At 33.6% G+C, this 57,671-nt stretch carries 56 protein-coding genes (2 of these 56 cut by a window edge); 17 read left to right on the top strand and 39 right to left on the bottom strand.

Going from position 1 to position 57,671, the window contains the following annotated elements; genetic code table 11:
• Nucleotides 1-25, top strand: partial view of a protease complex subunit PrcB family protein gene (locus P6733_RS03385; protein WP_306350196.1) — the 3' portion only. The gene continues 413 nt to the left of window position 1, outside the view; the window shows 25 of its 438 coding nt (coding positions 414-438); its start codon lies off the left edge, out of view; it ends in the stop codon at nucleotides 23-25.
• A 77-nt stretch (nucleotides 26-102) separates the two neighbouring features.
• Here the strand turns inward: P6733_RS03385 and P6733_RS03380 are convergent, their stop codons facing one another.
• Together P6733_RS03380 and P6733_RS03375 are read right to left on the bottom strand one after the other, a co-directional pair.
• On the bottom strand, nucleotides 103-594 hold the full coding sequence (locus P6733_RS03380) for a hypothetical protein (RefSeq protein WP_306350195.1): 492 nt from the start codon (nucleotides 592-594) through the stop codon (nucleotides 103-105).
• Nucleotides 595-783: 189 nt separating this feature from the next.
• The gene (locus tag P6733_RS03375; RefSeq protein WP_306350194.1) at nucleotides 784-1,608 is read right to left on the bottom strand and encodes a UDP-2,3-diacylglucosamine diphosphatase; all 825 of its coding nucleotides are present in this window, start codon (nucleotides 1,606-1,608) and stop codon (nucleotides 784-786) included.
• A gap of 186 nt (nucleotides 1,609-1,794) precedes the next feature.
• Between P6733_RS03375 and aroC the strand changes: the two genes are divergently transcribed.
• The 3 genes from aroC (at nucleotide 1,795) to P6733_RS03360 (ending at nucleotide 5,017) form a co-directional block, all read left to right on the top strand.
• Nucleotides 1,795-2,856, top strand: a complete 1,062-nt coding sequence (aroC, locus tag P6733_RS03370; RefSeq protein ID WP_306350193.1) for a chorismate synthase — start codon at nucleotides 1,795-1,797, stop codon at nucleotides 2,854-2,856.
• Nucleotides 2,857-3,099: 243 nt separating this feature from the next.
• A complete protein-coding gene (locus tag P6733_RS03365; protein ID WP_306350192.1) occupies nucleotides 3,100-4,026 on the top strand; it encodes a T9SS-dependent choice-of-anchor J family protein in 927 nt (308 codons plus the stop codon).
• A 226-nt stretch (nucleotides 4,027-4,252) separates the two neighbouring features.
• Nucleotides 4,253-5,017 (top strand): phosphatase PAP2 family protein, encoded by a 765-nt coding sequence (locus P6733_RS03360; protein ID WP_306350191.1) that lies wholly within the window; start codon nucleotides 4,253-4,255, stop codon nucleotides 5,015-5,017.
• Between the two features lie 75 nt (nucleotides 5,018-5,092).
• Here the strand turns inward: P6733_RS03360 and P6733_RS03355 are convergent, their stop codons facing one another.
• A complete protein-coding gene (locus P6733_RS03355) occupies nucleotides 5,093-5,647 on the bottom strand; it encodes a hypothetical protein (protein ID WP_306350190.1) in 555 nt (184 codons plus the stop codon).
• 127 nt (nucleotides 5,648-5,774) lie between these two features.
• Between P6733_RS03355 and P6733_RS03350 the strand changes: the two genes are divergently transcribed.
• Nucleotides 5,775-6,464, top strand: a complete 690-nt coding sequence (locus P6733_RS03350) for a type 1 glutamine amidotransferase domain-containing protein (protein ID WP_306350189.1) — start codon at nucleotides 5,775-5,777, stop codon at nucleotides 6,462-6,464.
• 82 nt (nucleotides 6,465-6,546) lie between these two features.
• On the opposite strand, the gene P6733_RS03345 is transcribed toward P6733_RS03350, so the two are convergent.
• The 6 genes from P6733_RS03345 to P6733_RS03320 all read right to left on the bottom strand — a co-directional run bounded on the left by P6733_RS03345 (nucleotide 6,547) and on the right by P6733_RS03320 (nucleotide 11,922).
• Nucleotides 6,547-7,125, bottom strand: a complete 579-nt coding sequence (locus P6733_RS03345) for a YceI family protein (protein WP_306350188.1) — start codon at nucleotides 7,123-7,125, stop codon at nucleotides 6,547-6,549.
• Between the two features lie 382 nt (nucleotides 7,126-7,507).
• On the bottom strand, nucleotides 7,508-8,128 hold the full coding sequence (locus P6733_RS03340; protein WP_306350187.1) for a JAB domain-containing protein: 621 nt from the start codon (nucleotides 8,126-8,128) through the stop codon (nucleotides 7,508-7,510).
• Between the two features lie 107 nt (nucleotides 8,129-8,235).
• On the bottom strand, nucleotides 8,236-9,018 hold the full coding sequence (locus tag P6733_RS03335; RefSeq protein ID WP_306350186.1) for an MBL fold metallo-hydrolase: 783 nt from the start codon (nucleotides 9,016-9,018) through the stop codon (nucleotides 8,236-8,238).
• A 99-nt stretch (nucleotides 9,019-9,117) separates the two neighbouring features.
• Nucleotides 9,118-10,236 (bottom strand): hypothetical protein, encoded by a 1,119-nt coding sequence (locus P6733_RS03330; protein ID WP_306350185.1) that lies wholly within the window; start codon nucleotides 10,234-10,236, stop codon nucleotides 9,118-9,120.
• Nucleotides 10,237-10,553: 317 nt separating this feature from the next.
• Nucleotides 10,554-11,111: a DUF4256 domain-containing protein gene (locus P6733_RS03325; protein ID WP_306350184.1), complete on the bottom strand. Its 558-nt coding sequence runs from the start codon at nucleotides 11,109-11,111 to the stop codon at nucleotides 10,554-10,556.
• 307 nt (nucleotides 11,112-11,418) lie between these two features.
• A complete protein-coding gene (locus P6733_RS03320; RefSeq protein WP_306350183.1) occupies nucleotides 11,419-11,922 on the bottom strand; it encodes a DUF2911 domain-containing protein in 504 nt (167 codons plus the stop codon).
• A gap of 313 nt (nucleotides 11,923-12,235) precedes the next feature.
• Between P6733_RS03320 and P6733_RS03315 the strand changes: the two genes are divergently transcribed.
• The 4 genes from P6733_RS03315 to P6733_RS03300 are packed head-to-tail and all read left to right on the top strand — an operon-like array spanning nucleotide 12,236 to nucleotide 16,354.
• Nucleotides 12,236-14,152 carry a DUF294 nucleotidyltransferase-like domain-containing protein gene (locus tag P6733_RS03315; RefSeq protein ID WP_306350182.1) on the top strand — a complete coding sequence of 639 codons (1,917 nt, stop codon included), beginning with the start codon at nucleotides 12,236-12,238 and terminating at the stop codon, nucleotides 14,150-14,152.
• Nucleotide 14,153: 1 nt separating this feature from the next.
• Nucleotides 14,154-14,765 (top strand): exonuclease domain-containing protein, encoded by a 612-nt coding sequence (locus P6733_RS03310; RefSeq protein ID WP_306350181.1) that lies wholly within the window; start codon nucleotides 14,154-14,156, stop codon nucleotides 14,763-14,765.
• 20 nt (nucleotides 14,766-14,785) lie between these two features.
• The gene (locus P6733_RS03305) at nucleotides 14,786-15,334 is read left to right on the top strand and encodes a Crp/Fnr family transcriptional regulator (RefSeq protein ID WP_306350180.1); all 549 of its coding nucleotides are present in this window, start codon (nucleotides 14,786-14,788) and stop codon (nucleotides 15,332-15,334) included.
• Nucleotides 15,335-15,394: 60 nt separating this feature from the next.
• A complete protein-coding gene (locus tag P6733_RS03300) occupies nucleotides 15,395-16,354 on the top strand; it encodes a quinone oxidoreductase family protein (RefSeq protein ID WP_306350179.1) in 960 nt (319 codons plus the stop codon).
• Between the two features lie 210 nt (nucleotides 16,355-16,564).
• On the opposite strand, the gene P6733_RS03295 is transcribed toward P6733_RS03300, so the two are convergent.
• The 20 genes from P6733_RS03295 to P6733_RS03200 all read right to left on the bottom strand — a co-directional run bounded on the left by P6733_RS03295 (nucleotide 16,565) and on the right by P6733_RS03200 (nucleotide 41,089).
• Entirely contained in the window at nucleotides 16,565-17,974 is a 1,410-nt protein-coding gene (locus P6733_RS03295; protein ID WP_306350178.1) for a TolC family protein, read from the bottom strand.
• A 5-nt stretch (nucleotides 17,975-17,979) separates the two neighbouring features.
• Nucleotides 17,980-21,129, bottom strand: coding sequence for an efflux RND transporter permease subunit (locus tag P6733_RS03290; RefSeq protein ID WP_306350177.1), 3,150 nt, complete (start codon nucleotides 21,127-21,129; stop codon nucleotides 17,980-17,982).
• Nucleotides 21,130-21,176: 47 nt separating this feature from the next.
• Complete coding sequence (locus P6733_RS03285) at nucleotides 21,177-22,298, bottom strand: efflux RND transporter periplasmic adaptor subunit (RefSeq protein ID WP_306350176.1); 1,122 nt, start codon at nucleotides 22,296-22,298, stop codon at nucleotides 21,177-21,179.
• Nucleotides 22,299-22,591: 293 nt separating this feature from the next.
• Nucleotides 22,592-23,347: a LytR/AlgR family response regulator transcription factor gene (locus tag P6733_RS03280; RefSeq protein ID WP_306350175.1), complete on the bottom strand. Its 756-nt coding sequence runs from the start codon at nucleotides 23,345-23,347 to the stop codon at nucleotides 22,592-22,594.
• A gap of 4 nt (nucleotides 23,348-23,351) precedes the next feature.
• A complete protein-coding gene (locus P6733_RS03275) occupies nucleotides 23,352-24,443 on the bottom strand; it encodes a sensor histidine kinase (RefSeq protein WP_306350174.1) in 1,092 nt (363 codons plus the stop codon).
• 379 nt (nucleotides 24,444-24,822) lie between these two features.
• Nucleotides 24,823-25,380 carry a hypothetical protein gene (locus tag P6733_RS03270; protein ID WP_306350173.1) on the bottom strand — a complete coding sequence of 186 codons (558 nt, stop codon included), beginning with the start codon at nucleotides 25,378-25,380 and terminating at the stop codon, nucleotides 24,823-24,825.
• Between the two features lie 118 nt (nucleotides 25,381-25,498).
• Nucleotides 25,499-25,957: a hypothetical protein gene (locus P6733_RS03265; protein WP_306350172.1), complete on the bottom strand. Its 459-nt coding sequence runs from the start codon at nucleotides 25,955-25,957 to the stop codon at nucleotides 25,499-25,501.
• Between the two features lie 112 nt (nucleotides 25,958-26,069).
• Complete coding sequence (locus P6733_RS03260; RefSeq protein WP_306350171.1) at nucleotides 26,070-26,912, bottom strand: polysaccharide deacetylase family protein; 843 nt, start codon at nucleotides 26,910-26,912, stop codon at nucleotides 26,070-26,072.
• 1 nt (nucleotide 26,913) lies between these two features.
• Entirely contained in the window at nucleotides 26,914-27,213 is a 300-nt protein-coding gene (locus tag P6733_RS03255) for a hypothetical protein (RefSeq protein WP_306350170.1), read from the bottom strand.
• Between the two features lie 177 nt (nucleotides 27,214-27,390).
• On the bottom strand, nucleotides 27,391-27,945 hold the full coding sequence (locus P6733_RS03250; RefSeq protein ID WP_306350169.1) for a DUF1543 domain-containing protein: 555 nt from the start codon (nucleotides 27,943-27,945) through the stop codon (nucleotides 27,391-27,393).
• A gap of 94 nt (nucleotides 27,946-28,039) precedes the next feature.
• A complete protein-coding gene (gene acs / locus P6733_RS03245; RefSeq protein ID WP_306350168.1) occupies nucleotides 28,040-29,947 on the bottom strand; it encodes an acetate--CoA ligase in 1,908 nt (635 codons plus the stop codon).
• A 107-nt stretch (nucleotides 29,948-30,054) separates the two neighbouring features.
• The gene (locus tag P6733_RS03240) at nucleotides 30,055-31,977 is read right to left on the bottom strand and encodes an AMP-binding protein (RefSeq protein WP_306350167.1); all 1,923 of its coding nucleotides are present in this window, start codon (nucleotides 31,975-31,977) and stop codon (nucleotides 30,055-30,057) included.
• Nucleotides 31,978-32,007: 30 nt separating this feature from the next.
• Nucleotides 32,008-32,370, bottom strand: a complete 363-nt coding sequence (locus P6733_RS03235) for a response regulator transcription factor (protein ID WP_306350166.1) — start codon at nucleotides 32,368-32,370, stop codon at nucleotides 32,008-32,010.
• A gap of 4 nt (nucleotides 32,371-32,374) precedes the next feature.
• Nucleotides 32,375-35,071 (bottom strand): ATP-binding protein, encoded by a 2,697-nt coding sequence (locus P6733_RS03230; RefSeq protein ID WP_306350165.1) that lies wholly within the window; start codon nucleotides 35,069-35,071, stop codon nucleotides 32,375-32,377.
• Nucleotides 35,064-35,258: a hypothetical protein gene (locus P6733_RS03225; RefSeq protein WP_306350164.1), complete on the bottom strand. Its 195-nt coding sequence runs from the start codon at nucleotides 35,256-35,258 to the stop codon at nucleotides 35,064-35,066. The genes P6733_RS03230 and P6733_RS03225 overlap by 8 nt, the downstream gene beginning before the upstream one ends.
• Before the next feature lie 69 nt (nucleotides 35,259-35,327).
• Nucleotides 35,328-35,555, bottom strand: coding sequence for a DUF6814 family protein (locus P6733_RS03220; protein WP_306350163.1), 228 nt, complete (start codon nucleotides 35,553-35,555; stop codon nucleotides 35,328-35,330).
• An 11-nt stretch (nucleotides 35,556-35,566) separates the two neighbouring features.
• Nucleotides 35,567-37,102 carry an MFS transporter gene (locus tag P6733_RS03215; protein WP_306350162.1) on the bottom strand — a complete coding sequence of 512 codons (1,536 nt, stop codon included), beginning with the start codon at nucleotides 37,100-37,102 and terminating at the stop codon, nucleotides 35,567-35,569.
• Nucleotides 37,103-37,120: 18 nt separating this feature from the next.
• Entirely contained in the window at nucleotides 37,121-38,329 is a 1,209-nt protein-coding gene (locus P6733_RS03210; RefSeq protein WP_306350161.1) for a hypothetical protein, read from the bottom strand.
• Nucleotides 38,330-38,433: 104 nt separating this feature from the next.
• The gene (locus tag P6733_RS03205) at nucleotides 38,434-38,853 is read right to left on the bottom strand and encodes an IS1/IS1595 family N-terminal zinc-binding domain-containing protein (RefSeq protein ID WP_306350160.1); all 420 of its coding nucleotides are present in this window, start codon (nucleotides 38,851-38,853) and stop codon (nucleotides 38,434-38,436) included.
• A 259-nt stretch (nucleotides 38,854-39,112) separates the two neighbouring features.
• Nucleotides 39,113-41,089, bottom strand: coding sequence for an alpha-ketoacid dehydrogenase subunit alpha/beta (locus P6733_RS03200; protein ID WP_306350159.1), 1,977 nt, complete (start codon nucleotides 41,087-41,089; stop codon nucleotides 39,113-39,115).
• A gap of 185 nt (nucleotides 41,090-41,274) precedes the next feature.
• On the opposite strand from P6733_RS03200, the gene P6733_RS03195 reads away from it, so the two are divergent.
• The 3 genes from P6733_RS03195 (at nucleotide 41,275) to P6733_RS03185 (ending at nucleotide 43,566) form a co-directional block, all read left to right on the top strand.
• The gene (locus P6733_RS03195) at nucleotides 41,275-42,225 is read left to right on the top strand and encodes an isopenicillin N synthase family dioxygenase (protein ID WP_306350158.1); all 951 of its coding nucleotides are present in this window, start codon (nucleotides 41,275-41,277) and stop codon (nucleotides 42,223-42,225) included.
• A gap of 87 nt (nucleotides 42,226-42,312) precedes the next feature.
• Nucleotides 42,313-42,663 (top strand): translation initiation factor, encoded by a 351-nt coding sequence (locus P6733_RS03190; RefSeq protein WP_306350157.1) that lies wholly within the window; start codon nucleotides 42,313-42,315, stop codon nucleotides 42,661-42,663.
• Between the two features lie 33 nt (nucleotides 42,664-42,696).
• Complete coding sequence (locus P6733_RS03185) at nucleotides 42,697-43,566, top strand: nucleoside phosphorylase (RefSeq protein WP_306350156.1); 870 nt, start codon at nucleotides 42,697-42,699, stop codon at nucleotides 43,564-43,566.
• A gap of 4 nt (nucleotides 43,567-43,570) precedes the next feature.
• On the opposite strand, the gene P6733_RS03180 is transcribed toward P6733_RS03185, so the two are convergent.
• Nucleotides 43,571-44,398, bottom strand: a complete 828-nt coding sequence (locus P6733_RS03180; RefSeq protein ID WP_306350155.1) for an AraC family transcriptional regulator — start codon at nucleotides 44,396-44,398, stop codon at nucleotides 43,571-43,573.
• A gap of 158 nt (nucleotides 44,399-44,556) precedes the next feature.
• Between P6733_RS03180 and P6733_RS03175 the strand changes: the two genes are divergently transcribed.
• Nucleotides 44,557-46,050 carry a succinate CoA transferase gene (locus P6733_RS03175; RefSeq protein WP_306350154.1) on the top strand — a complete coding sequence of 498 codons (1,494 nt, stop codon included), beginning with the start codon at nucleotides 44,557-44,559 and terminating at the stop codon, nucleotides 46,048-46,050.
• A gap of 105 nt (nucleotides 46,051-46,155) precedes the next feature.
• On the opposite strand, the gene P6733_RS03170 is transcribed toward P6733_RS03175, so the two are convergent.
• On the bottom strand, nucleotides 46,156-46,593 hold the full coding sequence (locus P6733_RS03170; RefSeq protein ID WP_306350153.1) for a RidA family protein: 438 nt from the start codon (nucleotides 46,591-46,593) through the stop codon (nucleotides 46,156-46,158).
• A 393-nt stretch (nucleotides 46,594-46,986) separates the two neighbouring features.
• Here P6733_RS03170 and P6733_RS03165 point away from each other — a divergent pair, with 393 nt between their 5' ends.
• Nucleotides 46,987-48,027, top strand: coding sequence for an IS110 family RNA-guided transposase (locus P6733_RS03165; RefSeq protein WP_306350152.1), 1,041 nt, complete (start codon nucleotides 46,987-46,989; stop codon nucleotides 48,025-48,027).
• A gap of 91 nt (nucleotides 48,028-48,118) precedes the next feature.
• Here the strand turns inward: P6733_RS03165 and arsB are convergent, their stop codons facing one another.
• The 7 genes from arsB to P6733_RS03130 form a co-directional block, all read right to left on the bottom strand.
• A complete protein-coding gene (arsB, locus tag P6733_RS03160) occupies nucleotides 48,119-49,150 on the bottom strand; it encodes an ACR3 family arsenite efflux transporter (protein ID WP_306350151.1) in 1,032 nt (343 codons plus the stop codon).
• Nucleotides 49,151-49,157: 7 nt separating this feature from the next.
• Nucleotides 49,158-49,535 carry a glycine cleavage system protein GcvH gene (gcvH, locus tag P6733_RS03155; RefSeq protein WP_306350150.1) on the bottom strand — a complete coding sequence of 126 codons (378 nt, stop codon included), beginning with the start codon at nucleotides 49,533-49,535 and terminating at the stop codon, nucleotides 49,158-49,160.
• A gap of 17 nt (nucleotides 49,536-49,552) precedes the next feature.
• On the bottom strand, nucleotides 49,553-50,326 hold the full coding sequence (locus tag P6733_RS03150; protein ID WP_306350149.1) for a metallophosphoesterase family protein: 774 nt from the start codon (nucleotides 50,324-50,326) through the stop codon (nucleotides 49,553-49,555).
• 46 nt (nucleotides 50,327-50,372) lie between these two features.
• A complete protein-coding gene (locus P6733_RS03145) occupies nucleotides 50,373-50,846 on the bottom strand; it encodes a DUF6428 family protein (protein WP_306350148.1) in 474 nt (157 codons plus the stop codon).
• A 69-nt stretch (nucleotides 50,847-50,915) separates the two neighbouring features.
• Entirely contained in the window at nucleotides 50,916-51,245 is a 330-nt protein-coding gene (locus P6733_RS03140) for an ArsR/SmtB family transcription factor (protein ID WP_306350147.1), read from the bottom strand.
• 222 nt (nucleotides 51,246-51,467) lie between these two features.
• Nucleotides 51,468-53,003, bottom strand: a complete 1,536-nt coding sequence (locus tag P6733_RS03135; protein WP_306350146.1) for a SulP family inorganic anion transporter — start codon at nucleotides 53,001-53,003, stop codon at nucleotides 51,468-51,470.
• A 537-nt stretch (nucleotides 53,004-53,540) separates the two neighbouring features.
• Complete coding sequence (locus P6733_RS03130; RefSeq protein ID WP_306350145.1) at nucleotides 53,541-53,987, bottom strand: GNAT family N-acetyltransferase; 447 nt, start codon at nucleotides 53,985-53,987, stop codon at nucleotides 53,541-53,543.
• Nucleotides 53,988-54,076: 89 nt separating this feature from the next.
• On the opposite strand from P6733_RS03130, the gene pdxR reads away from it, so the two are divergent.
• From pdxR to P6733_RS03115, 3 genes are all read left to right on the top strand, one after another.
• Nucleotides 54,077-55,540, top strand: coding sequence for a MocR-like pyridoxine biosynthesis transcription factor PdxR (pdxR, locus tag P6733_RS03125; protein WP_306350144.1), 1,464 nt, complete (start codon nucleotides 54,077-54,079; stop codon nucleotides 55,538-55,540).
• Nucleotides 55,541-55,674: 134 nt separating this feature from the next.
• A complete protein-coding gene (locus P6733_RS03120) occupies nucleotides 55,675-56,520 on the top strand; it encodes a substrate-binding domain-containing protein (RefSeq protein ID WP_306350143.1) in 846 nt (281 codons plus the stop codon).
• Between the two features lie 31 nt (nucleotides 56,521-56,551).
• Nucleotides 56,552-57,484, top strand: coding sequence for a transglutaminase domain-containing protein (locus P6733_RS03115; protein WP_306350142.1), 933 nt, complete (start codon nucleotides 56,552-56,554; stop codon nucleotides 57,482-57,484).
• A gap of 7 nt (nucleotides 57,485-57,491) precedes the next feature.
• Here P6733_RS03115 and P6733_RS03110 read toward each other — a convergent pair whose 3' ends face one another.
• On the bottom strand, nucleotides 57,492-57,671 hold the 3' end of the coding sequence (locus tag P6733_RS03110; protein ID WP_306350141.1) for a uracil-DNA glycosylase. The gene runs 486 nt beyond the window's last position; 180 of the gene's 666 nt are visible here — the last part of the coding sequence; the start codon falls outside the window, past its right edge; it ends in the stop codon at nucleotides 57,492-57,494.

Here is a 57,671-nt window from a genome sequence, read left to right as displayed (position 1 = left end):
AGAAATTGTTATTACAGACAATTAATGATTCATTTCTTTACCGTATAAAACAAAAAAATCCCATTAATTAAAATGGGATTTTTTTATATCAATATAGTAAGATTAGAATTTATATCTAAGACCTAATCCTACATCAAATCCTAAATCATTATCCATTGCATCATTATTAAAACCAATCTCTGGTCTAAAGTCTAATGAAATTAATAAAGGGAAATCAAAATTGTACTCAATACCGATATCTCCCGCTACAAAACCGAAAGCACCACTATCGCTGTCTCTTCTTCCAGGTCCATCATAATTCCAAGTTCCTAATCCTCCACCTACACCGGCGTACCAATTAAAACCTTGATCGATGTTCCATACCCATTGGTATAAACCTGCTAATTTAATAGCATTAAAATCATTTGAATTTCTCCAACCCAAATCAAATTCTAAACGGTTATTTTTTGATAGACCTCTTTGGTATGAGATTTCCCCTCCAAAACCATCGTTGTCACCAAGACGTAAACCTAAAGCATTTTTAGAAATTTCTTGAGCTTGTGTACTTAATGCTAACCCCAATAGCATAAAAGCAGATAAAAATAGTTTTTTCATATTTGTCATGTTTTATTCAAATTTATAGTAAAACGGACAATTAACAAAAATATTTTGTTAAATATAATCTTACTTTAGAAAGCTTCTAAACTAACAAATAGATAACAATCTGATTTACAACACACAAGAAAATTAACACCCAATACTCAATAAGGCACAACATCATATAAATCAAGCATTTAATCGCTTTTATTTGGTGAAAACTAGGGACGCTATTAATTGCTGACTTAATTTTGTTTCCATTTCCAAATAATCTTCTTCAACTTCCATATTATGACTGGCATAATCATACAGTTTCCATCGTTTCTTATTGTATTCCAATGCAGTAAGGTTTTCTACCCAATCCCCAGAATTCAAATACATCGTTGATCCATTTTTATTAGATTTTCGAATAATTTTTGGTTCATGTATGTGACCGCAAATCACATAATCATATTTATTTTCTATAGCTAAATCTGTTGCAACTTTTTCAAAATCAGTTATAAATTTTACCGCTGATTTTACACTCGATTTAATTTTTTTAGAGAAGGAGTAAGGCTCTTTTCCCATTCTCACCAATAACCAATTTATGAATCGATTGAATACAATTAAAAAATCATAGCCATATCCACCTAATTTTGCAATCCATTTAGCGTGTTGCACTGAAGCATCAAATACATCACCATGAAATATCCATGCTTTTTTATCATCCAATTCTAAAACCAGTTTGTCCACAATAGAAAAATTACCAATTGTAGCATCGCTAAATTTACGTAGCATTTCATCATGGTTACCAGTGATATAATAAACCTTAGTTCCTTTCGAAGCAAAGTCTATTAACTTTTTTATTACCTTTAAATGTGATTTAGGAAAATATGATTTTCTGAATTGCCATATATCAATAATATCACCATTGAGCACAAGTGTTTTCGGTTTTATAGTTGATAAATAATGCCCCAATTCTTTAGCATGGCAACCAAAAGTGCCTAAATGCACATCGGAAATAACGACTAGGTCAACGATCCTCTTTTTCAATGTGAATAGCTTTTATGTTTCTCAAATAAACAAAAACAAGGTAATTCTAGTTTTAATTGAAGATTAAATTAACGTTTGATTTTACATTAAACGTATTAACAAATTGTGTTTTCACGGCTTTACATTCAAAAAGCTAAATTTTCAAATCTAATCCAGAAGCCTTATCTTTGTTCAAAAGACTACTATATGGCAGGCAATAGCTTCGGGAACCTATTTAAAATTACCACATTTGGAGAATCACATGGTGAAGCTTTAGGTGGAGTTATAGATGGTTGTCCTCCAGGAATTTCCATTGATTTGGAAGCAGTACAATATGAAATGTCCAGAAGAAAACCAGGGCAATCAGCCATTGTTACACAACGTAAAGAATCCGATGAAGTACAGTTTTTATCTGGTATTTTTGAAGGAAAAACTACGGGTACTTCTATAGGATTTATCATCCCAAATACCAATCAAAAATCGGATGATTATTCTCATATCAAAGATAGTTATCGCCCTAGTCATGCCGACTATGTATATGAACAAAAATATGGAATTCGTGATTATCGTGGTGGCGGAAGAAGTTCTGCTAGAGAAACAGCTAGTAGAGTAGCAGCAGGTGCTATTGCAAAACAAATGCTCCCAGAGATAAAGATTAATGCATTTGTATCCTCAGTTGGGGACATATTTATAGATAAACCCTATCAAGATCTTGACTTCTCTTTAACAGAAAGTAACCCAGTGCGCTGTCCAGATGCTGCCTCAGCAGAAAAGATGGAAGCCTATATTCGTGAAATCAGGAAACAAGGAGATACAGTAGGAGGAACCGTTACTTGTGTCATTCAAAATGTGCCTATTGGACTTGGTGAGCCTGTGTTTGATAAATTACATGCTGAGTTAGGAAAAGCAATGCTGTCTATTAATGCTGTAAAAGGTTTTGAATATGGTAGTGGATTTTGCGGAGCAAAGATGAAAGGAAGTGAACACAATGACCTTTATAATGCGGACGGTACTACTAAATCAAACCTATCAGGTGGAATTCAAGGGGGAATAAGTAATGGAATGGATATCTATTTCAGAGTAGCTTTTAAGCCCGTAGCAACGATTATGCAAGAACAAGAAACAATAGACCGAGAAGGTAATCTCGTTAAAATGACTGGAAAAGGGCGCCATGATCCTTGTGTAGTTCCCCGTGCAGTACCAATCGTCGAAGCGATGGCAGCAATTGTCATTGCTGATTACTTCTTATTGAATAAGACATTAAGATAAAATCTTAAAAATATATATTTTTGTAAAAGAGCTGTATGACTAGTCATACGGCTCTTTTTATATTTAAAAACACAAAATAGTTCTATCAAAAAAGAAATCATCATTTAATTAAAAAAAAGTAGTTTATATATATAAAACAAACAATTTAAGCACATTAAGTTAAAATTTAACACAAAAAGTATCGTATTTTATTAACATATATCTTATTTTTGGAAATAACAAACTATAAACCAATAATAAATTATGTACAAAAAATTACTTTTCGCGAGCTTATTACTAGGAACAGTAGGAGCTGCAAACGCACAAACCACTATCTTCGAAGATAGTTTTGAGACTTACAACAATTTTGCTATTGCAAATATTGGAACATGGACTTTAACTGATATTGATGGGGCTGCAACTTATGGTATCGAAGTTGGAACACCACCTGTACCGGTTGTTTTTGAAAATTCTGGATACACGGGTTCATTTATTATTTTCAATAGATCAGCAACAGCTCCAATGGTTAATGAGGCATGGGCTGCTCATACGGGAGATAAAGTTATTGCTTGCTTTAATGCTGTTGTAGACGGACAATCACCTGCACAAGGACCAAATAATGATTGGTTAATTTCACCGCAAATTCAATTAGGAACTGCAGGAAATTCTCTTACTTTTTGGGCTAAATCTGCTGCGGGAAATTATCCTGATGAGCGTTTCAAAGTTGGTGTTTCTACAACGGGTACGGCTACTACAAATTTTACAGTAGTTTCTCCTGCACCTTATGTACAAACTACGGCAGCTTGGACACAATATACTTACAACTTAGATACATATGCAGGTCAAAATGTATATATCTCAATTAACTGTATTTCTAATGACCAATTTGCATTATTAATTGACGATTTCAAAGTTACTGCTACAACATTAGGGACTGATGATTTCTTAGCTAATAAGTTTGCCGTATATCCAAACCCTGCGAAAGATGTATTGAACTTAACAAATACAATAAATGCTGAAGTTAAAAATATTAGCATCACTGACTTAAATGGTCGTATTGTAAAACAAAACAATTACAATGGAGTTGCAAATCAAATTCAAATTAATGTTGCAGATTTAGCTAAAGGAGCTTACATCTTAACCATTAATTCTGACCAAGGTTCAGTAACTAAAAAAATACTAAAAGACTAAATCATATAGATTTTATAATTAAAATGTTTTTTTGTTTAAAATCCCGATTGTATAAATTGCAATCGGGATTTTTGTTTTAGTATACTTTTAAAATCAGCTCTTTAATTTTTTAAAATGCATTCTTAAGATTCACTTAAATCAAAACTCTTACTCCAATTTTAAAAATATTAAGGCGTTAATCATGGTATAATTAAAAATGATTCATTCATTTCATAAACTCAAAACCATGGTAATTAAAAAAGTAATGATTGTTTTTATCCTATGTAATTTTTTGACTGTGCAAGCTCAAGAAATTACAACTGATACACTTTCTGTTAAAGTCAATCCTGATCAATTGAAATTCAATTATAAACAATTAATTATTCCTGCTGTACTAATTGGATATGGTGTAATAGGAATTGAAAGTGACGGATTAAAGAGAATTAACAGTGGAATTAAAGAAGAAGTTAACGAACATATTGATAAAAAGATAACCATTGACGATTTTAGTCAATATGCAACTGCCTTATCCGTCTATGCCTTAAATACAATGGGAATAAAAGGGAAAAACAACTTCAAAGACAGAACTATAATTCTCGCTATATCTACATTAATTGTTGGTGGTACTGTTCTAAGTTTGAAATCATTAACTAAAATAGAACGCCCTGATGGAAGTGCCAAAAATTCTTTTCCCTCAGGTCATGCAGCCAATGCATTTGCTGGAGCAGAGTTCTTATGGCAGGAATATAAAGATGTATCCATATGGTATGGAATTTCAGGATATTTAGTAGCTACTGGAACTGGGTTATTCCGAATCTACAATGATCGTCACTGGTTTACAGATGTAGTAGCAGGAGCAGGAATCGGTATATTGAGTACTAAAATAGCCTATTGGATTTATCCATTTATACAAGATAAAATATTCAACTCTGAAAATAAAAAATCAGCAGCTATGATTGCTCCTTTTTATAATGGACAACAAGTAGGAGCTAGTTTTATTATGAATTTTTAATCTCTCTTGTATTCTCATTTCTAATTATATTCTATTAATATTCATTAAACTATTTATGCATTATTACGCCTATAATTAATACAATAATCTCTCTAAAATCTCTGGTTTTATAGAAAATAATATTCCAAATATCATGAGTATAAATCCTAAAATAACAGCAATTATATACAGTACATGGGAAAATCCATAAGACTCTCTAATTAATAATTTGTAGTCGTCTGGATTGTACTTTGGAGTCGAATTTAATTTATTATGATAAAATGAAAATTCTCCTGAAGTTACTTGAATGGAATATTTCCCTGTACTAGGTGCTTTAAAATGAAACAAATCAATAGTCATGTTTTTCAAGGTTTGTTCTTTGGCCTGAACATTTGATTTAACCACGCAATTTTTACCATCACTATCCGTAACAATAATAGTAAACAATGGGAATTTACTCCAGCGTTTCCCCGTAATCAAGACCATATAATTCCCGGGTTTATTCAACGCAAACTCTCTACTAACACTTTGCAGGTTAGGAAATTCTATTGTTTCTCTATGTGATTTTTTAATGAGTTTATTCAACCCAAATAAAAATATAAAGAAACTTGCTATAGAGATCAATATGGCGGTTATCTGTATTAGTTTCATATCCTTAAAATTAAATAAATCCTTAACATTAACGAAGTTATAACTTTATATTAAGCTATAATCCATTTAAAATAAAAATCGTACATTGAAACTTCTCCCTCAATTTTTTTAACCAAAAAAAAGTACTATGAGCAAAAAGAAAGCATTAATCGTTGTGACCAGTGTAGAAAAATATCCAAATATGGATCGTGCTACTGGACTTTGGTTAGCAGAAGCAGTACATTTCTATGAAAAGCTAGCCAATAAAGGATATGAAGTTGATTTTGTAAGCCCTCGCGGTGGATACACCCCTTTAGACCCTGTGAGTTTACAAACGGGTGTATTACCTATAGATTGGAAATACTATAAAGATCCTGTCTTTCGTTCTAAACTTGCTAATGCACTGACTCCAAAAGATATTAATCCAAAAGATTATAGCGTAATCTATTATTCGGGTGGACATGGTGTAATTTGGGATTTCCCAGATGACGCAAATCTTCAAAAAATTAGTGCAGAAATTTATGAAAATGGAGGTATTGTATCCTCAGTATGCCATGGTGCAGTAGGTTTATTGAATATCAAACTTTCCAATGGTAATCTTCTAATTAAAGATAAAAAGCTTACGGGTTTCTCCAATCAGGAAGAAATTATGGCAGAATTGGCCGATCATGTTCCTTTTCTTACCGAAAATGAATTGGTTAAAAGGGGTGCAAAATATCAAAAAGCCAATCAACCTTTTACTTCTTTTGCTGTCGTTGATGAACGATTAGTTACTGGGCAAAATCCACAATCGGGTGGAGCAGTAGGAGAAGAGGTATTAAAAATACTCGAAGGATAAAATCTCAAATTTTCAACTTCTTAAAAACAACAAAGGATAGCCGTGGCTATCCTTTGTTGTTCAATTTAAATTCTATTCTAAATTATTGCAGAATCAATTCTGCATCAGCAGCAATTTTTACATCATTACTGATTAAAGTTTCTGGCATTGTTGTTCCTACATTAAAATCTAAGCGTTTTAATAAACCTTTAAACTGGAATCCAGCCGTTTTTTTATTGGAATTAGGATTTACTATTGTACCACGGTAAACCATCTCAACTTCTACAGGTTTTGTAATATTATGTATTGTTAGATTTCCTTTTAGTTTGTATTTATCTTTACTGATTTTCTGAATACTAGTACTTTTAAAATTCAATGTGGTGTATTGTGCTGCATCAAAAAAATCAGGACTTCTCAAATGATTATCACGTGGTTCAACTTCGGTATCTATAGAGCTAATATCTGCTTTGAGTTCTACTTTTGCATCACTAAAATCCTCTTTTGTAGCAACCATATTTAACTCAAAAGTCTTGAAAATACCGTTGATATCCGAAATCAACATGTGGGTAGTAGTAAAACCTAATCGGGAATGCATTGGATCATTTTTCCAAGTTTGTTGTGCAAATCCTGTCATTGTTGTCAAAAACAATACAACGACTGTAATCAATTTAAGCTGTTTCATAATTATTATTTTTAGTTTATACTTTAAAAATTTAATAGTCTAAAATTAATTCTTTTGAAAATGACCACCATTGATCTATGATAAGAAATCAAACTATTTTACTTTTTATTCTCAAAAAACAGCATTACACAATTATTGTCGTTACAATCTCCTAACAGTTTATTTTGAAAAATCATGCACAAGTTGCAACTTGATATATTCTATTTTATAGTTTGAATCGGATGTATTTGTATTATGATGAATCGCTTTAAAATAAAGAATATTGGGACTAACCCAAATCAAGGATTGGCTGTCGGGTACTTTAAAATTAGTAAAGTTCACATACAGTAAATCTTCAATATTATCCGATTGGGCATTATAATTTAGTTCTAAATATTTCTCATTAAATTGCTTTAATATCAGCCAAGCTAAGTCCTGTCGCTTTTTTTATTGAAGCATTATCCATACCAAGCCCTTTCAATTTTTTTGCAATTTCAACATTATTATCACGTAAAATGTTTTCTTTTTCAATAAGAGCACGGGCTTTATTGAGGTCTAATTGGTTTTGGTCGATTAATTCATAGAGACCATTATTACGAAATTCGTTCATAAACCCTAATTCTTCAAAACTACAGTAACCTGTTTCCGAAATAATCATGTGATCGATTACTTCTATCAATAACAAACGACCTGCTTTAAGCATACGATCTGTGAAATTTTTATCGGCATCCGAAGGTTTTAGATTTCCGCTAGGATGGTTGTGGACCAAAATCATTTTTGTAGCCAGCTTGTAAATTCCCATTCTAAACATTTGTGGTGGGTCTACATTGACGCGATTTCGGCTGCCTAAGCTTATTAGCTCAATAAAGAGTATTCTATTTTGATCATCAATACCGATGGCCCAAAAATGTTCTTGGGCACGACGAAGTTTATTTTCACGCATTAATATTTCTTGCATGATTTCGTATACATCGTCTGTATTTGCAATATTTATTTTTCGTTCGGCTGATATTTTTACATTCATACTATAGAGTTCTTATGGCTATGATTCCAAATTTAGGTATTTTTTCAGGATCATTCATCATACATCGCTGGATTCAGTCTACATTTATGTCTAGAAACACTGAATACTTAAAGTGTACTGAATACTTGATTTTGCTCAAAATGATTGAATTCCTCTAAATCATGGTAACCAAATACTTCTATTTCTGGATGTTGATTTATAAATTCACGAATTCGGTCTAGTGTTTCCAGTCGTAACGTATTATCATCGGCTCTCATAGTAGCGAGTTGATTTACAGGATGATTTGTATCTGTGAGTTCTATTCGCATATAATATGCATCACCGATGTAGAACAGCCAATTTTGGCCATCCTTAATGGCTACACCACAGTGTCCTAGTGTATGTCCTGGTAATGGAATGAGGTAAATTTCGGTTTTGAGGTTTGTTTCTACTTTTCTCGCTTCAAAACCAAACCATTTCTCAGTTGATTTTGAGTACGTTTTTACCGTAGGCTGGTGGGAGAGGGGCTGCTTCAAATAGCGTGGATTACCCGAATTGAAGTTCTCATATTCTTCAGCACCAACATGAACTTTTACTTTTGGGAAATCGGCCAGACCACCAATATGATCATTATCCAAATGCGAAATGATACAATCGGTTACATTGTTTGGATTCAGTCCTAATTTTTCAATTTGCCGAATGGCTGTAGATCCTTCATCAAAATGATATCCTACGATATCAATAAGTTCTTTTCCAATTCTTTCATTAGGCTGTTCAATATCCAACAGCCCAATGCCAGTATCTATTAATGCTAAGCCGTTTTTATCTTCTATTAATATACAATGTCCTATTACATTATCGTTGATAGGAGAAACTATTTTTACGCAGTTTAAATGGTGTAAATGTGTCATTCTATTTTATTTGGGGATTATATTCTCAAATCTATAGCTAAGATAAAAATTATACTGCAAAATCCCCCCATGCACCATTGTTGTATTCTAAAAATAGTACTACTCCATTTTCTTTAAATTCATCTGTACTGTATCCTTGTTTAAAATCATATTCCATTGCATGGATTTACCTTCAAATTTTTCAATCTGAACAGGAATAGTATCTGGTTTTGCAGGGTTATTATCATAATAAATCACTTGCAAAGCATCCTTTTTATCATCATATAAATACTTCATAAATGTAGTCGTACTATCTACATACATGTATGGATTTGTACCATAATAGAGTTTTCCTCGTTCTTCAAAATAAATCACTTTCCAAGCCAAACTGTCTTTTTCCCAAGCATTTTCAGCGATTATTTCTCCATTGCGTTTCATTGTTTCTACTTTCCATTTTCCAAAATATTTTTCAGAAAGACGCACACCATAACTATAATACATTACAAATAGGCAAGGTATTACGATGCATAATATACGAGCTACAGCACGTAATGTTTTACTACCTAAGGAAGGCAAAGTGTTTTTGTATTGTGTAAACAAAGCAATTACTTCCTTTTTTCGTTGAAGCAACAAATAGGTCAAACCTAAAGTTATTAAGATTGAAATGAAGATCGTTATAGGTCCAATACTGTAAAAAATATTAATCAATACTATATTAAAGAATACGGGTAAAAGGGTAACGACTCCCAGTAATACGGTACGTCTGAATAAAAGAAATATACTTCCGAAGATTTGGAATAAAGAAATGATTAAGGATAGGCCAAAAGAATATCCATAATATTTCCAAGTTAATTCCTGCCCTGTTAAGGTATCAAGTAACGAATTATCTAGATGATAAGAATAGGCAAAATTGACATCAAATATTTTTTCAAATCCATAAACTGAAATTTGAAATGCCAACCAATAACGCAAAAGGATAGTAAGCCAAGCAAGACACTTTGTCGAGTTAAAGGTTCCTTTTTTCTCTTTGTAATGCCAATAAAATGGGAAAATAATAGAAAAGAGCAAAGCAATTAACAACGATAATACTCCTGCCATGTTTATAAATTGGGCTAATTTGCCCGGTAAAAGCGGTAAGACTACAGTAAGAGACGAATTGACAGCACCAACGATGGCTAGAAAGCATATCGCAAATTTTGAAAACCAATTGGAACTTTTTTGTGTTTCTGCTGTAATCATAGTAAAATGAGTTTTAGTTATTAATTTCTTATTTATTCAACCGTGAAAGTACAATTGATGCTGTAATAATAATAAATTTTTTAGTTAAAAAAATACGACTTCCGCAATAATCAATCCTAAATCAATGAGTTATTCGTATTCAAATTAAAGAATTTACAAACTATACAATTGATTTACAGCAATCTAACGATACAAATTCGAAAGGAGGGGAGTTAATAATCAGACAAAAAAAATCCCGAAATTAATCGGGATCTATGTTATAAAAAGAAATATTAGATTATCGAAAAATTGAATATCTATTCGACATTTATACAAAATTAGACACTTACTGAACCTCGAAATCCTCTGGCAGCATAATAGGATTCTGCACCATTATGATACAGAAATACAGTATCATAGCGACGATCACAAAAAAGTGCACCACCAAGTTTTCGTATCGCTGCAGGTGTTTCAATCCAGCTTGAGGTTTTCAAATCGAAATTCCCGAATTGCTGTAGGAATCGATATTGTTCTTCTGTTAAAAGCGCAACACCCATATCTTTTGCCATTTTCACAGCGCTATTACTCGGTTTATGTTCTTTTCTTGAATCCAATGCTTCTTGATCAAAACAAATACTTCTTCGCCCTTTAGGACTTTCCACAGCACAATCAAAGAACAAATATTCATCTGTATTCTGATTATATCCAACAACATCTGGCTCACCATCCGTTTTTTCCATTTCGTTGAGTGACCATAATTTTTCAGGATGTGCTTTTAATTTTGTTAACACATTTGTCCAATCAAGATCTTGGTGGCGATTTTTGTTTTTCTCAAAACGAGTTTTCAAAATCTGAAGTAATTCTTCTTGTTGTTCTAATGACAATTCTTTTTTCATACTGTTTCTAATTTATAATTTCTGATTTGGTTATGTAAATTTAAAACAGATTACAATATGATATAGGTATAAATACAAACTATTTTAACAAAGCGCTAGACACAAAGGCTTTATAAAGGTATACAACTCAAAATTGAGCCTGTTTTTTCACTCAAAATCAAGAGAATTTGGTATATCTTATTTTGCTCTATAATTTATATTATGTAAAATAGATAATTTTAAACCCTCATTACTACTCAGAATTTAATGATCATAAAAAAAGCATTACCTTTTGAGTAATGCTTCATAACCATGTTGTATTTTAATATTATTTTACACTGATTGGAATATCCCAATTCTCCCAGCTTACTACAACTTTATTCTTTTCTACTTTATAAACAAGTTTCTCGTTTAACGCAGCCGATTTTTGTTGTTTTACTGTAACACGCAATTGATCCTTTTTTTCGTCATATTTATAAGAACCCCATTGTTTAGCTTCTTTATTAAAAATGATTACACATTCTTTTTCTTTTGGGATGATAAAAAACGCATATTTTCCTGCAGGCAATTCTTTTCCTTCAATAGTTAGTTTTTTATCCGTTTCAAATGTAGTTGCATCATTCGCACCAGCACGCCATACTTCATTGTAAGGAACTAATGTTCCCCATATTTTGCGCTCTTTTACAGATGGACTGCCATAATTAATTGTAATATTAGCGCCATTAATTACACCTGTAGCAGTTGTTGCAGGACTTTCTTTTTTCTGTGCATTTACAAATGTTGTTGTTATAAAAGCGACAATTAATAAAGCAATTCTGGTTTTAGTTTTCATATAGTATTGTTTATTGGTTACTGAAATAAGATATAAATATATGTAAATATAGTAAAATTTAAAACGAAATAATAGATCAAAAATCTATCCTTTTCATCTTAACAATTTCATTCCTATTTTACATAATATAACAAGCATATTGCGCTATTTATGATAAAATAAAGACATTATCACTGTATTATATCAAATTATATACTGTATGTATTATGAATCTGGCAACGATCTATACTATTCTTTAAAAAACAAATATTTCTTAGAATATGATTTCGTTCTCACGTTTTAATTTATTAATTTTAGAATTTTATACCTAACTATGAAAAATTCTATTGCAGAACGTATTGCCGATTTTATCAAGAATTTCCCGCCATTCAGTTCACTGAACTACACGGATTTACTTAAAATAGCCATTGAGGTTAGAGTAATTTACTTGGAAAAAAACAAAACATTATTTCAAATAAATGATCCTTGTCACGACAGTTTTTACATTGTAAAAGATGGTGCTATTGGTTTATCTGTTACTTCGGATGCCGAAGAAACTTTAATTGATAAATGTGATGAAGGTGATATTCTCGGTTTGAGACCTTTCTTTGCAAAAGATAACTATCTCATGACTGCTAAGGCTCGTGAGGAAACTATTGTATATGCTATTCCTATAGTAGCCTTCAATCCTTTCGTAGAAACGAACAAGGATGTGCTTAGTTTTTTACTGGAAAGTTTTGCTTCAAATACGCGTAATCCTTATGATAAAGAAAATCGCGGTAAATTAATTTCTGGTAACATATTATTTGATGACAAACAATCTGAAATTCAGAATTTTCAATCAATCAAATACAGTAAAAACCCAATTACAGCACTACCTAATGCTATTGTAAAAGATATTGCTCAATTGATGACGCAATACAAAATTGATAGTATTTTAATCCAAAATAACGACTTCCCTATCGGTATTGTTACCGATAAAGATTTGCGTACAAAAATTGCCACTGGAATGATTCCAATTACAGCAGAAGTTCAAAAAATAATGACTTCTCCAGTAATCACTGTACCCGAAAATATATCGGTTGCAGAAGCTCAATTACAGATGCTTAAAAATGAAGTTTCACACTTATGTGTTACTTCCGATGGTTCACCAAAATCAATCATAAAAGGAATCATTACTGATAATGATGTTATTGTAGCACAAGCAAATAACCCTGGTGTATTAATCAAAGAGATTAAGCGTGCTTTATGGTCTAAAGACTTGAAACGCATACGCGAAAAGCTATCGGAATTCAACCTAAGTTCGATACAAAAAAATATACCTTTATCGCATATTACTAATATCACAAACGAAATCAATTCGGCAATTACGAAGCAGGCTATAGATTTGGCTATTGAAAAATTAGGGCCACCCCCTACTCTTTTCACTTGGCTAACTTTTGGTAGTCAGGCACGTGAAGAACAAATCTTATTGACAGATCAGGATAATGCCTTAGTATTTGATGATGTTGATGAAGAAAATTATGATGATGTAAAAGATTATTTCCTACGATTAGCTGAAAAAGTTACGCGTACGCTGGAAAAAGTAGGTTATGAAATTTCTCCAGACAATATGGTAGCCAGCAACCCTATGTGGTGCAAATCATTGACGGACTGGAAAAAACAATTCAATGTTTGGATCAATACGCCTGGTGAAAAAGGAGCTTTGGCTTCTAGTACTTTCTTTGATTTTGAATATACTTACGGAGATACTGCCTTAATGAATCAGCTTTCGGAAAGTATATTCCTCAATATGGAAAACAAGCAAAAATTCTATGCTTATTTGGCCAATGTTGCCTTGAAAAACCCACCACCATTAGGTTTCTTCAGACAATTTCTAGTGGAAACAGATGGCGAACACAAAGATACCTTTGATATTAAACTTCGTGCCTTGACGCCATTAATTGATGCTGCACGAATATTAATCATCAGTCATGGTGTAAAGGGTATTAATAATACTTATTTACGCTTAAAACAATTGGCTATTTTGGAACCACAGCATGCCGATTTGTTCCAAGAATGTGCCGATGCCTTTATTATTTTATCAAAATTCAGAACATTAGAAGGTTTTAAAAATAATGATTCGGGACGCTACCTAAATCTTAACGAATTATCTAAAACAGACAAAGTGAAACTGAAAAATTGTTTCCAGCCTATACACGATATTCAAGAGTTAGTCAAGCACCGTTTCCAACTTACTTATTTCACTTAATATGTTAGACTGGTTAAAGAATAAACAGCATCCGCCCTATTGGCAAAAGTATCTCTCCCTCTTTGAAAATGAAGATAAAAAAGTAGGAGAAGAAAAACGATTTGTAATCTTTGATACCGAAACTACTGGATTAGATGTACAAAATGATGTTGTACTTTCTATCGGTGCCGTTGGTATTATAGGGGATAGTATTGTTGTGAAGGATTATTTGGAAATCTATATCGAACAGGAAAAGTTTGATGCTGTAGGTGTAACTGTTCATGGTATTTTACGAAATGGCAAAGAAACCAAAATCTCTGAGGAAGAAGCAATGACTTTATTTCTTGATTATATTGGCAATGCTACTTTGGTAGGACATCACGTGCATTTTGACGTGGCTATGGTTAATGAAATTCTGGAACGATTGGATTTAGGAAAGCTAAAAAATGAAACTTTTGATACGGATTTAATGTATCAAAAGTGGAAAAACATCATGAAAGATACTGTGATTACACTGGATGAGCTTTGTGATATTTTTAAAGTTTCCAAAAGTCACAGACATACCGCCGCAGGTGATTCCTTTATCATTGCTTTAATTTTTCTAAAATTAAAAGCTCGATTGGGTTTAAAATAATAATTCGTTAATCCTGTCTATTGAACGAAAAAAATACTACAATTACTGAAATCACTACTCTTTTAAGCGAACATGGTTTAGAAGAAATACAAGTAAGCGCCAAAACAATTTTACTAAAAGAAGGCGAAAAAGCAACCAAAGTTTACATTGTAAAATCAGGCTGCTTACGTATGTGGCTCAATCACAATGGTAATGATATTACAAGTCAATTCTTTTTTGAAGATACCATTGTTGCCTCTATGGAGAGCCTTCTTACGAATCAACCTAGTAATTTTAATCTAGAAACTATTGAAGATTGTACTTTATATGTCATAGGACGAGAATCTTTTGTACCCTTATTAAAAGAAAATACATTCGTTAAAGAATGGTTCAATGCGATGATTTTAGATCGTTTCTATTATTATTCGAAACATATTCTAACTTACCTAAAAGATAAACCACAGGATCGTTATATCGAATTACTTAAAAAAAATCCACACATCTTTCAGCGTGTACCTCAGCATTATATCGCTTCGTATCTAGGAATTACTTCTGTTTCACTCAGTAGAATTAGAAATAGAAAGGTTTAATTAACAATTGTTATTGTCCACTACTGCTCCATCATTGAACTTTGCATAAAAATTCAGACTATGAAAGCAGCAATATTACATACTTTAGGGACAAATCCGAAATTCGAAAATTTTGAAACTCCTGAACCTCAACAAGAAAATCAGGTTTTAATTACCGTTAAGGCTTCTTCATTAAAGCAATTGGATAAATCCAAAGCAAGTGGCAAGCATTATACAAAATATCCTTATTTCCCAATTGCTGTAGGCGTCGATGGAACGGGAATTCTAGAAGATGGTACCCGAATATATGCTTCAGGCCTGACTGGAATGTTTGCCGAAAAAGCATTAGTTGAAAAAGATCATTGGACCATTCTACCCGATGGAATAGATTTCGAAACGGCTGCCGCCCTACCCAATGCCTTGATTGGCTCCGATATGGCATTACTCTATCGCGCAGAAATCAAAAAGGGAGATGTCATATTGATTAATGGCGCTACTGGTGTAACGGGAAAAATTGCCGTTCAAATGGCAAGATATCGTGGTGCTTCAAAAGTTATTGTCACGGGCCGTAATGCTAAAATTCTAGAAGAGTTGAAAGAACTTGGTGCAGATGAAGTTATTTCACTTCAAGATAGTTACAATTCGATTATTGAACAATTGACTATTATTCACAACACTAACCCTATTGATATTGTTTTGGATTACTTATGGGGTCATCCTATGGAATTAATCCTAACAGCTTTTAAAAATACAACGCCTCGCAAAATCAAAATTGTCACAGTGGGTGAAATGGCTGGAGCTACAATTTCTTTAACATCCAGTCAGTTAAGAAGTATGCCTATTGAATTATTAGGATCTGGTATAGGAAGCATTTCAAGAGAAACTTTTGCCATCTACATGAAAGACATACTTCCGAGCTTATTCCAGTTGGTTGCTGATGGTATCCTAAAAATAGACATTGAAACCGTAGAGTTAAAAGATATTGAAATGGTATGGTCAAAAAATGATTTGCCTGGAAAAAGAACAGTCGTTAGAATATAACGACTGTTCTTATTATGCTTTTGTAATTCTAAAGATAAATTGATTTTATCTACCATGGCATCTGCACCCATGTATTTATAATAGAATGTGGGATATCCAGCAAAAGACAAGTGGATGGAAAGTAAAATAAACGACTAAAAAATGATTTGAACTTATCTCTAATTAAAATGCTCTAGCACAATTGTACTAGAGCATTTTTTTATTCAGTCTTTATTCTACACCACCACCTAGTGCACGATACAAATCTGTAGAGGCATTGAGCTGTTCCAGTTTGATATTAATTACTTCAAGATCATTTTGGAGTGCATTATTTTGTGCTGTGATTACTTCTAAATAATTGGCCATTCCACTTTTGTATAATAGCATCGCATTAGTAGTTGCTTTTTCCAATGAAATTGATTTTTGGCGGACTAATTCCATGCGTTCTTCTGCATATTTTAATTTTGACATAGCATCTGAAACTTCGCCAACGGCTACAATAAATGATTGTTTAAATTGAATAACTGCTTTCTCTTGTTCAATAGCAGCAACTTCATAGGCTGTACGCAAAGAACGTTTTTTGAAAATTGGCTGTATCAAATTGGCTGCTAATGTTTTGGTGATGGATCCTGGAAAATCAAACCAAGTATCAAATTCAAAAGAGGTAGCTCCTATCGATGGGGAAATACTCAATGTTGGATACATCGTTGCTTTTGCAAGACCTGTTTTAGCATTGGCAGACATCACTGCGTATTCGCTTGCTTTAACATCTGGTCTTCTACTCAACAGTGAGGCAGGAATTCCTGATGGGAAAACGGAGGTAAATTCAACTTCAACAAGACTTCCAGAACGTTTTATACTATCAGGATATTCTCCACATAGAATTTGTAACCCATTTTCTTGAATTGCTATATTTCTCTTAGCTAAAGGAATTAATAATTCTGCAGTTTTTTTCTGTGCTTCAGTTTGATGAACTGCTAGTGAACTAATAGTTCCAGACACGTACTGTAACTGCATCATAGTCAATGTACTTTCTGTTAAATTAATATTCTTTTGCGCAATCTTAAGTTCTTCATCAAGTCCTAATAAATTGTAATAAGCTTGAGTTACTTGAACTATAATTCTAGTTTTCAAAGCAGAAAGATTTTCTTTCTGTGCGAAGTAATTTGCTTTGGCTTCTCTTTTTTGCATTGCTGCTTTCCCCCATATATCGGCTTCCCAAGATAAACGGAAATTTGCGTTGTAATCATCTAGATATTTTTTCCCTGTAAATTGTTCGCTTAAGGAACCATTCAGTGAATTTTTAGATTGAAACGTACGACTTCCTCCAGCATCAAAATCAAGAGTTGGTACTAAGGACAACTTTGCTTGCTTATAATTAAGATCTAATTGCTCCATACTCTTCATAGCAACTAATACCTCATTATTTTTCACCAATGCTTTTTCTATTAAATCAACCAATAAAGGATCTTTATAGAAGCTTTTCCATGGAAGCAGAATAGTATCTCCTGTTACGCTTACTTCTTCCCGATACTTTTCGGGTGTATTTAAATCAGGACGTGAATACTTTTTCCCTACAACACAGGATGACAGTACCAAGCCAGCAAATACGGAAATTATTAATGTATGTATAACTTTCATTATTCTTATTTTATCGTTTGAATTGTATTTTTCTTACCGCCTACTTTTTCCTGTAGATATTGAAAGAGTATAAACAGTAACGGAATCACAAAAACACCCAGTATTACACCACTCAACATTCCGATAGCGGCACTTACGCTTATGGATCTATTTCCTACTGCTGTTCCACCAGAAGCAAACATCAGGGGCACCATACCTACGATAAAGGCGAGGGATGTCATGATAATCGGTCTCAATCTCGATTTAGCTCCTTCTATAGCCGCATCTACTATTGATAGGCCTGCATTACGTCTTTGAAGTCCAAATTCAACAATCAAAATTGCATTTTTGGCCAATAGTCCAACAAGCATAATCAAACCGACCTGAACATAGATATTATTATCAAGACCTACTGCCTTGATTCCTGCAAAAGCGCCCAATATACCTGTAGGTATAGAAAGAAGTACGGCAAGTGGTAATAAGTAGCTTTCGTATTGTGCAGCCAACAAAAAGAAAACAAAAAGTAGGCATAGTCCAAATATGGCAATCGTTTGGCTTCCTCCCGATTTTTCTTCTAGACTTAATCCTGTCCACTCATAACTATAATCTGATGGGAGTTTATTCAATACTGTTTCTAGTGTACCCATAATTTCTCCATTACTATATCCGGGTAAGGCTATGGCTGTAATATTTACAGAATTGTACAAATTATAACGATCTACTGATTCTGGCCCATAAACTTTATGTAGTTTAACAATCGATTTTATAGGTACCATTTCCATTTTAGAGTTGCGTACAAATATTTCATTGAAGGCATCTTCGTCTGTTCTGAAAATACCATCTGCTTTTACATTTACTCTATAAAATTTACCAAATCTTGAAAAATCTGCCGATTGATCTCCTGCAAAATAGGTTTGTATATTGTTTAGCAATTCTCGTATGCTCACACCCATTTGTCGAGCTTTATCTTCATCTACTTCCAATTCTAGCTGTGGATAATCTGCTCTAAAGGTGGTATAAGCATATTGTACGCCCGGTTGCTGCATAATCTGCCCTATTACTTTATCTGCCATTGCTTTTAATATAGCAGGATTTCTTGCTGTTCGATCTTGTAGAACAATTTCAGCTCCACTTGTTACACCAAATCCTTCTACTGGTGGCATTCTCAATACCATGATAGAACCTTCTTTAATACCTGATAATTTACCACTCACCGTATTCAGTACTGCATCAATATCTTTGATTTCTCCTCTGTCTTTCTTCGGCTTTAGTTTAATAAATCCTAAACCGTATGCTGCACTAGAGCTATTACTCAAAATATTAAATCCTGTTATACTTGTATGATTATCAATTGCCTCAACTGTTGCAAGCTTTTTCTCAATCTTCTCTACTACTTTCGTTGTACGGTCTAAGGCTGTTCCCGGAGGCATCGATAAACTGTATATCATAAATCCATCATCTTCAAGTGGCACAAAACTCTTCGGAGTGGAAATCATCATGAATATTGCAATCGCACTAATCCCTGTAACTAATCCTGCTGCCAACCATTTTCTATTGATTAAAAAGCGAACGCCACTAATGTATCGACCTGTCAGATTATTGAAACTAGTATTAAATCCTGTAAAAAAACGTTCTTTAAATCCTACTTGATGACTATTTCCTTCTGAGTCTCCCTTATGGTTACTCTTAAGAAGTAACGCACACAAAGCAGGTGTAAGTGTAAGCGCATTTACTGCTGATATTATAATTGCAATTGCTAATGTATAGGCAAACTGCTTATAGAAAATTCCCGATGATCCCGTCATGAAACCGATGGGAATGAACACTGCCGACATTACCAAGGTAATGGAAATAACTGCTCCCGTAATTTCCGACATTGCATTATGGGTCGCTTCTTTGGCCGTTAGGCTCGAATCTTCTTCCATCTTACTGTGTACTGCCTCAACTACGACAATAGCATCATCGACCACAATACCAATGGCGAGCACTAATGCAAAAAGCGTTAGAATGTTAATCGTAAAACCGAGTATTAACAAAAAGAAAAAGGTACCTATAATCGCTACTGGTACAGCTATTGCAGGAATAATAGTGGAACGAATATCTTGTAAGAAAATAAAAACGACAATGAATACCAGAATAAAAGCTTCTAATAGCGTTGATTTTACTTGACCTGTAGCTTCGTCCAATCTTTCTTTGGTACTCATTACATTCACATACTTTACTCCCGGAGGAAAAGATCTGGATAGCCTTTTAATCTCTTTATTGATTCCAATCTCAATATCATTCGCATTTGAACCTGATGTCTGTAAAATAGCTAGTGTTACGGCATTTAATCCGTTTGATTTATTATCACCATTGTACGATATCGATCCAAATTCTACTCGAGCAACATCTTTAAGTCGTAACAGATTATTTCCATCATTTTTAACCACAATATTTTCATATTGTTCAGGTTTATTCTTCTTTCCTTTGTATCGGATTACATATTCTAAAGCTGCCTTTGATTCTTCACCCAGTTTACCTGGAGCAGATTCTAAACTTTGGTCGGCAATAGCTTGAGTTACATCGGAAGGAATCAGGCCCGCATTTGCCATTTTACGTGGATCAAGCCATATTCTCATCGAATAATCTTTCGCTCCAAAAATCTGTACCTGTCCTACACCTGCAACACGTTTTATCTGAGGTACAAGATTGATATTGGCATAATTTTGCAAAAACAATTCATCGTATTTATTATTATCTTCTGTATAGAGATTGAAAATAACAATCATACTATTTTGCTGCTTTGATGTTGTCAATCCCATTCTGATTACCTCTTGTGGTAATTTTGGAGTGGCTTGTTGTACTCTGTTTTGTACATTCACTGCAGCTTGATCTGGATCAACGCCTTGCTTAAAGATGACACTGATTGTAAATGACCCATCATTACTTGCAGTAGATTTTATGTACTGCATATTCTCTACTCCATTAATCTGTTCTTCCAATGGTGTTACTACCGAACGGATAACGGTTTCACTATTCCCTCCCGGATAAGAACCACTTACCATAACAGTTGGCGGAGAAATATCTGGAAACCTTGTTACCGATAATCTTGTAAGACCTATGATACCTAATATCACCAAAACAATGGAGATAACTGTAGCCAATACCGGCCTGTCTATTATTTTTTTTAACATGGAAAATGTTATTATATATTAAAAAGAAAATTATTTATTGTCTAGTGTCATTGCCCTACTTTTGGAACAACTTCCGAACCATCATAAAGTGCATCAATGTTATTTAAGGCAATCTTATCTCCTGCTTTAACCCCACTTTTCACAAAATAATTTGAACCAGAGTTTCCTGCTATCTCAATAGGTACCATCGCCACTTTATTGTCTTTATTCAGAACATAAACAAAGAATTTGTCTTGTATGTCTTTCACACTTGCCATAGGAACTGTAATCACTGAGGATAAACTATTGTTCAACACAATACGGGCTGAACCTCCTGAGCGCAAGTATTTTTTAGGGTTTGGGAAAATCGCTTTTAAAGCAATTGTACCTGTCGAGCGGTCTATGTTACCACTAGCAACTTCTAAGGTTCCTTTGTGCTCATACAAACTATTATCGGCTAAAATCAAACTAACGGTACTATTGGATTTTATATCTTTTATGAAAGTGAGATAGTCTGATTCGCTAAGTGAAAAATATACAAACACATTGTCTATTTCAGATAGAATAGTCAATGGTACAGCATCTGTTGGGGTAACTAAATTTCCAATACGATTTGGTATACGGCTGATATAACCGCTTACTGGCGCTTTAATCAACGAAAAATCAGCATTAAGTTGTGAAGATCCTAATAAGGCTTTGGCTTGTGCTACCTGAGCTTCTGCTGCTTCATAATTGGCTTGTGCTGTTTTCAATTGCATCTCCGAAAATACTTTTCCTTCTACAAGTGGCTTTATCTTTTCAATTTCCAACTTTGCATTGGCCAAGTTCGCTAATGCATTCTTATAGGCAGCTCGGCTATTATTCACTTGTTCGGCAAATACATCGCCTTTAATTTTAAATAATGATTGCCCTTTGTTTACATAATCGCCTTCTTTTACATAGATGGCTTCAAGATATCCGGATACTTGTGCTTTTATATCGACATTGACGGTTCCTTCAATAATTCCAGGATATTTTTTTTCTACTTCACCAGTAACTGATTTGGCTTCAAAAAAATCAACTTCAGGTTTTGGAGCACCCAAAGCGTCATTGTTTTCACCACCTTTCCCACACGATGAGAGACTTGTGATAATCAATAAAAATAACACTTGATGTAGTGTTCTATAATTTTGGAAAAAATGTTTTGTCATTTTATGTATATTAATAGATTCATAGAATTTAATGACAAAAGAACAGCGTAAATGGGCTTTTGAGATAGGGTAATTGACTGAAGCGTAATTTTTAGTTACTGAAGTGAAGAATACTCAATCTGAGAAAAATCGAGTCTGGGCAATAGAGACAGTAATCTATAATTAGCCCGCTATAAAGGGTGGTTCTATGCGTTGGTTGTAGAAATAGTACAGAAATCCTGAATAGGAAAATGGTTCTTACTGTATTTTCTTATTCGGTATTATTTATCTTTATTTGACAAAAACAGATACTTTTATCGATCCATCCATTGTTTAAAAAAGGGAGCTTTTTCTCGGCTGATGATGACTTCTCGTTCTGGATCGCCTTTGAGTTGTATTTTTAGTTTTGCATTAAAGTAATTTGCAATGGACTTTATACTTTCTGCTCGAATAAAGAATTGTCGATTTGCCCGAAAAAAAACATCTGGATCCATTGCTTCATCTAACTCTTCCATGGTTTGAGGGATTGGTACTATCATACCATTTTTAAGAAAGAGGTGTGATGTTTTAAATTCTGAAAATATGAAATCAATTTCAGTAACGTCAACACTTTTATAACCATCTCGATAGTTGACTAAGAAGCGCATACGAAAAGCAGGCTTGTTTAAAAATCCTTTGATAATCCCCGCAATATCATTCGTAATGTTTTCAACTTTCGATAATGAGTTAAATTTATTTAAGGCATATTCCAACTCTTTCTTTTCAATAGGTTTCATTAAGTAATCAATACTATTGACTTTAAAAGCTCTTACTGCATACTCATCATAGGCTGTTGTGAATATAACTGGGCAGGTGATTTTTACTTTTTCAAAAATTGTAAAACTGATTCCATCTGCCAAACGAATGTCCATTGTAATTAAATCGGGCATAGGATTAGTATTAAGCCATGCAATTGTGCCTTCTACTGTATCCAAAATAGCTAATACTTCACTATCGGGTTCTAATTCCTCTAGTAATCTCTTCAGCCGATTGGCATTAATATTTTCATCTTCAATGATTAAAACTTTCATATTCTTATAGTAAAGGTAGACGTACGTAATAAAATCCTTCTGATTCAAAAAAATCAGGCATTCGATCAAACAATATTTTATATCTAAATTTAATGTTTTTATGCCCAATACCTGTAGAAACCAGACTCTTACCGGACGTTGGTTGTAAAACATTTTTTACTACAATATCATTTCCATCAGAATAAATGAATATCGTAAGTGGATTTGATAATGTGGCTATATTATGTTTTACTGCATTTTCCACCAAGAGTTGTAATGTCAATGGTGGCATATGAAGATCCATATGTGTAGCATCAATCTGTACTTCCAATTCTATTTTATTCTCAAGACGTTTCTTTAGTAGATAAAAATAAGCATTCAGAAACTCGATTTCTTCTTTCACCGTAATTGTATCTCTGTTGAGATTAGAAATCATGTAACGGTACACCTTTGTAATATTCTCTAGAAATAATGCAGCGGAATTCTGGTCTTCATGGATTAATTCTGTTAGCGCACTGAAATTATTGAAGATGAAGTGAGGATCAAGTTGGAGTTTTAAGGATTCTAATTCAGATCGCGTTACAGCTTCTTGGAGTTGAGAAGCTTTAATTTTTAATTCTGCTGCCTCTTCTGAAGTTACACGCCAACGATTGAGCAGAAATATTCCGGTATGAATAAAACTTATAAAAATGGACAATATCCCTGCCATTAGATTGGATTGCCATATCAATACAAGTTCACTTTCTTTTAATGGAGCCCAAGAATATATGTATTGCCACAAATAGGAAAAGATATAATTCAACAGAATGTTTCCTACTATCAAGAATAAAAACTGTAAACAGGCTCTAAACAGTGGACTTTGGTCCCAACTAATCCAGTGATTCAGGCCACGTCCTACAAAAAGACTTAATTCTGTCAATAGCGTACAATATAGTAAAATCACAACTATATCTACAGTCCAATCAAAAGCCATAATGGTTTCATCTAATTCCTGGTAAGGATTGAGAATGAAATACATGAAAATATAAATCAGAAAAACTACTGGTATTACAACGATTCTGTAGTACTTATAGAAAAAATTCTTCTCGGAAGGACGATTTAGAGCAGTAGAATCCATATATAAAATTTACGATCACAAGCAGAATAGTACCTTAATTGACCTTTTTGATTAACAAAGGTAAAAAATTGTAATCCTCAATTGATTTGAAATCTCCCAAACACCATTAATTCGATACGAAACATAAGAATTGGCTCCCAAAACGGAAACATCCATTCTATTTTTTATTTTAAAAATTTATCCTTGATGAACCAAATGATAACGAAAATAGACCTTTTTACATCTGTAAAAGGCATAAAAAAAGGAAGACTTTCATTGTAAAAGCCTTCCAATTAAACAATTATCAATTCATCATGTAGTAATAAGACTATTATTTTCTAATATTGTTACATCGTATATATTAATTTAACTAAAAATAGATTTACAAAACTCTATTTGTTTACAGTTTTGCATTCAGATTTGTAGCAAAAGTCATTACTTCTTCTATTGTGGCATCTGGTGGTCCTTCAACTCCTACGTGCAATCTCCCTTTCGTCATGTATACAAAAGAATATGCCTTTGTTAATGGGGAATAAAATGCGATTGCTTTACCTCCCGCAAAATCATATTGTTTTTGAGTGGTTCTCTTTTCTTCAGCTTTAGCTTCTGGCATATTATCTTCTACAGCAAGGTGAGCAACATAATTTAATACGTATTTATTAGCTCCTTTTTTACCAGCGCAGTCTGTGATGAATACTTTAAAATCTTCATGCTCTTTTGTAGAATATACTGCAAATACCATTTTGCCTACAAAATTGGTTAGAATGATGTTTCCTCGTTTGGTTTCACCAAGCGTCTTAGGCAGAAACTTTTTCATATCGTTATCTTGCAGTGGTTTTAATACTTTGAGTTCTTCTACCTTTTTGGTTATCGCTGTTTCCTCTTTTTCAGTATTGGATTTGCAAGCAACCATACTTAGCACTATCAAAGCAATGAGAACAGAATAAGTTCTTTTCATAAAATTTATTTTCACTACAATATTAATCATAAACTTTGTACTTTCATTCAAGCTTATTTATTGCAATTCTTGTAAAAAAGGCTTTCATAATGAAAGCCTTTTTTATATCGTTATTTTTTTAATCTACTTCTTTTGTCTCAATATATTCACCTTTCTCATCAAATATCAAGTCAAATGATTTTCCTTCCACTGTTACACCAACCTGATAGCTAATCATATTGGCTTCGTCGGCAACTTTTACAACTTCCACAATTTTGTTTGTGTAATTATTTTCTTTTAAATACTTTAAAATGGGCTTTGATAACTTGGAAGGTTTCATTGCTACCTCAATCGTTATTAAATCTCCTCGGCGGTCATATACAGCTAAATTTTTAGCTCCATTCTTCTTGAACTCTGCTTCATATCTAATTTCGGTATCATCCATTCCTCGATAATCAGATTTCCATACAGGTATGATATTCGGAAACTCTTTTTGAAATGCTTTATCAACTTCCATAGGTGGAACTACTGTTTCTTTGGTTTGTCCCATCATGAACATACTAAACAACAAAGAACTGAATAAAATTATTTTTCTCATTTCCCTTAAATTTAAGTTTATAATAAAAATGTCTTCTCTATTCTAAAATTACAAATAAATTTAATCGAATTTAAATTCCATTCTCTATTTATTTTAACATTAAGAATCTATTTTATTTCTTAGATCGCAAGGGGAAATCTTCCAATTTTGCAAAATGATAACCTTCGTTTCGTAGTAATGGAATTATATCTTGCATTGCTTCAAAAGTATTCCATTTGGGGTGATTAAAATGCATGATTACAATAGCGCCAGGAGTGACATTTTTAACCACATTATCAACAATATTTTTTTTATTGACATAAGGCACTGCATCACCCGAAAGCACATCAAAACTAATCATAGTAATTCCAAGTTGCTTCACCAATTTTGCACATGCTTCATCTGTATATGCAGTGGCTGAACGATAAAATAAAGGCCTCCTATTCGTAATTTCTTTAATCTTTCTAGCATTTCCTTCCACTTCATCAAAGGCATCTGAACTATCCTTAGTGCCATGAATACCATATTCACTTTCTCCATCAACAGAACATGGTTTATGATTTAACCCATGGTTTTCAATTTCAAACAAAGGATCTTTTGAAAGATTTAAAAAAGTCAGATAATTTGCATCAATCCACTTTCCCGTTACAAATAATGTCGCAGGGATTTTCTCTTTGCGCAAATAATCAATTAATTCAGCATCATATTCATCCGCATTTTTACCACCACAAGCATCAAAAGTAAATGCAATGATCTTTTGTTGGGTAACAAGATCTTCATCAACTCCTTTTACAAACTCTCCCCAGTGTCCTGGGATTGCATGGGTAAATTCTTTTGTTATTTTTTCTTTTAATGTTAAGTAATCAGTGTCAGAATGTAACTTTTCTAAAAAAACAGTATTAGAATAATGATTATTCTGGTCAAAAACAGGTGTCAATATTACACTTAGAATAAGTATGAAATAAAGTCTACACATACTATTTAATAAAATTAAAAGATACCAATGAAATAATAATCAAAATTCCCAACAGAGCAATAACAAATAATACATCGGCAATCATCTCTAATTTCCTCTCACGATCTAAATTGTTTGTTTTTATCGCAAAAAAGGAAAAAAGACAGGAAAAAATCAAGAGTATGGCTATTATAGAAGTAAATTCATCAATGTTGCCTGTTTCCGTTTTATTATTGATTTTAAGTGATGTAATTACAAAAAGACAAAATCCAAGAAGATTAGCTGCCGTATTTAGTATATGTTGAGATGTTTTATTTGCCATGATTTAAACTATTTATTCTTCAGAATCAATTTACTATTCATGTTTTATTTTTTTTGCGGATTGAATCTTCTTATCCGCTTAATAAATATACAACACTTCTGTTTCACTTGAAAAATTTATACTTTTATTTAAGATTTTTATAAGTATAAAAAAAGCCACTTAATGTGTGGTTTTTTATTAAATTGTACTGAGTTCAAAATAACCTAAATGTATTGTATCTTCCGGTAAATCTCCCACAAATTCTATCGTAATATCATAGGCATCTTTTATCTTTTTTGGAAGAATATCTAGTATTTCAAACGTATCATCTACATCTACTCCATATTTATCATCCACATGGGAAGGAGCTTCTGCAAAACCTACGTGTTTATAGAATGCTGTATCTTCAGCTTGATGAATAGCATCGGCTAGATCATTTGCTACTACCAACATTTTATAATGAAATTCATCAAATTCATCTGGCTTATATCCACCTAGATTCATAAAGAATAATCTTTTTGATGTTGTAATGGTATTTTCTTTTTTAACGATACTGATTCTGTACCCATTTACCTCTGTCACTTCACGCCAAGCATCCAGATGTAACTTCCCTGAATTTGGCCAAAAAGCCGCAATTTCTTCTTTTAAATCTGTTAATGAATTAGCAACTGAAAAGAAAACATCATGTTGCTCAGTATGACGTCCCTCTGGCTTGCAGCCTAACATCATCATAAATAATTTTGGTGATTCCATATCTATTTTATTATCATTATAATATCATTATTGTTATAAAACAAAGAAGCCATCTTTACAGATAGCTTCTTTTATACTTTAAACGGTTTCAAAATTACAGTCTTCCGTTTTTAATTTCCTCTACAGTTTCAGGATTTAATAACGTTGAGGTATCTCCGAAATTAGAGAAATCTCCTTCTGCTATTTTACGTAATATTCTACGCATAATTTTCCCTGAACGTGTTTTTGGTAAACCCGAAACAAATTGGATTTTATCTAGTTTTGCAATTGGTCCAATATGGCTGGAAATAAACTGATTGATCTCATTTGTTAAGTTATCGCGATCTCGTGTTTCACCAAACTCTTTCAGCGTGATAAATCCATATAATGCACTTCCTTTGATATCATGAGGGAAGCCAACAATTGCAGATTCTGCTACGGCTGGATGCTCATTGATAGCATCTTCTATTGGTGCTGTACCTAAGTTGTGTCCCGAAACAATCACTACATCGTCTACTCTACCTGTAATTCTATAATATCCAACCTCATCTCTCAATGCTCCATCTCCGGTAAAATATTTCCCGGGGAAGGCTGTAAAATAAGTTTCAACGTAACGTTGATGATCTCCCCAAATGGTTCTGGCAATACCTGGCCATGGAAATTTAATACATAAACTTCCTACCACTTGATTTCCTTCAATCTCATTGCGTTTCTCATCCATTAATACTGGTTGTACTCCTGGTAATGGTAACGTTGCATAGGTAGGCTTTGTAGGCGTTACAAAAGGTATTGGCGAAATCATAATTCCTCCAGTTTCTGTTTGCCACCAAGTATCTGCAATTGGTGATTTTTTCTTCCCAACGTGGTCATTGTACCAATGCCAAGCTTCTTCATTAATCGGCTCTCCTACTGAAGCTAACACTTTAATAGAGGATAAATCGTATTGATCTACCCATTGTGAGTTTTCTTTGGCTAAGGCACGAATTGCAGTTGGTGCAGTATAAAATTGAGTTACTTTATGTTTATCAATCACATTCCAAAAACGCCCAAAATCTGGATAGGATGGAATTCCTTCAAATATAATAGTAGTTGCTCCATTCAATAATGGTCCGTATAAAATATAGCTATGTCCTGTAATCCAACCTATATCGGCTGTACACCAGTACACATCATTCTCTTCGTATTGGAATATATTTTTAAATGTATAGGCTGAGTACACCATATATCCCGCAGTAGTATGCATCATTCCTTTTGGTTTTCCCGTAGAACCTGATGTATATAGAATAAATAATGGGTCTTCTGCATCCATTATTTCTGCTACGTTATTGTTTAATGCCTGATCTAAAAGTGGCTGTAACCATTGGTCACGCCCTTCTTTCATGTTAATATCAGAGTTAATACGGTTTACCACCAATACTTTTTCTACTGTATCACATTTTTCTAAAGCTTCATCAATAATCCCCTTTAAATCAATTGTCTTATTTCCTCTGTATCCACCATCTGATGTAATAACCATTTTACAACCTGAATCATTAATTCTTGTTGCTACAGCTGAGGCTGAAAAACCTGCAAAAACGACAGAATGGATTGCTCCAATTCGAGCGCATGCTAATACAGCATAAGCTAATTCTGGAATCATAGGTAGATAAATACAAACGCGGTCTCCTTTTTTAATTCCTTGTTCTCTTAGAACGTTTGCCATTTTTGAAACATGCTCATACAATTGATTGTATGTAATATGTTGTGCAGCTTCATTAATGTCATTAGGCTCAAAAATAATAGCCGTTTTTTCTCCTCTTTTTGCTAAATGTCGGTCAATACAGTTCTTAGTAATATTTACTTTAGCATTTACAAACCATTGTACTTGCGCTTCAGCCATATTAAATTCTACAACTTTATCCCATTTCTGGTACCATGTAAAATTTTCCTCTGCTATTTTACCCCAAAATTTACGAGGTTCTCTAACCGATTTATTGTAGTGCTTAAAATACTGTTCTAAATTATTAACTTTATAATAACTCATTGTCTTCTTTTTTAGTAATTCCTAATTCATTAAATGTTTTATTTTTTCTAGCAAAAAAATAAGTTTGATCTTATCGGTAAGATGTGACTAACACCAATATTTTTATTCTATTCTTCTTTTTTAAAAAAGCCTATTTCTTGTTTTTGTAAAGCTATAATGATTTCATCAATAATAGATTCGTCATCGATGGTAGAAGGTATTTGATACACTTCACCATCCACTATACTTCGCAATAATTTTCTAAGTATTTTCCCTGAACGTGTTTTCGGTAATCGATTCACAATCACCACGTTTTTCAAAGCTGTTACTGCTCCAATTTGCTGGCGTATTAATTGTACTACTTCATATTCAAGTTGAAAATGCTCTATCATTTCACCCGATTTTATGACTACAAATGCCAAAGGTATCTGCCCTTTCAAATCGTCTTGAATTCCTATTACAGCGCATTCAGCAACAGCAGAATGTGAGGCTACAACTTCTTCCATTTCAGCTGTAGATAATCGATGTCCGGCTACATTGATCACATCGTCTACACGGCCAGTGATGTAAATATAATCATCATTGTCTTTATATCCCCCATCACCTGACAAATAATATCCGGGGAATTTATCTAAATACCCCGTTTTAAAACGTTTGGTATCATTCCATAATCCCAATAGCGTTCCTGGCGGCAAAGGTAATTGAACAACAACTAATCCTTCTTCATTTGCTGTTAATTCTTCCCCCTTTTCATTAAATATTTTTATGTTATAACCACAAACAGCTTTAGCGGAAGAACCAGGTTTTATGGGTAATTCTTCCAATCCTCTCATATTACAGATCATAGGCCATCCCGATTCTGTTTGCCACCAATGATCAATTACTGGAATAGGTATATGTTTTTGATACCATTCTAGGGTAGCTACATCACATCGTTCTCCTGCTAGAAATTGGTGCTTCAATTGTGATAAATCATATTTTTTAATAAACTCCCCGTTTGGATCTTCTTTCTTTATCGCTCGAATAGCGGTAGGAGCCGTAAACATAGTTTGTACTTTATGTTGGGCTATTATTCTCCAAAAAGTACTCGCATCAGGTGTCTTAATTGGCTTTCCTTCAAATATTATTGAGGTATTGCGGTTGATTAATGGTCCATATAAAATGTAACTGTGTCCCACAGCCCAGCCCATATCTGATGCAGCCCAGAAAACTTCTCCTTCTTGAACATCATAAATGTATTGCATTGAAAATTTAAGTGCAACAGCATAACCTCCTGTATCTCTTATAATTCCCTTTGGTTTTCCTGTTGTTCCAGAAGTATATAAAATATACAACGGATGTGTAGAATTCAAAGCAACACAAGGCACTTCTTCTGAACCAGAAACGAGTCTTAAATAGTCAACATCATACGACTGAAAAGGTATTTTTGCCCCTAATTTTCGATTGAAGATAATCACTTTCTCTGGTTTATGTTCTGCTAATCCTATCGCTTCATCTACCAATGGTTTGTAAGCAATTAACTTTTCTACTTCAATTCCTGAAGAAGCTGTAATAATTACTTTTGGTTTACAATCATCAATACGGATGGCTAATTCATTGGGTGCAAAACCTCCAAAAACAACCGAATGTGTAACGCCAATTCGAGCACAGGCCAACATCGCAAAAGCAGTTTGCGGAATCATAGGCATGTAAATAATAGCCGTATCTCCCTTTTGCATTCCTAATGACACCAATCCACCGGCTAATTTTGCTACTTCTGTTTTTACCTCATAATAGGTATATTCTTTTATGGTTTGGGTTACTGGAGAGTCATAAATAAAAGCGATTTGATCACCATAGCCATCCTGAATATGTTTATCAATTGCCAGATAACAGATATTTAATTCTCCGTCTTTATACCATATGGGATAATCTTGATCATCTTTTGATAAAATTGTTACTGGCTTCGTATACCAATCAATACTATCCATCTGGTCTTTCCAAAATTCACTGGGATTTTGGATACTTTGATTATAAAAATCAGAATAATTGGTTGGTTTTTTCATGCTCATACTCTTTTATTTAATCCTAAAACGCTCTACTTAAGAGGTTAGTTGCTCTACATTTTCAACTAATTTTTTAACGGAAAATGGCTTTGTAACGTAGAGATCAGCTCCTAGGCTGAGCCCTTTTTCAATGTCACTTTCTTTACTTTTCGCTGTTAAAAAAATGATTTTACAGTTTTTCAACTTCTCTTCCTTCTTAATCTGTTCCAATGTTGCATAACCATCCAAATGGGGCATCATAATATCTAGAATAATTAAATCTGGAAGCTCTACTTTTAGTAAGTCTAAAGCTTCTTGTCCATCTCGGGCAATGAATACCTGATAATTATTTTTCTTGAATGTATATTCAAGGGACATTACGATATTCGGTTCATCGTCAACTATTAATATTTTTTTCATGTTTTTATTTTTCATCAAGAGTATTATACTTTGGTAATGTAAAAGTAAATTTTGCGCCGCCATTATTTAAATTTTCTGACCAAATTTTTCCTCTATGATGCTCAATTATTTGTTTACATATTGCTAATCCTAGTCCACTGCCGATAGGCTTTGTGATATTCTGTGTTCTTGATTGATAAAACTTATCAAAAATAGCATCAAAATCTTCTTCTTTAATCCCATTCCCATTGTCTTGTACTGCTATTTCTATTTGCGTTGTTGTTTCCTGAATCAAAATAGTAATTGCCCCTTCTGTTGCTGAGCAAAATTTTATAGCATTTGAAAGTAAATTATACAGAACTTGCTTAATTCGATCTTCATCATAGAATGCATTTACACTATTTTTCTCCGAAATAACATCAACCCTTATCCCTTTATTTTCAATCAATTGCTTTAATGCATTTAATGTTTCAGATATTGTAAAATAGATATTATTCTTTGCTATATATATCTTCTGTCTCCCGGATTCAAATTTCTCTAAATCTAAAATTTTTGTAATCAATCGATTCAATCGATCTGATTCGGAAATGATATTCTGAAGAAACTTTTTTCGAATTTCATCTGGGATTTCATCATCATCATACAATACTTCTGAAGCTGCCCGGATTGCTGTAATTGGCGTACGGAGTTCATGTGAAATTGTATCTAAAAATTCATCTTTTTGTTTGTCTTTACTAATCAATTCCTCATTTGCTCGCTGCAGTTGTACGGTAATTGTATGCAGTTCCTCAGAGGTTTCTGTGAGTCTTTTATTGGTAACAATGTTCTCTTTTGATTCTTCCAAAATCTTCAATACTTCGGGTAAGGAAACCTTCTCTTCTTTTACCACACTAGAAATCAGAATTTTTGCAGATGCTGTACCAATATGGCCTGTTAATAAATTCTCCGCATATTTTATCAATCGAGAATCGGCCATTCGGTTATCATCGGCTATGCCGTACTTTAAATTAAAATGATCGATTGCCTGAATGGTTTTTTCTTTCCCTAAAAATCGGAATAAAACTTGCTGTATATCATTAATATAAGCCACTCCTTTCCAAACAAAGGCATTTTCATGCATTGTGATGTATTTTTCTATATCAACAAACATCTCTGCATAGTTACGCTCTCGATAATCTCCTTTGAAACTTACTGAAACCGTAAGATACGTAAAAAGATTAAAAAGTAAACTCCAGAAAAATGCATGTGGAATAGTATCTAGATAATCTAATCCAAATAGTTGATGTGGTTTTAATAACGCTATCTGAAATAAACCTTCTTGCACAAATGAACTGTCACTTCCTAAAGCATACGGAATCAATAAAGTGTAACAGTAAAAAAATAATCCTACTAATATTCCTGCAATGGATGCGGCTGATGATCCTCTTTTCCAGAATAAAGCACCAAAAAATGAAGGAGCTAGCTGCGCTATAATAACAAAGGAAACTAATCCAATAGAGAACAAAGAGAATTCTAACACAAATAGTCGGTATATCACATAGGATAGAATAATCAATGAGAAAATACTAATTTTCCGAATAATTACAATACGTTGAATATTTTTCTTCTGTTTTTCATGTTGTAATGAACCTAACAATCCGTAGGGAATCAATAAGTTATTACTCAACATAATAGATAAGGCTATTGAAGAAACGACTATCATGGATATTGCTGCTGAAAAACCACCTAAAAAAACCATTAATGTCATGATTGAATTATCGAAATACTGTGGTATCAGCAAGGAATAAGTATCTGAATTTAAACTTTGTCCTTGAAAAAGAATATTTCCTCCCCAAGCTATTGGGTAAACAAAAATATTGAACAATAATAGATACAATGGAAATAACCAAATGGCTTTTTTCAAATGGCTTTCTCTGTTATTCTCTACTATTGTGGTATGAAATTGTCGTGGCAAAAGGAATATAGCAAAAAGAGAAAGAAAGCATAAAAACATCCAATTGATCGCTTGTGGTATTCCTCCAATAGTATTGTGTTCCTTAAAATTAGGCAACAAGGATGCTTTGGCATAAATATCATCAAATCCATCAAAAACAAAATAAGTAACATAAACTCCTACAATTAGAAAGAAAACTAATTTTAAGGTAGATTCTAAGGCTACAGCGGTAACTATTCCTTTTCTTTTCTCTGATGCATCAACATAACGCGTTCCATAATAGGAAGCAAATAATGCCAATGTTATCGCTACATAAGTAGCGGTATCATGTAAAATATTCGGCATTTCTTCTGTTTTGGTTACCACATGGAAACTTTCGGAAATTGCTTTCAACTGCAAGGCTATATAAGGCAAAACACCCATGATACACAGTATGGTCACCACAGCTCCTAAGGCTCTATTATTGCCATAACGCAGAGAGATAAAATCGGCAATACTAGAAATCTTATTGACTCTTGAAATACGGATGATTTTCCTCATGATTACAATCCATGCTGGCACAATCATTATCGGTCCAACATAAATTGTTAAGTAATCTAATCCGCTATCGGCTGCTACACCTACACTTCCGTAATACGTCCATGCTGTACAGTATACTGCTAATGAAAGCGTATAGATATAAGGGCTATTCGTCCATTTATGATTGGCTCTTTTCTCTGCCCAATGGGCCGTAAAAAAGAGTACTGCCAAATAGAGTAATAATATCAATAATACTGTTATACTACTCATAATACTTCTTAATAATTAAATACGACGCTAAAACGGATATCAACCACAAACTGAAGATATAGATGTAAATTACTGGAAATCCTAAAAAACTATGGGCACCATCAAACAGTAATAGAATAGGCATATTCATTCCAATAATCAGAATCAATGTAATAATAACCAGCTTTTGTTCGTGTCGTCTTTTCATTCTTTTATTTTAAATTGAAATTGAAACCTCAAAAGTGTATTGAGGTTTCAATTTCATTTTCCATCTTATTTATTCTTTTTCAGAATCATATTCTCCTAGTAAGGAATAGTAACCAAAGGTTCCTAATCCTAAAACGATTAGAGGGGTTAATACAAATAGAATAATAATTCCAAAAACTAGATCTTCTTGTTTACCTGTTGCAAATTTTGGAAGTCCAAAAATGAAAATACAGAAATAAGCAGCTGCAACAGCTAATGCGATCCAAACGAGTCCTAATATTTTTTTGATTGCATTCATAGTATTTGAATTTATTCGTTTATTTTTTTATTTTTTCGATCCAGATAAATCATCCCAATTACAAAACTCACTGAGGTAATTATAATGGGATACCAGAGCCCCTCTAAATAAAACTCGGGATTACCTACATCTTTCGCCGTTGTAACAAAATAGGTAGAAATCGCAGGCAACAAACCTCCAAAAATCCCATTTCCTACATGATAAGGTAATGACATAGAAGTATATCGTATTTTCAATGGGAACATTTCTACTAAAAATGCGGCTATTGGACCATATACCATTGTTACAAATAGGACTTGGATGAATACCAGAAAGACCAAAGTCCATTTGTCACTCGAATTAATTAGTAAAGTAGTTTTTGTATCAGACTTAACATGTCCATCTACCATTACCGCTTTTCCTTCCTTTAAATGTACTGTTTTTATCTGTTGATACTGAGTACCATCGGCAAATTCTTTTGTTGTCGTATAGATGGAATCCATCAATTGCTCCTTATTTTCTTTAATGGAAGGAATCACTTTTGTTTTCGCTACAAGTTCTGTTTTATGTTCCACATTGGTGGTTTCATACATTTTTTTATAAATCGGTCGATAGAGCAATATTGCTAATAGCATCCCTCCCATCATGATTGTTTTCCGACCAATTTTATCACTCAGCCATCCAAAAAACACAAAAAATGGTGTTCCTAACAAGAGCGCAATTCCCAGTAAACCATCAACCTGTGATGAATCTACCGACATTACAGTTTTCATAAAACTCATGGCATAAAATTGTCCGGTATACCAAACTACCCCTTGTCCCATTGTAGCTCCAAATAATGCTAGAAGTACAAATTTCAAATTATATCGATTCCCAAAACTTTCTTTCAAAGGATTAGAACTGGTTTTACCTTCTGCTTTGGCTTTGGCAAAAACAGGTGATTCTTTCATGTTTTTACGAATCAGATAGGAAACAAATACCATTACAATTGAAATCCAGAAAGGTACTCTCCATCCCCAAGTATCAAATGCTTCAGCAGAAAGTGTACTTTTTGTAGCCAAAATAACAACTAGAGATACAAATAATCCAACGGTTGCTGTTGTTTGAATCCATGAAGTCCAATATCCGCGTTGTCCTATCGGAGCATGTTCAGCAACATAGGTTGCAGCTCCTCCATATTCTCCTCCAAGTGCTAATCCTTGCAATAGACGAAGGATTAAAACTAGTACTGGCGCCATATAGCCTATCGAGTCATAACTGGGTACACATCCAATTAAAAAAGTTGCGCCACCCATTAAGAGTAGTGTGACCATAAAAGTATATTTCCGACCAATCATATCACCTAGTCTTCCAAAAAAGATTGCTCCAAATGGTCTGACTACAAACCCCGCTGCAAATGTGGCTAAGGTTGATAAAAAAGCTGCTGTGGGATTATCTGATGGGAAAAATTTAGTTGAAATGACTACTGCCAAACTTCCAAAAATATAGAAGTCATACCATTCAATCAATGTTCCTGCGGATGATGCGGAGATTACACTCCAGATTCCTTTTGTTGATTTATTACTCATACATAAAATTTTAAAAAATTATAGATATACCATTGCTTGTAAAGTCACTGTGCCTGTTTTATTATCTCCGAATTTCTCGTGCTTATATTCCAATGTGAGCTTAGAATTATGCCCACTGAAATAGACATTACCACCAATACCGAAAATATTGCGATTGTCTTCTACAGCATCATAGCTATTCGATGCATACGATAAATAAGGTTGGATTTTTGTTGTTTTTTGTGTGGGTAAAACATAACCGGCATGTCCATAAATCATACTACCAGTACCATAAACATTGTAGAGGTAATTTTTCCCATAATTATTATTCTGGTAGGTTAAATAGGCCGTTATTGCTCCTTTATTTTCTCCTAATGGTGCATCATAAAATGCATCTACAGCAAAAATAGAAACGTCATCTCCTTTTAACTCAGTTCCATCTAATATGGCACTCCCCTTAGGATGTAAGAAGAATCCGGCACCAATATTGAATACCTTTTTGGTTCCTAGATAGGTTCCTACTTTGTAGGGAATAAAGTTTGACTCAATATCGAAAATATTGTATTCAAAATAACCTCCATACGTTTTTCCTGCGTCTTTTGAACCTCTTAATCTTCGACCGCCATATACCGCATAATCTGTTGAAGCTTCTCGTAAATCCAAACCATTGGTAACCGCCTCATTGACGGATATGCGGTATTGGAATTTATCAAAAGCTCCTTTGGCATAAAAGCCAATATGTCGTGCAAATTGATCGGACAGTCCTAATGTTGCCCATGATTGTCTATTATTATCAATCGTTAAGAAATTGAGAGTACTGGCGTTATTTAGGCGAGAGATACCATTCCAATAATGCAATCCAGAACCTAATGCATGATTTTTATTCAAATTGTATTGTACCCAAACATCATGAAAAAATAATTGAGCACTTTCTCCTTTACCCGTTGGAGACATATTATTTGCATCCAGAGAATTTAATCCAAAATGAGTCAAGATTAAAAACTTGTCATTAATCTGAGCATATGTCAGAATTCTTGCCCTTCTTAAACTCATGGAAGTTGCTGAGGTATTGTCTGGTACATTGTCATTATACTGACCCCAAGCTTGTGCCCAAGCAATGACACGCATATACTTTTTTCCCTCTGGATCCAGATTAAATTTCATTCCACTACCATAGTCTGGCGAACCTTGCGAAAAGCTTTTTAGGCAAACTATTAGTAGCAATGCTACTATAGATATTTTTTTCATAATTCATTTAAAATTTGGTTAGCAATACAGTTCTTTCGTATTGCCAAATTCCAAAATTCATTGAATTGAAAAAAAAATGATATATATTTATGTAAAGTGTATAGTTAATCCTTAAATCGTTCCCATTTTATTAGCATAAACTTATCCCCCAACTCTGTAATAATCATTCCCGCACCCGAAAGTTGATCTTTATTTCTTAGGTGTTCTACCAATTCCAGATGGTTATAAATCTTATAGGTTGGATGATAGTCTTTATGGGATGGTTTTTTGATTTTGTATTCTTTCACCCAATTACTTACTGTTACGTGTGAGACACCTATAATACGCTCTATTTCACGAAAACTCAATCCTTCCAAATATAATTGAAGTGCTTTTGTTACATAATAATCATCTATCTTTTTACCTAATTTATTTACTGTAAAAAAATAGCGGCATTTTTTACATAAATGCCTTTGTTTTCCTTTGATCACACCACTTTTAACAATCGTGCTACTTTGGCATTTTGGACAGCTTAATATTTCCATATATATAAAATTTGCATAAATATACTTAATTAGCAATTATACAAAATATGTTTTGTTTAATGAATTCGTGCCAAAAATATAGATATAATAAATTTTTACCAAAAAAATTGAACAAAATATAGGTGTTTCAGCGTTTTCTTTATGTTAAAGTTTCGTTTATCATGTATAAAACATAAAATAAGTATAGTTTTGAGTGAAAACAAAAAAAATAGCCAACCATAATTTTATGGTTGGCTATTTTAAAATTTTATATGCTTAACTAGTATTCGATCAATTCTTTTAATGCGATTTCAAATCTATTTTTTGGTAAATATTGGTCTTCCAAATTTTTCGTAAATGGTATTGGTGTTTCCATACTTGCTACACGTTTTACTGGAGCATCAAGGTATTCGAAACATTCCTCCATAATCATAGCTGATAAGTCACTTGCAATACCTCCAAACATAGAATCTTCTTGTAGGATAATAACTTTACCTGTTTTCTTAACGGATTTATATATTGCTTCAGTATCCAAAGGCTGTAACGAACGTAAATCCAGCATATCAGCTGAAATTGATTCATTTTTACCCAAAGTATCTAACGCCCAATGTACAGCTGCACCAAAAGCAATTATTGTAATATCTTTACCTTCTTTCAGTAAAGCTGCTTTTCCTATTGGTAGTGTATAATATTCTTTTGGTACATCTTGGTATACACTTCTATATAATTGTTTGTGTTCGAAGAACATCACTGGATTAGGATCATTGATCGCTGCTGCTAGTAATCCTTTCGCATCATAAGGGAATGCTGGATATACTACTTTTAAACCTGGCGTTTTAGTAAACCAAGCTTCATTGGTTTGTGAATGGAAAGGCCCCGCTTGCACCCCAGCTCCACAAGGCATTCTTACCACTACATCTGCATTTTCTTGCCATCTGTAGTGTACCTTTGCTAAATAGTTTACAATAGGATTAAAACCTGTCGAAACGAAATCGGCAAACTGCATCTCGATTACTGATTTATATCCATTAATAGACAATCCCATCCCTGCCGATACAATTGCAGATTCACATATTGGTGTATTGCGTACTCTATCTTTTCCAAACTCAGCCACAAAACCATCTGTAATTTTAAAGGCTCCTCCATATTCAGCAATATCTTGTCCCATGATAATTAAATTCTCATGGCGTTCCATGGATTGCTTCAATCCTTGAGAGATTGCATCAATCATACGGATATTTGCTTTTTCATCAGATGGGGCAACTTCTTGAGCTACATAAGGCTTGTATACATCGTTTAACTCTTCACTTTCTGAAGCTTCAATAATGGATTCATTGAACGCCATTTGCAAATGATCATCAATTTCTTTCTTAATATCTGCACGAAGTTCTTCATCGTATTCCGTCGTTAATACTCCACCTTCAACTAAATATTTTCTATAGTTTTCAATTGGATCTTTGACAGCCCACATATCCATTAATTCCTGTGGTACATATTTTGTTCCACTTGCTTCTTCATGACCACGCATACGGAATGTTTTGAATTCCAATAATACTGGTCTTGGATTAGTACGCATTGAAGCAACTAAATCTGAAACTTGTGTATATATTTCTAATATATTATTACCATCTATAATATGTGACTCCATTCCATATCCAATTCCTTTATCTGCTAGATTCTCACAACGGTATTGTTCATTGGTTGGTGTAGAAAGTCCATATCCATTATTCTCTATAATAAAGAGCACCGGTAAATCCCAGACTGCTGCTATATTCAATGCTTCATGAAAATCTCCTTCGCTGGTTGCCCCTTCGCCCGTAAAAACAGCTGTTACTTTACCGTTTTTTTTCAATTTATTAGCTAATGCAATACCATCGGCTACTCCTAATTGAGGGCCAAGATGCGAAATCATTCCGATAATTTTAAACTCTTGTGTTCCAAAATGGAATGAACGGTCACGTCCTTTTGTAAATCCATTCGCCTTTCCTTGCCATTGTGAAAACAATCGGTATAAAGGAATTTCTCTAGCCGTAAAAACACCCAAATTACGGTGCATCGGAAGAATGTATTCATCTTTATCAAGGATAGCGGTGATTCCTACGGAAATAGCTTCTTGACCTATCCCTGAAAACCATTTGGAAACTTTACCTTGACGTAACAGAATGAGCATTTTCTCTTCTATCAATCTCGGTTTTATTAGTTTTTTGTATAAATCTAATAATTGCTCATTAGACAAATTCTTTTTATCGAAATTCATGATTTATAAAATAAATGAGGGTTTTAAAAACATCTTCAAATGTATAAAAAAATAACAGTACAGCTATGAATTGTTATATTTTTTTGAATTGTTAATAACTTTCAATATTCAAATCATAAATTATTCTATACATTTGTATTTACAAGGCTTAACAGCTAAAAAGTTATTAACAAAAAATAAATAGTATGCAAAATATTCCTAGCGTTGATTTAAGGGAATTTCTTTCAGATGACCCAAAATTGAAACAAAAGTTTGTAAATGAAATTGGTAAAGCATATGAGGATATTGGTTTTGTCGCTCTAAAAGGTCACTTTTTAGATGATAAACTAGTGGATGATTTGTATGGTGAAGTAAAGAACTTCTTTAGCCTACCGGTTGAAACGAAATACAGCTATGAAATTCCAGGAATTGGAGGACAACGCGGTTATGTTTCTTTTGGAAAAGAACATGCAAAAGGCAAAAAAGAAGGTGATTTAAAGGAATTTTGGCATTTTGGTCAATATGTAGAAAACAATGATGAATTACTAGCAGAATATCCTGAAAATGTTGAAGTTAAGGAATTACCTAAATTCAATACTGTAGGAAAAGAGGCGTACCAAATGCTTGAAAAAACAGGTGTTTATGTACTAAGAGCCTTATCTTTATATTTAGGTTTAGATGAGTTTTATTTTGATAATTATATCAAAAACGGAAACAGTATCTTAAGACCTATTCACTACCCACCTATTTTAGAAGAACCTAAAAACGCAGTACGTGCAGCAGCTCATGGTGATATTAACTTAATTACCTTATTAATGGGTGCTCAAGGTCGTGGATTACAAGTTCAAAATCATGATGGTGAATGGATTGATGCTATTGCTCAACCAGATGAATTAGTAATCAATGTAGGTGATATGTTATCCCGTCATACGAATAACAAATTAAAATCTACCATCCACCAAGTTGTTAATCCACCAAGAGAATTATGGGGAACTTCTCGTTATTCTATTCCATTTTTCATGCATCCTGTAAGCGAAATGCCACTTAACTGTTTGGAAAATTGTATCGATGAGAACAATCCTAAAAAATTCGAAGATATTACTGCTGGCGATTTCTTATACGAACGTTTAGTAGATTTAGGATTAATCAAAAAATAATTTATATTTTTATAGATTCGTAAAAAGGCATTGAGTTTTTACTTAATGCCTTTTTTAATTTTTATAGAAAACCTTAATTGCAGAGCAATGGCTAAAAAGACTAATAGTTTAGAAGATTTGGGTGGATTTGTCTTTTCTACCAATGAAAATTTTGAATTTGATACAGATTCTGAAAGCATTGAAACCTTAACACCAAACAAGCAACGTTTGGAAGCCCATTTGGATAAAAAAAACAGGGCTGGTAAGGTTGCAACTGTTATTAAAGGATTCCAAGGAACAGAAGATGATTTGAAAGTTTTAGGGAAATTATTGAAAACCAAATGTGGTGTTGGTGGTGCTGTAAAGGATAATGAAATTATTATTCAAGGGAACTTCCGAGACAAAGTAATGCAAATTTTACAGGCAGAAGGATACAATGTAAAACGAGTAGGTTCATAATAGTATAAAGTATAATTATTGAAATAAAATATAATGGAAATAAAATCATCTGAATTGATATTGAATCCTGATGGAAGTGTATATCATTTAAATTTAAAACCAGAGCATATTGCCAAAGACATCATTTTTGTTGGGGATCAAAATAGAGTGGAAAAAATCACTCAATTTTTTGATTCTATCGAGTATTCTACACAAAAAAGAGAATTTAAAACACAAACTGGACTATACAAAGGCAAACGTATTACTGTAATGTCTACCGGGATTGGTCCTGATAATATTGATATTGTCGTTAATGAATTAGATGCATTAGTGAATATTGATTTTGAAACCAGAACTGTAAAAAAAGAATTAACTTCATTAAATATTGTTCGTATTGGTACTTCTGGGTCTTTGCAAAAGGATATTCCAGTAGATAGTTTTGTAATGTCACAATATGGTTTAGGTCTGGACAATATGTTACGTTCGTATCTTATTGATGGAATCGTTGAAAAAGATATCGAAGATGCTTTTATTACGCATACAAACTGGGATTTACGTAAAGGAAGACCTTATGTAATTACAGCAAGTGACGCCTTAATTCAAAAACTAGATAGTCCAAAAATGCACAAAGGATTCACTGCTACAGCGGGTGGTTTCTATGGCCCACAAGGACGTGTTTTGCGTTTAGCAATACAAGATCCTTCATTAAATACAACAATGGATAATTTTAACCATAATGGAACTACTGTAACCAATTTAGAAATGGAAACAGCAGCTATTTATGGTTTATCAAAATTATTAGGTCATCAAGCTTTATCATTGAATGCTATTATTGCAAACAGAGCAACGGGTACGTTTAGTAATGATCCATACAAAGCAGTTGATGAACTGATTGCTTACACTTTAGAAAAGTTAGTGGATTAATCCACTAGCTTTTTTTCAATACCCCTTCAGTCTTCAGATATTCTGAAGGTCTTTGTCCCATCAATCTATAAAAGGTATTACTAAAGGATGGGATACTATTATATCCTACCATTAGCGCCACTTCACTAACTGGTGTTCTATGTTCCAATAATAATTCTATGGCTTTCAATATTCTTTGAATTGTGAGATATTGTATAAAAGACATGTCTAAATCCTTTTGAAAGAGTCGTGATAAAGAGCGCTCACTAAAACCAAAGTGTTTTGCAATTTTTGAAAAGGCAATATCTTCATGCAAATATTTCCCCACATATTCAACTACTTTTTTTAATCTTTCATCTTGTGGAAATGGCAATGCTAAAGGCAATTCCATAGGTCCAATTTCCAACAATAATGCTTTAAAAGCCAATGCAATTGTATAATGTTGCTTGTCTTTTTTCATAATATTACCCTTCCAACGATTGGTAAACAAAATCATTTGTAGTAACAAATCATTCACAGGATATATTCCTTCTTGCTTGTAAAAATCTGCATCACTTTTATCTACAGGAAAATATAGATTTCGCATGATCACATTTGTTGAGCTAGGGTGTATACTATGAGCAACATTAGCTGGAATCCAGATAAAATGTCTTGCAGGCAAAAAGTAAGTTTTGGTTTGCGTTTTCACATACACTACTCCACCCTCAGTATATAAAAACTGTGCTTTATCATGAGAATGTGTTGGAATCAATAATTCTCCCATTAAGTCATGGTGACAATAGATACTTTGTGGTTCTTTGTCTACTTGGGTTAAATAATACTTCTCAGCATTCTTGTTTACGTCACTATCCATGTCCTAAATAGATAAATATTTGGCTTATTGCAATATCATGACCCTGATACATTTTTGTAAAATTGTCAATAATAATTACGAATGTTATATTTTGATTATGAATATATTAAATAATAGATAAATATCTCGATTCTAATTTAATAAAAATTAAAAAAATCATGTATTTAAACCGAATAAAATTTTCAGCATTCAAAGATAAAATTATTACTGCACATGAAGCTGCAAAACTTTTAAAAGATAGAATGGTTGTGGGTGCCAGTGGTTTTACAAAAGCAGGTGATAGCAAAGCAGTACTTCCCGCTTTCGCAAAAGTTGCTCAGGAAGAGAAAATTGGAATCACTTTAATTACGGGAGCTTCATTAGGTCATACCACAGATGCTGATTTAGCACATAGCAAGGCATTATATAGACGTATGCCTTTCCAAGCCGATTCTGTCTTAAGGTCTAGTATTAATAATGGCGAACTCCTTTATATTGATCAACACCTCAGTGAAACAGCTGAATTATTACACAATAAGCACCTTCCTGAAATTGACTTTGCTATTATTGAAGTTGCATCCATAGAAGAAGATGGTAGTATTATACCCACTACATCGGTTGGGAATTCGGCTACTTTCGCTGCTTTAGCCAAAAACATCATCCTTGAGATTAACACTTCTATTCCCGAGAATTTCAAGGGATTACATGATATTTATATTCCAAAAGAATATCCTCACAAGGAACCTATTCTTATTACCAATCCTGCAAGTCGTATTGGTAATACTGTAATTGAAATTGACATTACCAAAGTGCGCGGAATTGTTTTCACGGATACCTCAGACAGTCCTGCTCAAATTGCAGAGCCAGATCTTAAAACTATTGCTATTGCCGACCATTTACTTCATTTTTTTGAAAATGAAATTAAAATTGGTCGTCTTACTCCTTCTCTACTACCACTACAAGCAGGAATTGGTAAAGTTGCCAATGCTGTATTATCAGGCTTTTCCAAAGGAAATTTCAAGAATTTAACCATGTATTCTGAAGTATTACAGGATAGTACTTTTGAACTTTTTGATGCAGGAAAAATGGATTTTGCTTCAGCTTCATCTATCACGGTTTCTGAAAAATGTTATAAACATATACTTGAGAATTTCGAACAATATAGAGATAAGATGGTTTTGCGTCCACAAAATATCAGTAATTCTGCCGAAGTAATTCGTAGATTAGGAATTATTGCGATTAATACAGCGATTGAATTTGATATTTACGGGAATGTAAACTCCACACACATTGGTGGTACCAAAATGATGAATGGTATTGGTGGCTCTGGTGATTTTGCTCGTAATGCCTATTTGAGCATTTTTGTAACCCAATCGGCTTCCAAAGACAACAACGCTATCTCTCATGTATTACCAATGGTTTCTCATGTAGATCATACTGAACATGATGTGGATATATTGGTTACAGAACAAGGTCTAGCCGACTTACGTGGTTTAGCACCACGTGAACGCGCTAAAGTTATTATAGAAAATTGTGTGCATCCCGATTATAAAGAGGCTTTACAAAATTATTATACAGAAGCCTGCGTTATGGGTGGACATACTCCTCATAATCTAGAGAAAGCTTTTTCATGGCATACACGCCTAGCCAAACAAGGGACAATGAAAGAATAATCATATACCTGTAAAAATCCCCCTATTTCCCTTCCCTTTTTTAATGTTCAATTGAACATTGAATAAGGGAAGTTTTCCATTACTGCAAAAGGCCTTGTTTGTAATTTATTTTGGTAAATGAGCAACTAATTCGACTTCTAATTTGGCATCGGACATATATAATCTTTGAATTTGAATCCAGGTAGCTGCTGGAAAATCCATTTTATAAAATTTCTTTCTCACATAATTGAGTTTTTTCATTTCCTCAATATCTGTTGTGTATAAATTTTCTTTTACAACGTTTTCAAACGTTGCTCCAAAACTTGCTAATGAAGCCTTTAAATCATTATAAACGGAAGTAATCCCTTCCGGGGTAATGTTATTAGTTACTGCCCCAGAAATGTAAAGAACATTGTCAATTTTTATAACCTGAGTATAACCTGCGATTGTGTCTTGCTTCAAGGTATTATTATTCCAATGCCATTTTTCTTTTTTAATTGTTTCCTCTTGTGAATATGAAAAGGAAAAAGATAGGATAAATGATAATAGAAAAATGTATTTCATAATATTCTGTTTATTGGTAATGTTTGTAAAAAAAATCAGCTAACTCTCAAATACGTGCAGCTGAATTTTGGGTATTCCTGATTAAAGCTTCAAATTTAATAAATTGAAAAATAGCTTTCTCCATTTATTTCTATAAAGATTGATAATAAAAAGCGACGTTCTTTTGCTTCTCCTATGTTTGTATAATATAATTTAAGTGAAGGAGGGAGAGAGCAGATTTTGCTTTAAATAGCCTTATGGTATATTCAAGAAAAGAGACTGCCTCCTCTTCTTTTACCTTTCAGAATCTGAACAGAATGTAAGGAATACACCCTCTATTGGAGGTCGTATATCCAGTATATCCACTCAGGAGAAAAGATGAAGAAAGGTTATCACTTACCTAAACCAAATAAGATGAAGGTATTATTAAAACAGACAGTCGGAATTGATGTTGCTCAAAAGGAATTAGTTGTGTCCCTTGCTCGAATGGACGAGCAAATCAGTGTTGAAGTTTATGCTTACAAAGTATTTCCCAATACTAAAAAAGGGTTTTCCAGTCTTGTGTCATGGGTTAATAAGCAAACATCAACCACAACGGAAGTACGGTATGTAATGGAAGCAACAGGAGTTTACCATGAATCTTTAGCTTATTATCTATGTAGTGTTCAAAAACAAATCAGTATCGTTTTACCAAACAAGATTAGTAATTATGTGAGAACACTTGATATAAAAACGATTACTGATAAAAGTGCTTCACAAGCCATTGCAAGATTTGGATTGGAAAGGCAATTGGAAGTTTGGCAACCTCCTCTAAAAATATTCAATGATTTGAGACAACTTTGCCGGGAACGTGATCAGTTGGTACAGGAACGTACCATGCTAAAAAATCAGTTGCATGCTGAACGTACTTCTGCAAAATCAAGTGAAAAGTCAGTTAAACGAACAAACAAAAGAATAGCCCTTATTGATGCGCAGGAAAAGGAGATACGAGAAGAAATTTCTAAACTTACCAAAGCAGACGAAGTACTAATGGAAAAGATGAAAATGATATCTTCTATACCCGGAATCGGAAATTTGACCGCTGTAACTATTATCGCTGAAACCAGTGGTTTTGAACTGATAAAGAATAAAAGACAACTGGTCAGTTATGCTGGATTGGATGTTAGGGAAAAGACATCTGGAACTTCTGTGAAATCCAAGCCCCGAATATCCAAGCGCGGAAATCGGAATTTAAGGAAAGTCATGCACTTTCCGGCACTGGCTGCAATTAGAACCGATGAAAGGTTCAGAGATATCTTTTCAAGATTAGTTTCACGGCATGGAATTAAAATGAAAGCTATTGTTGCCATCCAAAGGAAATTACTAGAATTGACTTTTATCCTCTGGAAAAACAATTCTTACTATAATCCAGAACACGAGGATCAGATCATTCCTTTCCTGGAATTGGGAGTATAAAGAAAGGGGAAGTTTTAAGTCAACTCCCCCAAGTAATTTATTTAAAAGGTTTTAGCTTTTAGTTATAACCCTGAATTCTTTTTGCATTAATTTAATGATAATACTTCTTTTTCAGCCATAGACTTGCTCTTACTAATAATATCAGCACAGGAACTTCTACCAATGGTCCTATGACACCCACAAAAGCCTGTGGTGAATGGATTCCGAAGACTGCTATTGCTACAGCAATAGCTAATTCAAAATTGTTTCCCGTAGCCGTAAATGCGATAGAGGCATTTTTATCGTAAGGAATCTTTAGGGACTTATTGATAAAGAAGCTTATGAAAAACATCAAGATAAAATAGATAATTAACGGTATTGCTACTTTAAGGACATCCATTGGCAATTCCAATATTTTATCACCTTTGAGACTAAACATAAGCACTATTGTAAATAGCAATGCGTACAGAGTAATAGGAGATATTGTGGGTACGAATTTTCTATTATACCATTCTATGCCTTTTGATTTAACAAGAAAGTAACGGCTTAGAAAACCTGCTAGAAATGGAATGCCTAAGTATATCAATACGCTTTCTGTAACATCTTTCATTGATACGCTTACATTGAAATTGGCTAATCCTAATTTTGCAGGCAATACATTGATGAATAGCCAAACTAAGAAGCTATAAGATACTATCTGGAAGATACTGTTCAATGCAACTAACATAGCCGTATATTCTCTGTTTGCTTTAGCTAAGTCACTCCACACAATTACCATCGCGATACACCTTGCCAAGCCAATTAGTATCAAGCCTGTCATATAATCGGGTTCGTTTCGTAAAAACAAAACTGCCAATCCGAACATCAATATTGTGCCGATAACCCAATTCAGCAATAAGGATATACCGATTACTTTTTTATCCTTAAATGCCATAGGTAATAAAGAATAATCCACTTTCGCCAATGGCGGGTACATCATCAATATTAGACCTATTGCCAAAGGAATGTTGGTTATGCCTACGGATAAAGCATTTGTAACATTGGAAATACTTGGGAAGAAATATCCCAATCCTATACCTAGAGCCATTGCAAGTAATATCCATAGAGTTAGGTAACGGTCAAGAAATTTTAATTTTGGTTGCATTGTATGGCTAATTTATAATTTCTTTATATTGATTTGATGTAAGCAAATTTTCTAATTCTGCATCGTCCTTAATTTCTATTTTTATCAGCCAACCGTTTTCAAAAGGTGCAGTATTAATGAGTGTTGGTTCTTTTAGTAAGAGTTCGTTTGTTTCAATAATTTTGCCCGATACGGGCATAAATAAATCACTTACAGTTTTGATCGCTTCAACAGAGCCAAATACTTCATCCTGAAGGAAATTATGTCCAACATTTGGTAAATCTGCATATACAATTTCTCTTAATTCACTTTGAGCAAATGCTGTAATACCTATTGTGCCTGTGTTTTCTTGTACCCTTATCCAAGTATGTTCTTTTGAATATTTTAATTCGTTTGGAAGTTCCATTTCTACAAGTTTTTAGATTAATAACCTCTTCTTAAATTTTCTGCATATTCATTGGGCAATGGACTTTCTTCTACTGCTTTTGCTGCTCTTTCAATATCATAATCAAAACGTATAAATTCTACACTGATGCTGTTTTTATCCAACACAGAACTTTGTTCATTGATAGTAAGCATTACATAACCACCTCTGACATCGCTGTCTTTGGGCTTCCCAACCGAACCTATATTTATGGCGTGTCTGAAATGATCCTGACCGTCAAGACCCGAATTTAAAACACGATGGTATGGCTTGTGTGTATGCCCGAAACACATAATATCGGCATCTGCCTGTTCCATTATTCTAAGCATACTTTTTTCTTCCCTGTCTTCAAACAGATACTCATTTATTTTACGTGGACTACCGTGTACTAATAGTAAATTGAGTTTATCCTCGTTCAATTGAAATTCTACTTTGATGTGTGCCGGGAGCGTACGTAAATAAGCACGTTCATCATCTTTCATCAAAGAATTTGTAAACGAAATGGAAATATTCCCATTGTCTTTTTCGCTATCCGTTTTGTAGGCACAACCACATTCATTACTCATTCTCCCAATGCCGAAATCATAATTTCCTGCAATGGTTGGAATTTTTCTTTTACGGATTTCGTTTACCACTTCATTTGGCCAAATATTGTAACCTACCAGATCGCCCAAACAATAAATGCTATCTGGATTTCTTTTCTCTACATCTTCAAAGAATGCTTCTAATGCAGGTAAATTGGCGTGAATGTCGCTGAATAATGCAATTTTCATTTTTAGAATTTTTTAGAATTTTTACTTTTTTGAGTTTGGTTGATTTTTAGCAACATCCACCACCTGGAGTACAAGTGTTAGTATTATTTGCAGTTAGTTCTGCTAAATTTTTCTTTTGTTTTTCAGATGGAATTCCACAAGCGTCCTGAGCTAGACAATCTGTTGTTTTGTTGACCAGGACAAAGTTTTTCTCGTTAAAATCTAAATCGTATTTACCAATTGTTTCGCTTTGGTATTCCACTTCAATTTCAGAATCTTCAATACCCAATTTTTCTTCAGATAATTTGATGATGTTTAATAATTTGGTCGGCTTTAATCTATGTTCAAAATCGTCTGCATTCCATAATTGAAAGTTGACTACTTTTTCTGAACGGAGTACACCTCCACAATCGATAAAGTTTTTAATGATTTGTCCCACTTCGGTAACGTGGAAGTGCTCTGGCACAAAAGCTCCGTTTTCAAGTTGAAATTCCACATTTTCCAATGTCGGTAAGATCTGTTTGATTTCTGATAATTTCATATTTCTGATATTAATTTTAATAAACTATATATTGCAATGTTACGATGAATTTAGGTTTAAAAAAATGCCTTAACAGCATTTTTCAATAGTTACATTATCGCCAAAGAAAGTATTGAATTCCATTCTAATTTGTTGCCAGACTGTCTCATTAATACAGTAGCATACACTTGTACCCTCTATATTTCCCTTAATAATGCCAATATTTTTAAGTTCTTTTAAATGTTGTGAAATGGTTGCCTGTGCTAATCCCAATTCTTCAACCAAATCATTACAAATGCAGGCATTCTGTCTGATGATATATTGTAAAATGGCTATTCGTGCAGGATGCGCCAGTGCTTTCAAAGTGATGGCTAGATGGTTCTGTTCTTCTGTAAATATTTCGGTTTTCGTAACACCCATTTGTTTTATATTTATATCGCAATATTACGATAATTAAATTAATTGACAATAGTTTTTTTAAATTATTACGGTTGAGTTGTATAAACTGTGAACGAAAGCACTGATTTTTGAAGCATTAGAGAGCTTAAAGTGGGTTAAAAATCAGGAAAAAAAAGTTCGTAAAAAGAAAACATCGAAAACATTCAGATTAAAGCTGAAAATTTTCGATGGGTAATTCTCCTGTTATTTATTTGTCATTACTTTATAAGTAGGATCTTCAATAATATTCACGTCTATAACCGTTTCAGCATTTTTCAATAATTGCCTGCAATCCTGACTTAAGTGGCGTAAATGGAGCTTTTTACCTTCTTTGTGATACTTTTCAGTAATTTTATTCAAGGCTTCAATTGCAGACATATCTACTATTTTACTTTCCTTGAAATCAATTACCACTTCATCAGGATCATTCAGTACATCAAATTTTTCGGCAAAAGCAGTAGTAGAACCAAAGAACAGTGGACCAAAAATTTCATAATGCTTTGCACCATTTTCATCTACATATTTTCTTGCACGGATGCGTTTTGCACTTTCCCAAGCAAAAACCAATGCTGAAATAACCACACCTGTCAAAACAGCTACAGCCAAGTTATGTAACACTACAGTTATGACTGCCACAAGCATACCAATAAAAATATCGTGTCGGGGCATTTTATTGATAATACGAAAGCTTACCCATTCAAATGTTCCAATTGCTACCATCATCATCACGCCAACTAAAGCCGCCATAGGAATTTGTTCAATTATAGGTCCACCGACCAAAATAATTAACAAGATTGTGAAAGCTCCAATAATTGCGGATAGTCTTGCTCTTGCACCAGCGCCGACATTTACCAATGTTTGGGCAACCATCGCACATCCGCCCATTCCGCCAAAGAAGCCATTGGTAATATTTGCGATACCTTGTGCAGCCGCTTCCCGATTGGATTGACCTTTTGTGCTGGTAATTTCATCTACCATGTTTAAGGTTAGCAGGCTTTCAATCAAGCCAACACCAGCCATAACTAGGGCGTAAGGAAAAATGATTCTTAAAGTTTCTAAGCTAAAAGGAATTTGCGGAATATGAAACGATGGTAATGAACCACTGACAGATGCAATATCAATTACTTTTTTGGTATCTATATTGAAAAAATAAACAATACCGAACACTACCAGTATAGCAAACAATGAAGCTGGAATTGCCTTGGTAATTTTAGGCAGCAGAAAAACAATCGCTATGGTCAGGATTGTTAGCCCAGCCATCAAATAGAGTGCACTTCCGTGCATCCAACTTTCTGCTCCATTCTCTATGACCTTGAATTGAGCAACCTGAGCCATAAAAATAATTACAGCAAGACCATTCAGAAAGCCATACATAACAGGCTGGGGTATCAGACGAACAAATTTACCAAGTTTAAACAGCCCTACTAATAATTGTAAAATACCTGCCAATACTACGGCAGCGAAGAGATATTCTACTCCGTGTGAAGAAGCCAATGCGATGAGTACTACAACTGTTGCACCGGCACCTCCAGAGACCATTCCCGGTCTACCGCCAAGAATGGCTGTTACCAAACCCATTAAAAATGCGGCATATAATCCAGTTAAGGGTGAGAGTCCAGCTAAAATGGCAAAAGATAAACTTTCAGGGATCATTGTCATGGCAACAGTTAAACCTGCTAAAACTTCATTTTTGTAATCTACTTTTTGTTTGAAATCAAACAAATTGATAATTTTCTGCATAAACGTATAAAATAAAATGTATAAAAGTGAAATGTGCCTAAAGCGAAAACTTCGGGTACAGTAATATAACCAATAAGTAATTGGGGGAAATAACAGTTTAGCCTAAGATCAAGGCGGAGTAACTGGGGATGATATTTGTACTGTTTTTTTCATTGAGTATTGCAAAAGTACATTTTGTAGATATTGTATACAACCTAATGAGAAATAAATTTAAAAAAAGTAGTTTAATAACACAGAATCTTTTCTTTGGTCGCGGATGTGGAAAGAAAAGAAGTTTGCCAAAACAAAAAATGGGATAAACAATATCCCTAAAACCTGATCGCAACCTGTTTGGAAAAAACAGGAAAATGGAAGAATAATCATGTACCTGTAAAAATCCTCCTATTTCCCTTCCCTTTTTTTAGTAAAAGATAAACAAAGACATTCATATTGTAGGAATAGAGGTCGGAAATGGACTTTGACCACTGCAAAAACATCACAAAGCCTTACCCAACAACCTTATTAAACGGTAGACCTTTCGGACTACCGCATAGTTAGTTATTTCCACCAATGATAATAATTGTGTAATCCATCATACTCAAATCCACAACGTGGGTATAGCGTATTACCAACGTCGTTTGTCTTTTCTGTTTCCAGCATTAAACCACAAGCTCCCGTTTCTTCACACCATTGCTTACTTCGGTCAATCAGGGCTACAGATAATCCTTTTCCTCTATAATCGGGATGTACAAACAAATCACTCAATAACCATTGTTTCTGTAATTTAGTGTAATGAAACAGTTTGTATAACTGAACAAATCCCGCTATTTCTCCATTGACTACTGCTAAGAAAATATCACTTTCGTTATTTACAAATCGTTCTTTTAGAAATACTTTTCCTTTTTCTACATCAGATTGTTGACGATAAAAAACACGGTAAAGATTGAATAATTCGGCTGTTTCTTCCAAGTCTTCCAGACTTGCTTTCTTAATTTTTAAATCCATTGCTTTAAATATTTTAATTTATTAACGCAAAAATATTTTTAAATAGGACTACATTTGTAATCCAGATTTTAGTTATTAGGTAGTCCAGTATGTTTCCGTATAAAAATATTATCATTATAGACAAAAAACAAAAAGTATCTGTTTATAAACAGATTGCTTTTTGCTTTATCAATGCTATACGAAACGGTACATTAAAAGCTGGTACACATTTGCCCGGTAGTCGGGAACTCGCTAAAATTTTGGGTGTACATCGCAAGACAGTAATTGCAGCTTATGAGGAACTCGATGCCCAAGATTGGATATTAATTGTTCCAAGAAAACACGTTTCGGTATCCGAACGCATTCCTTTACTGAAACCTCAAAAATGGAATATTCCAACCCTCTTATTATCTTATGAAAATGAGTTTAATCTTTCATTCCGAAAGATAGAAGAAAATGTACAGCATGATGACACTATTATTATTCCTGAAATTATTATTGATGATGGACATCCAGATATTAGGCTATCACCTATTGACGAGTTACTGAAAACCTATCGTTCTTATACTTCGACAAAATACGCCATAAAAAATGCTCAAATCGGTACAGAACAAGGCACAATAAAGTTAAGGGAGAAACTAACCCAATATTTAGCTGAAACCAGAGGATTAAATATTTCTATTGATAATCTGTTGATTACACACGGGGCACAGATGAGTATTTATCTTGCTGCTCAATTACTTTTGGATAAAAACACTAACATCGTCGTTGGCAAACCCAATTATCCTGTTGCCAATAGAACCTTCAAAGAAACAGGAACTCAATTAATAGAAGTAATGGTAGATGATAGCGGAATAGATACAGATGCTATTGAAACTATTTGTAAGAAGAAAAAAATCAGTGCCGTATATGTTATCCCACACCATCATTACCCTACAACGGTAACCTTGAGCGTAGAACGTAGAATGAAATTATTGGAATTGTCCCAGCAATATTCATTTGCTATCATCGAAGATGATTATGACTATGATTATCATTATACCTCATCGCCCTATCTACCATTAGCAAGTGGTGGTCATAACGGGAACGTGATTTACATCGGCTCTTTTTCTAAAATATTAGATCCTTCACTTCGCATTGGTTTTATGATTGCTCCAAAAAATTTCATTACACAATGTACAGCTTTAAGAAAACTTATTGATGTAGGTGGCGATGGTTATATGCAAAATGCATTAGCTACATTGATTAAAGATGGTGAACTCAAACGACATATTAAAAAAGCAAAGAAAGCTTACCATCAGCGCAGAGATTTCTTGGATGCATTACTAAAAGAAAAATTGAGCGAATATATTTCTTATTCTCTACCATCGGGTGGAATGGCCATTTGGATAAAACTAAACCCGGAATATTCAGTTCGTAAATTGGAAGATATTCCCCAATTAAAAATTACCCGAATGGATATAGAACAAAATGCTTTCCGTTTCGGCTTTGCTTCAATAAACGAGAAGGAATTAGAAGAAGTAGTGATTTTTTTGAAAATTAAACTCAATCTCTTGTATAAAAGTAACTTTTAAATTATATCTAGCAATACAAATATGATGTCTTACCTGTTATAAAAAAAATTCACAAAATTTGATTAATATTTATACATTTTTATAGAAATAAATTTTTCAGTTAGTACCTTTAACTCCTAAAATTTTGGATAAAGATGAAGAATATAAAAATAGTTGGTGTTCCAGAACATTTCAACTTGCCTTGGCATATATGTATTGAAAATGGAGAATTTACAGCCAAAGGAATTAATCTTGAATGGACTGATGTGCCGGAGGGTACAGGCAAAATGTGTCAAATGCTCCGCAATCAAGAAACGGATATTGCGATTATATTAACCGAAGGGATTGTCAAAGATATTGTGGGTGGAAATCAATCTTCTATCGTACAAGTTTACGTTCAATCTCCATTGATTTGGGGCATTCATGTTGATGCAAAAAGCAATTATAAAAATTTATCTGATTTAGAACATAAAAAAGTAGCGATTAGCCGTTATGGCTCTGGTTCTCATTTAATGGCTATTATTAATGCTAAAAATCAAGGTTGGGATACCCAAAACCTTCAATTTGAAATCATTAATACATTGGATGGAGCGGTTGAGGCATTGAGTAATGGTACTGCCGATTATTTTATGTGGGAACGCTTCATGACAAAACCAATTGTAGATAAAGGTATTTTCCGTAGAGTTGATGATTGTCCTACTCCATGGCCTTGCTTTGTTATAGCAGTTCGCAATGAGTTTTTAGATTCAAACCCTGAAGCTATACAAACTATTTTAGAAGTAATTAATCAAGCGACTGCTACATTCAAAAATATTCCGAATATTGATCAAACATTATCAGAACGATTCCATCAAAAGAGAGAAGATATACAAGAATGGTTATCTTTAACCCATTGGTCACAAAAACAATTATCAAAAAAGGATTTAGAAGAAATTCAAAAACAATTGTTTGAATTAAACATTATCGATAAAACAATTGCTTTCGAAGAAATCGCAAAATAAAACAATGGAATCTATTCCGCTATAGGTCAACATGACAGAAACCAAAAAAATAACTTTTCAAAAAATAAAGGCAAAACTCCAGGTTAAAAAACCATGGGATAATGTTATTATTTTGGTTTTAAATATTCTTATTGCTGTACCTGTTTTTATCATTGTACATCAGAACGTCATTGATCCCGATTTGCCATTTCATATTGATCGTATCCTTTTATTTATAGCAATTGTTGCGATTATACAGCTCGTACTACGATTACTTCGAACCATAATTATTATTTGTATTGGTTTATACTTAATCGCTTTGTTTTACGGGACAATATTTGGCAGTTATGGTTTTTCCAGTGTTTATGAAGATTACAGATCGATGGTCTATACCATGGCTGATGATCCTAATCCGCAGGATATCATCATTTCTAGACTATTACCTTTCCCTAATAAGTCTAAAATTATTGATGCCGTAGAATTTGAGAATCCGAAAGTTCGAAATTTCGCCCTGATGGCCACTACAAAGCATTTTAGAGATGTAAAGGGATATCATAAATACCGTAGAATCATACAGAGTTTTGCTATTTTCAAAGAAATTCGAAATAACTGGAATTATGTAAACGATCCTAAAGGAAGGGAGTATATTGCTCGTGCCAGCGAATCTTTAATTCATTTCTCAGGTGATTGTGATGATCATGCTATCTTAATGGCTGCCTGTATTAAAGCGATTGGAACTACTCCTCGTATTATTCATACGGGAGGACATCTATATCCGGAAATGTTGATTGGAGATAAAAGTGACCTTGAAACGATCAACTACCTGATAAAAGAAGTCTTATTTGTAGAAGAAAGTAAAGGCAAAGATGTACATTATCATATTGATGAGCGTGGACAAGTCTGGCTTAATTTAGATTATACTGCAACGTATCCTGGTGGGCCATTTATGTCCGAAGAAATCTTGGGTGCATTGACCTTAAACTAACTGTTTACTACCATTCTATCTCTGATTTCCCTAACTTTTTTAATCTTGAATTCACTTGACTAAAGTGTTTGTTACCAAACCAAAACCCTTGGTTTGCACTCATTGGAGATGGATGCCCGGATTCTAAAACATAATGTTTTTCTCTATTAATTTTTGCCCCTTTCTTTTTCGCATAATTACCCCAAAG

Origin of the sequence: Flavobacterium aerium (genome assembly GCF_030766725.1) — a bacterium.
GTDB classification, from domain to species: Bacteria; Bacteroidota; Bacteroidia; order Flavobacteriales; family Flavobacteriaceae; genus Flavobacterium; species Flavobacterium aerium.
This window is presented reverse-complemented; position numbering and strand designations above follow the sequence as displayed.

Bases quoted from the DNA above. Each gene is read 5' to 3' on its own strand.
- P6733_RS03300 (WP_306350179.1), top strand. From the start codon at position 15,395: ATGAAAGCAGCAATATTACATACTTTAGGGACAAATCCGAAATTCGAA.
- P6733_RS03255 (WP_306350170.1), bottom strand. From the start codon at position 27,213: ATGGCAAATAAAACATCTCAACATATACTAAATACGGCAGCTAATCTT.
- P6733_RS03325 (WP_306350184.1), bottom strand. From the start codon at position 11,111: ATGAAAAAAGAATTGTCATTAGAACAACAAGAAGAATTACTTCAGATT.
- P6733_RS03340 (WP_306350187.1), bottom strand. From the start codon at position 8,128: ATGAATGTAAAAATATCAGCCGAACGAAAAATAAATATTGCAAATACA.
- P6733_RS03280 (WP_306350175.1), bottom strand. From the start codon at position 23,347: ATGAAAGTTTTAATCATTGAAGATGAAAATATTAATGCCAATCGGCTG.
- P6733_RS03260 (WP_306350171.1), bottom strand. From the start codon at position 26,912: ATGTGTAGACTTTATTTCATACTTATTCTAAGTGTAATATTGACACCT.
- P6733_RS03200 (WP_306350159.1), bottom strand. From the start codon at position 41,089: ATGAATTTCGATAAAAAGAATTTGTCTAATGAGCAATTATTAGATTTA.
- gcvH (WP_306350150.1), bottom strand. From the start codon at position 49,535: ATGGAACTTCCAAACGAATTAAAATATTCAAAAGAACATACTTGGATA.
- P6733_RS03345 (WP_306350188.1), bottom strand. From the start codon at position 7,125: ATGAAACAGCTTAAATTGATTACAGTCGTTGTATTGTTTTTGACAACA.
- P6733_RS03195 (WP_306350158.1), top strand. From the start codon at position 41,275: ATGCAAAATATTCCTAGCGTTGATTTAAGGGAATTTCTTTCAGATGAC.
- P6733_RS03180 (WP_306350155.1), bottom strand. From the start codon at position 44,398: ATGGATAGTGACGTAAACAAGAATGCTGAGAAGTATTATTTAACCCAA.
- P6733_RS03365 (WP_306350192.1), top strand. From the start codon at position 3,100: ATGTACAAAAAATTACTTTTCGCGAGCTTATTACTAGGAACAGTAGGA.
- P6733_RS03150 (WP_306350149.1), bottom strand. From the start codon at position 50,326: ATGAAAATTGCATTATTCAGCGACATTCACGCCAATTTACCTGCATTA.
- P6733_RS03315 (WP_306350182.1), top strand. From the start codon at position 12,236: ATGAAAAATTCTATTGCAGAACGTATTGCCGATTTTATCAAGAATTTC.
- P6733_RS03330 (WP_306350185.1), bottom strand. From the start codon at position 10,236: ATGATTACAGCAGAAACACAAAAAAGTTCCAATTGGTTTTCAAAATTT.
- acs (WP_306350168.1), bottom strand. From the start codon at position 29,947: ATGAGTTATTATAAAGTTAATAATTTAGAACAGTATTTTAAGCACTAC.
- P6733_RS03130 (WP_306350145.1), bottom strand. From the start codon at position 53,987: ATGGATTTAAAAATTAAGAAAGCAAGTCTGGAAGACTTGGAAGAAACA.
- P6733_RS03265 (WP_306350172.1), bottom strand. From the start codon at position 25,957: ATGAGAAAAATAATTTTATTCAGTTCTTTGTTGTTTAGTATGTTCATG.
- P6733_RS03175 (WP_306350154.1), top strand. From the start codon at position 44,557: ATGTATTTAAACCGAATAAAATTTTCAGCATTCAAAGATAAAATTATT.
- P6733_RS03295 (WP_306350178.1), bottom strand. From the start codon at position 17,974: ATGAAAGTTATACATACATTAATAATTTCCGTATTTGCTGGCTTGGTA.
- P6733_RS03290 (WP_306350177.1), bottom strand. From the start codon at position 21,129: ATGTTAAAAAAAATAATAGACAGGCCGGTATTGGCTACAGTTATCTCC.
- P6733_RS03190 (WP_306350157.1), top strand. From the start codon at position 42,313: ATGGCTAAAAAGACTAATAGTTTAGAAGATTTGGGTGGATTTGTCTTT.
- P6733_RS03310 (WP_306350181.1), top strand. From the start codon at position 14,154: ATGTTAGACTGGTTAAAGAATAAACAGCATCCGCCCTATTGGCAAAAG.
- P6733_RS03145 (WP_306350148.1), bottom strand. From the start codon at position 50,846: ATGAAATTATCAGAAATCAAACAGATCTTACCGACATTGGAAAATGTG.
- P6733_RS03320 (WP_306350183.1), bottom strand. From the start codon at position 11,922: ATGAAAACTAAAACCAGAATTGCTTTATTAATTGTCGCTTTTATAACA.
- aroC (WP_306350193.1), top strand. From the start codon at position 1,795: ATGGCAGGCAATAGCTTCGGGAACCTATTTAAAATTACCACATTTGGA.
- P6733_RS03215 (WP_306350162.1), bottom strand. From the start codon at position 37,102: ATGAGTAATAAATCAACAAAAGGAATCTGGAGTGTAATCTCCGCATCA.
- P6733_RS03170 (WP_306350153.1), bottom strand. From the start codon at position 46,593: ATGAAATACATTTTTCTATTATCATTTATCCTATCTTTTTCCTTTTCA.
- P6733_RS03240 (WP_306350167.1), bottom strand. From the start codon at position 31,977: ATGAGCATGAAAAAACCAACCAATTATTCTGATTTTTATAATCAAAGT.
- arsB (WP_306350151.1), bottom strand. From the start codon at position 49,150: ATGCAACCAAAATTAAAATTTCTTGACCGTTACCTAACTCTATGGATA.
- P6733_RS03135 (WP_306350146.1), bottom strand. From the start codon at position 53,003: ATGCAGAAAATTATCAATTTGTTTGATTTCAAACAAAAAGTAGATTAC.
- P6733_RS03270 (WP_306350173.1), bottom strand. From the start codon at position 25,380: ATGAAAAGAACTTATTCTGTTCTCATTGCTTTGATAGTGCTAAGTATG.
- P6733_RS03115 (WP_306350142.1), top strand. From the start codon at position 56,552: ATGACAGAAACCAAAAAAATAACTTTTCAAAAAATAAAGGCAAAACTC.
- P6733_RS03335 (WP_306350186.1), bottom strand. From the start codon at position 9,018: ATGACACATTTACACCATTTAAACTGCGTAAAAATAGTTTCTCCTATC.
- P6733_RS03205 (WP_306350160.1), bottom strand. From the start codon at position 38,853: ATGGAAATATTAAGCTGTCCAAAATGCCAAAGTAGCACGATTGTTAAA.
- pdxR (WP_306350144.1), top strand. From the start codon at position 54,077: ATGTTTCCGTATAAAAATATTATCATTATAGACAAAAAACAAAAAGTA.
- P6733_RS03225 (WP_306350164.1), bottom strand. From the start codon at position 35,258: ATGAAAAGACGACACGAACAAAAGCTGGTTATTATTACATTGATTCTG.
- P6733_RS03275 (WP_306350174.1), bottom strand. From the start codon at position 24,443: ATGGATTCTACTGCTCTAAATCGTCCTTCCGAGAAGAATTTTTTCTAT.
- P6733_RS03360 (WP_306350191.1), top strand. From the start codon at position 4,253: ATGGTAATTAAAAAAGTAATGATTGTTTTTATCCTATGTAATTTTTTG.
- P6733_RS03185 (WP_306350156.1), top strand. From the start codon at position 42,697: ATGGAAATAAAATCATCTGAATTGATATTGAATCCTGATGGAAGTGTA.
- P6733_RS03120 (WP_306350143.1), top strand. From the start codon at position 55,675: ATGAAGAATATAAAAATAGTTGGTGTTCCAGAACATTTCAACTTGCCT.
- P6733_RS03220 (WP_306350163.1), bottom strand. From the start codon at position 35,555: ATGAATGCAATCAAAAAAATATTAGGACTCGTTTGGATCGCATTAGCT.
- P6733_RS03165 (WP_306350152.1), top strand. From the start codon at position 46,987: ATGAAGGTATTATTAAAACAGACAGTCGGAATTGATGTTGCTCAAAAG.
- P6733_RS03250 (WP_306350169.1), bottom strand. From the start codon at position 27,945: ATGGAATCACCAAAATTATTTATGATGATGTTAGGCTGCAAGCCAGAG.
- P6733_RS03350 (WP_306350189.1), top strand. From the start codon at position 5,775: ATGAGCAAAAAGAAAGCATTAATCGTTGTGACCAGTGTAGAAAAATAT.
- P6733_RS03285 (WP_306350176.1), bottom strand. From the start codon at position 22,298: ATGACAAAACATTTTTTCCAAAATTATAGAACACTACATCAAGTGTTA.
- P6733_RS03380 (WP_306350195.1), bottom strand. From the start codon at position 594: ATGAAAAAACTATTTTTATCTGCTTTTATGCTATTGGGGTTAGCATTA.
- P6733_RS03230 (WP_306350165.1), bottom strand. From the start codon at position 35,071: ATGAGTAGTATAACAGTATTATTGATATTATTACTCTATTTGGCAGTA.
- P6733_RS03355 (WP_306350190.1), bottom strand. From the start codon at position 5,647: ATGAAACTAATACAGATAACCGCCATATTGATCTCTATAGCAAGTTTC.
- P6733_RS03140 (WP_306350147.1), bottom strand. From the start codon at position 51,245: ATGGGTGTTACGAAAACCGAAATATTTACAGAAGAACAGAACCATCTA.
- P6733_RS03235 (WP_306350166.1), bottom strand. From the start codon at position 32,370: ATGAAAAAAATATTAATAGTTGACGATGAACCGAATATCGTAATGTCC.
- P6733_RS03210 (WP_306350161.1), bottom strand. From the start codon at position 38,329: ATGAAAAAAATATCTATAGTAGCATTGCTACTAATAGTTTGCCTAAAA.